Here is a 56,322-nt window from a genome sequence, read left to right as displayed (position 1 = left end):
CACCAAGGTCGGCCAGCAATCGCTGGCGGTGTTTGTCTTCTCGATGGCGCTGGCCCGGTTCATCGGCTTTGCGCTTGACCAGACGGACCGCGCGGTTATGACCACGGCATTCGCCAACCTGCTTGGCTTTTTCCTGATTATTGTCTGCGCTTACACCGCAGCCTGGTTCAAGTCTCAGCCATGGAGAGCCAAGAAATGAGCTCTTTTTCCCGCCGTTCCTTTCTGGCCGCCGCGCTAGGCAGCACCGCCCTGGCTGCGCTGCCCGGGTTTGCCGGTGATGCCATGCCCTTTACCCGCGATACGGTGGTGGCCAAGGCCCGCGCACTGGCCGCAAAGCCCTATGCCGAGCGCCCGGCGGTGCCGCAGGATTGGCTTGACCAGTCCTATGACGATTATAAATCCCGCTGGTTCCGCACCAAGGACGCGCTGTGGTCCAAGACCGACCGCAGCTACAACGTCGATTTCTTCCTGCCCGGCCTCTACTTCCCGCGGGCGATCCAGATCAACACCGTAACGAATGGCCTGTCCAGCCGCATGCCGTTCGACTTGTCGCTGTTCGACAAGAATGAAAAGGCGCCGGAGCTGACTACAGAAGGCCACCTGGGCTATTCCGGCCTGCGTTTGCGCACCGATCTGGACGACCCCACCAAAAAGACCGAGTTCTGCGTTTTCCAGGGCGCCAGCTATTTCCGCGCCATCGGCATCGGCAACGCCTACGGGCTGTCGGCCCGCGGACTGGCACTGAAAACCGCAGATCCCGAGGGAGAGGAATTCCCTGAATTCATCGAGTTCTGGCTTGAGGCCCCGGCCCCCGGCCAGCGTTCGATGGTGGTGCATGCGCTGATGGATTCACCCTCTGTCACCGGCGCCTACCGCTTTACCATCACCCCCGGCAGCAGCGCCGTGATGGATGTGGACGCGACGCTGTTCGCCCGCGTGGACCTGAATCACGCAGGCCTTGCGCCGCTTACTTCCATGTTCCTGTTCGATGCCACCAACCGCAGCCGGTTCGACGACTTCCGCCCGGCGGTGCATGACAGCGACGGCCTTCTGGTGCTGAACGGCAATGGCGAAACCCTGTGGCGCCCGCTGGCCAATCCCACGCGGCTGCAAGTCTCATCCTTCGTCGATGAAAACCCGCAGGGTTTCGGCCTGATGCAGCGCCCGCGCAAACTGTCGGAATTCAACGATCTGGAAGCCTTCTATCACAACCGCCCCTGCCTGTGGGTCGAACCCAAGGACGACTGGGGCCAGGGCGCGGTCACCCTGGTGGAAATCCCGGCGGACAAGGAAATCTACGACAATATCGTCGCCTACTGGCGCCCCCGCGACCCCTATGCCGCCGGGTCCGAGGTAAACCTGAATTACCGCCTCACCTGGGGCGAGGAACCGGTGCTGTCGATGCCGCGGGTGATCGACACCGCCGAGGGCGCGCGGATCTTTGGCGGGCCGGGCCGGATCATGACCATCGACTTCGATGCCCATCCGCTGTTTGACGGCGGCCCGGACACTCTTGACGTTCACATCCACTCTCCCCATGTGGCGGCCAGCGAGGGCGTGCTGCAGCGCAACCCGGAAACCGGCGGCCTTCGGCTCGCCTTTTATTTCGATCCCGGCGATCGGGATCACGTCGAACTTCGCGCCCAGCTCAGGAAAAACGGCAATGCCGCTTCCGAAGTCTGGCTTTACAGGTGGACCGCATGACCGCATGTGACCTGATGCCCCCGGAACAGCCCCTGGCAATGCCGGAGCAGGATTTCAGCAAGGGCTTCCGCGACGCAGAAGCCCCCGGCGATGCCGCGCCGCGACAGGTGGCACTGTGGCGGCTGCTGGCCTTCTCGCCTGCGATGCTGGCGACCGGTGTCCTCACCTGGGTTATGCGGGGCTGGTTCACCGCTGACGGGTTTTCGCTGCTGGAACTGGTACTGCTGGCGCTGATCGCCTTCAATTTCTTCTGGATTGCCTTCACCGTCTCCACTGTGCTGCTGGGCCTCTACGGGCTGTCGCGGCGGGAAAAGACCGTGGTCCGCGGCCCGGCGCGGCCGATGAAGGTGGCGCTTTTGATACCGGTCTATAACGAGGTGCCCTGGTATGTGCTGGGCAACGCCCAGACCATGCTGCAGGAACTGCACGGCCGCGGCGGCCAGCATGAATACGCGATGTTCATCCTGTCGGACACCCGCGATGACGCAATTGCCGAACAGGAACGCGCCAGTGTCACGGCGCTGCGCACGATGCTGCCGCAGGGAACGGAACTATACTACCGCCGCCGCGCCGAAAACGCTGGGCGCAAGGTCGGCAATATCTCCGACTGGGTGCGCCGCTGGGGGGCGGATTACGAGGCGATGCTGGTCTTGGATGCCGACAGCCTGATGACAGGCCGCGCCATTGCCCGGCTGGCCGATGCGCTGGCCCGCGATCCCAGCGCCGGCCTGATCCAAAGCTACCCGCAGCTCATTGGCGCCCAGTCCGTCTTTGGCCGGATGCAGCAGTTCGCCAACGGCGTCTATGGCCTCGCACTGGCCGAGGGCCTGGCCCGCTGGGCCGGGCACGAAGGCAACTACTGGGGCCATAACGCCATCATCCGCACCCGCGCCTTTGCCGCCTGCGCCGGCCTGCCGCTGCTGCGCTCGCGCTTTGGCCGCGGCGGCAAGCTGATCATGAGCCATGATTTCGTCGAAGCGGGCCTGCTGCGCCGGGCCGGGTGGTCGGTGCGCTTCCTGCCCCGCATCCGCGGCTCCTACGAGGAGACGCCCGCCACCCTGATCGACCACATCCTGCGCGACCGGCGCTGGTGCCAGGGCAACCTGCAGCACCTCAACCTGCTGCATGCCAAGGGCTTCCGCGCGATCTCGCGGTTCCACCTTTTTGCCGGAGCAATCGGCTATCTGATGGCGCCGGTGTGGTTTGCCTTGCTGGTGCTCTGGGCCGTGATCGGCCGCAGCGAGGAAGCCTCGGTGATCAGCTACTTCAGCGAAGCCAACCCGTTCCGCCCCAGCTGGCCGGACATGTCCGAACCCAAGCATGTGCTGGTCATCCTGCTGATCTACGCAATGCTGCTGGCGCCCAAAATGCTCTCTGCAGCCGCGCTACCGCTGACCGGCAGCCGGTTTTCGGAATACGGCGGGCCGCTGCATTTTGCTCTGTCCTTTTTGTCCGAAGTACTGCTGGCGATCCTCTATGCGCCGATCCTGATGGTGCAGCAGATGATCGCGGTGTTCCGCACCGCATTGGGCCTGCAGCGCGGCTGGGAACCGCAGGCCCGCGACGGCGGCAGCTACGCCTTGCGCACGCTGTTCACCTGCCATGCGCTGGAAACCGTCAGCGGCGTGGCGCTCTGGGCCGGGATCCTGTCCGGCACCGTATCCCTGTGGCTGGCACCGATTGCGCTGTCGCTGGTGCTGGCGGTGCCGCTGTCGGCGCTGTCCGGGGTGAAGACCGTGAACCGCATCCGCAACTGGATGGCGACGCGGGAGGAGTTCAGCGAACCCCAGATCACCCGCGCCGCCCGCGTGGCGCGCGCTGACCTGAAGGCGCTGCTGGACGGCAATGGCGCCCGCAGCACCCCGGCGGAATAAACCGGCTGCGCCGGGCTGCCCCTGTCAGCCTTGGGCCAGGCGCCGCGCTGGCGCGCTGCCTGGCTCCACGCTTTGACGGAAATCTCTGATTTTCGCTCAAAGCGGCGGGGGCGCTCTGCTTATTGAGGGCACTGCCGCTGCTTCAGCGCACCACCGGTTGATCTTCGAACCAATCCGCCATCAGGCCCGCCCAGCCCTTGGGCAGCGTATGGCCGCCGTCAAACAGCAGCAGGTCAATCCTTGCCCCCCGCCCGCAGTCCCAGCGGCGGCGCAGCAGGCCGTCCTTGCGCCAGGCCTTGGACGGCGCGTGCGACGTGCAGCCGTTCGCTTCCCGCCAGACCTCCAGCCCGGCAAAGACATCGCCTTGCTCCCAGCGTCCGCCGCCCAGAATCCGGCCCTCCAGCGGCACCACGTCGTCGCGCCAGCCATGCACCTGCAACATCCGCACCGGCCCTTCGCAGGCTTCCGGCTGCGGCCGCCAGAACGCGCCGGAGACCGGCGCATAAGCCGCAAAGGCATCCGGCTCGCGGCAGGCCAGGTAATGCACCATGAAGGCACCGGCGGAAAACCCGGCGAGAACCGTCTGCGCAGTGGATGTGCCGAACCGGTCCGCGGCATCCGCCAGCACCGCGGCGAAAAATGCGCCCTCGTCGCGGCCTTCGGTGAACGGGCCAAAACCCCAGGACTGCGGCCCGGTGCCGCCGCGGCTGCGGCCCTCGGGGGCAATCACCGCATAACCGCGCCCTGTCAGCCCCTCGATCAGCGCCGTGTTGCGCAGAACCTGCGCGCCGCTGCCGCCATAGCCATGCAGGAACATCACCACCGGCGCCGGGTCCTTCACTGCCGTTGGCAGCGCAATATGATAGGCACCGTTTGCCGCCTCGCAGACGCCTGCCGCAGCCCCGCAGCCCGCAACAGCAGCACCGCTCCATACTGCACACAGCACCGCAGCGGCGGCGCCTGTTTTCCATAACTTCATCATCCCTCCCACCGGGCCACTGGCAGATTGCCGGCAATCCAGCCGGGTCCTGCACCGGACCCCAGCATGCCCTCGGGCACGTCCATCACATTGCTGTAGCCTGCCTGTGCCAGCGCCAGTGTCAGCCGCGCCGAACGCACCCCGCGGGCGCAGATCAGCGCCACCGGAGCTGCCCGGCCAGGTCCCGCCGCGGCCTGCAGGGCGGCGATGAAATCCTTGCGCCGCATATCGATCTGATGGCTGCCTACCGGGACGCCTGAAGCGCGCCATTCCTGCGGTGTGCGGATATCCACCAGAGTTATCTCGCCGGCCTGCGCCTGGGCAAAGGCTTCGGCCGCCGTCAGCCGCGGGCGGTCATGGTCCGGAGGCTGGCGCCGCTGCCACCAGATCCCCGCACCGGCCGCCGCTGCGATAGCGCCCAGCAGCGCCTTACGGCGGGACACGCCGCGCCTGCCTGTGTCATTCTGCACCGCCATGCAGCCGCGCCTCCCATTCTCCAGGCGGCCCGGAACCGGGCCCTTGCCCGGCAATCTAGCAGGCCAAGCCGCTGCAATCACCAGAAACGCGCCGATACCGCCGGTCAAGTTCTTGTTATTGGACAGACACTGCCCATTTATGGCGCCAACGAGCGTAAGAAATCCCCCCCTGGCCTGCGTCATAATTGCCGCAACCGGGTCGGCGGGGGTGGTTCTGGGCAAGAAAATTGCTTAGCACTGATCCAAAAACGACGCGCCAACCCGACAGGAGACCTGCACGTGTCCCTTTTCCTGATTGCGGCCCTGCCTTTTCTCGGAGCCGTCTTCCCAGCGCTATTGATCCGCGCGGGACGCAATGCGGCAGCCTCCGCCGCCGGCCTGACCTCCCTGCTCGCCTTTATCGGGCTGATGCTGCATATCCCGGCGGTGTTCCGGGGCGACACCGTTCATGCCTCCGTCGACTGGCTTCCCGCACTGGGCCTGAATGCCAATTTCTTTCTCGACGGGCTCGGCTTCCTGTTTGCAGCCATGATCCTGGGCATCGGCCTGCTGATCATTCTTTACGCCCGGTTCTACCTGTCGCGCGAAGATCCGATGGGCCAGTTCTACAGCTATCTCCTGCTGTTCCAGGGCGCGATGGTCGGCATCGTTCTGTCCGACAACATCTTGCTTTTGCTGGTGTTCTGGGAACTCACTTCCCTCAGTTCCTTCCTGCTGATCGGCTATTGGAAACATCTGCCCGAAGGCCGCCAGGGCGCCCGCATGGCGCTGACGGTGACCGCCTCCGGCGGGCTGGCGATGATCGCGGGGATGCTGATCCTGGGCCATATCGCCGGGTCTTACGACCTCAGCGTGATTCTGCAGAACAAGGCCGCCATTCAGGCCTCGCCGCTGTATCTGCCCGCGCTGATCCTGATCCTGCTGGGGGCCTTTACCAAATCGGCGCAATTCCCGTTCCACTTCTGGCTGCCTCATGCGATGGCGGCCCCGACCCCGGTGTCGGCCTACCTGCACTCTGCCACCATGGTTAAGGCCGGCCTGTTCCTGATGGCCCGCCTGTGGCCGGTGCTGGCCGGCACGCCGGAGTGGTTCTATATCGTCGCCACCACTGGCCTCGTGACCATGCTGCTGGGCGCGGTGATTGCGCTGTTCAAGGATGACCTCAAGGCGCTGCTGGCGTTCTCCACCGTCAGCCATCTGGGCCTGATCACCATGCTCCTGGGCTTTGGCACCAAGATTGCTGCGGTGGCTGCCGTGTTCCACATCATCAACCACGCCACTTTCAAGGCGGCGCTGTTCATGACCGCGGGCATTGTCGACCACGAGGCCGGCACCCGCGATATCAAACGCCTCGGCGGCTTGCGCCACCTGATGCCGGTGACCTTCGCCATCGGTACACTCGCAGCCCTGTCGATGGCAGGCATCCCGCCCCTCAACGGTTTCCTGTCCAAGGAAATGATGCTCGAGGAAGCCGCCCACACAGTCTGGAACGGCTCGCATCTGGTAATCCCTGCGCTGGTCACGGCGGCGGCGCTGTTCTCGGCCGCCTATTCCTTCCGTTTCATCGCGCATGTGTTCCTTGGCCCCAAGCGCGACGATTACCCCGGCCACCCGCATGACCCCAATACCGGCATGTGGATGGGCCCCGCCTTCCTGGTGGGTCTGGTGGTGCTGATCGGCTTTGCCTCGGCCAAGGTTGCAGGCCCGCTGGTGGCCACAGCCGCCAGCGCGGTGATCGGCGGCGAGAAGCTGCCCTATTACTCGCTCAAGCTGTGGCACGGGCTGACGCCGGCGCTGTACATGTCTGTGTTTGCCACCATCGGCGGCCTGACTCTGCTGGCCCTGCATGGACCGCTGCAGCGGATCTGGAACGCCCTGCCCCGCCCCGAAGCCAAGGTCATTTTCGAGGCCCTGACCGATGCCTTCACCCGCCTCAGCCAGAGCATGACCGAAGGGTTGCACAACGGTCAACTCACCCGCTATGCGGCGGTGATGGTGACCTTCACTGTGGCCATCGCCTATTACGCCTATCAGGGCGGCACGCTGACGGCGCCGAGCCGCACAGTGCAGCAGCCCGGCCTCCTGCCGATCCTCGGCTGGTTTTCCCTGGTGGTGGCGACGCTGTTCATCGTCGCCAAGCACCGCAACCGCCTGCTGTCGCTGGTGCTGATCGGCGTTGTGGGGCTGGTCGTCTCGCTGTCGTTCAACTACCTGTCGGCCCCCGATCTGGCGCTGACCCAGATCTCGGTCGAAGTGGTGACCATCATCCTGCTGCTGCTGGCGCTGAACTTCATGCCCAAGGAAACCCCGGTCGAAACCCCGGTGCTGACCCGGATCCGCGACGGCGCCATTTCGGTGGTGGCGGGCCTGGGGGCCGGAGGGCTGATTTATGCGCTGCTGATGCGCGATTTTGCCTTCCCGACCATTTCCGATTTCCACCTCGCGAATTCCTACAAGGGCGGCGGCGGCACCAATGTGGTGAACGTGATCCTGGTCGATTTCCGCGGCTATGACACCTTTGGCGAGATCATCGTGCTGGGCATCGCCGCCATGGTAATCTATGCGCTGACCGAGGCGGTGCTGAACAGCCGTGTGCGGGCCCATCTTCTGAACCGCACGCCGGACCTGCCGCAGGCGGGCGACGCGCATCCGCTGATGATGGTGGTGGCCACACGGGTGATGATGCCGCTGGCGCTGATGGTTGCGGCCTATATCTTCTTCCGCGGCCACAACCTGCCGGGCGGCGGCTTTATCGCCGGCCTGGTCGCCGCAATCGCCATCATCATGCAATATATGGCCTCCGGCTTTGCCTGGGCGACCGAGCGCCAGCGTTTCCCCTATCATGCCATCATCGGCTCCGGCGTGCTGATCGCCGCCGCCACCGGTATGGGTGCCTGGTTCAACGGCATGCCGTTTCTGACCAGCGCCTTCGGCTACATCCACTGGGCGCCGCTGGAGGAATTCGAATGGGCTACCGCCGCGCTCTTTGACCTCGGCGTTTTCCTGGCGGTGGTCGGCGCCGTGCTTCTGGCACTTGAAAGCCTGTCGCGCTTTGCCTGGCAGCCGGGCATCAGCTCAGAACATGCGATGGACATCAACCCGGCGCGCGATGACGCGGACAAGACCGGGACGGAGGGATAGATATGGAACTTCTCGTCGCTTCTGCCGTGGGCATCCTGACAGCGGCCGGGATCTACCTGATCCTGCGCCGCCGCAGTTTCCCGGTGATCCTGGGTCTGTCGCTGATCACCTACGCAGTCAACGTCTTCCTGTTCGCCACCGGACGGCTGGCAACCGGCGCGCCGCCGATCCTCAACAAGTATCAAGAGGTCGCCTATACCGACCCGCTGCCGCAGGCGCTGGTGCTGACCGCAATTGTGATCTCCTTCGGCATGACCGCCGTGGTGGTGATGATTGCGCTGGGGGCGTATCTGTCGTCCCGCGATGACCGCACTGCGATGCCGGTTGAACCCGAAGGCGCAGGAGACGACGCATGATCGACCACCTTCTGATCGCGCCGGTGGTGCTGCCCGCCCTGGTGGCACCCTTCATCATCATGGCAGTGCGCCACCATCTCGACCTGCAGCGGATCTTCTCGCTGGCCAGCGTGGTGCTGCTGGCCGCCATCTCGCTGACACTGGCCGCACAGACGCTGGACGGCACCGTCAAGGTCTATGAGCTGGGCGACTGGCCGGCACCTTTCGGCATCGTGCTGGTGCTGGACCGGCTGTCGGCGATGATGATCGTGCTGACCTCGCTGTTGGCCCTGCCCGTCCTGCTTTACGCCATCGGCTCCGGCTGGGACACTCGCGGCGCCAACTTCCACGCGCTGTTCCAGTTCCAGCTGATGGGCATCATGGGCGCCTTCCTGACCGGCGATGCGTTCAACCTGTTTGTCTTCTTCGAGGTGCTGCTGATCGCATCTTACGGCCTGATGATCCACTCCGGCGGCACCCGCCGGTTTCAGGCCGGGGTGCAGTATGTGGTGTTCAATCTCCTGGGGTCTACCCTGTTCCTGTTTGCCCTCGGCACGCTTTATTCGGTGACCGGCACCCTGAACATGGCTGATCTCGCCGTGAAAGTGGCCCAGATCCCGGCCGAGGATACCGCCCTGTTGCGCGTCGGCGCGGTGATGCTGCTGCTGGTCTTTGCCATCAAGGCGTCGCTGCTGCCGCTGCACTTCTGGCTGCCATCGGCCTATGCCAATGCGCCGATGCCGGTTGCCGCGCTCTTTGCGATCATGACCAAGGTCGGCGCCTATTCGATCCTGCGCATCTACACGCTGGTCTTCGGCCCGGAGGTTGAAGCCACCGCCGGCCTGACCGAGGCCTGGCTGATGCCCGCCGCGCTGCTGACGCTTGGCGCAGGTGCCATCGGCGTTCTCGGCTCCAACAAGCTGGGCCGGCTGGCGGCCTTCGGCGCCATCGCCTCGATGGGCACGCTGCTGATTGCGATTTCGCTGTTCACCCCTTCGGCCGCGGCAGCTGCCCTGTATTACCTGGTCCATTCGACCCTGGCTGCGGCGCTCTTGTTCCTGGTTGCCGATCTGGTGATGGAACGGCAGGGTCCCTGGATCCAGGCGCAGCTGCCGATGCCGCAGACCGGGCTGATCTCGGCGCTGTTCTTTGCTGCAGCTATCGCCCTTGCGGGCATGCCGCCGCTGTCCGGTTTCCTGGGCAAGCTGCTGGTGCTGGACGCCACCCGCGGCGTTGATCTTGCCGCCTGGATCTGGGCCGTGATCCTGGCCGGTTCCCTGATCACCATCATCGGCATGGCCCGCGCAGGCTCGCTGCTGTTCTGGAAAGGCCACGGGCTGCCGCCGCAGGACACCGATACCAGCGAGGAACCGCCACTGGAAGACCTGGCCGCAAGACCGGCGCAGCTGCCCTTTGCCGCCTGCTTCGGCCTGCTTGGCGGCTTGGTGGCGCTCACCGTCTTTGCCGGTCCCGCCACCCGCTATGCCGAAGCCACGGCGGCGCAGCTTTACGCGCCGACCGCCTACATCGAAACTGTGCTGGGGAGGCACGCAGAATGAAACTGGTCTGGCGGCTGTTCCCGCACCCCCTGCTCACGCTTCTGCTGACGCTGACCTGGCTCCTGCTGGTCAACAGCTGGTCGCTCAACTCGCTGATCTTCGGCCTCATGCTGGGCGTGCTGATCCCGTTCGTGACCCAGCCCTTCTGGCCCAACCGGCCCCAGCTGCGCCGCCCGCTGAAAATCGCCGAATACATCCTGGTGGTGCTGCTGGACATCGTCCAGGCCAATATCATCGTCGCCCGCATCGTGCTGTTCAAACCCAATGCCGACCGCCGGCCCAACTGGATCACCATCCCGCTTGACCTGAAAACACCCGAAGCGATCACCGCCCTGGCCGGCACCATCACCATGACGCCAGGCACCCTGTCGGCAGATATTTCGGACGAAGGCCACAGCCTGCTGGTCCATTGTCTCGACGCGCCCAACCCGGACGCGGTGCGGGATGAAATCAAACAGCGCTACGAGCGCCGGCTGATGGAGATTTTCGAATGATCGAAAGCGCTTCGACCTTTGCCTTTGCCTGTTTTGCCCTCGCGATGCTGATGAACCTCTGGAAGATCGTCACCGCGCCGGATGTGGCCGACCGCATCCTGGCGCTGGATACCATGTTCATCAACGCCATCGCGCTGATGGTGCTCTACGGCCTGACGCTGGGAACCGAGATCTTTTTCGAAGCAGCAATGATCATTGCCATGCTCGGCTTTGTCTCCACCGTGGCCTACGCGCGCTTTATCCTGCGCGGCAATATCATCGAATAGGGGAGACATATGGAAAGCCTGTTAGAACTCCTTGTTGCCGCCTTCCTGGTGATCGCCGGGATCTTTGGCATTGTCGGCTCCTTCGGGCTGCTGAAACTCAACGATCCCATGTCGCGCCTGCACGCCCCGACCAAGGCCACCACCCTGGGCGTCGGCGGCGTGCTGCTGGCCTCGATGCTGCATGCTGCAGCGTTTGAGAAATCCTTCTCGATGCACGAACTGATGATCACGCTGTTCCTGTTCCTGACCGCACCGGTGACCGCAAATTTCATTGCCAAGGTGCATATTCACCGGCAGGAGAGCCGCGAGACCATGCCCACGGCGGGCGAGGATGACCATTGGGCCACCCATGACACGCGGGAGGATGAGGAACGCAAGACCGCAAGCCGCACCGACACCCCCCAATAAGGTCCGCTTTGGTGCGCCTTCCGGACCGCTGCAAAGGCAGGACATGACATGGATTTTTCGCGTTTTCCCCTGACCCGTGATCTGGTGCTGATCGGCGGCGGCCACTCCCATGCGCTGGTGCTGCGCAAATGGGGCATGCGGCCCCTGCCCGGCGCCCGGCTGACTGTCATCAACCCCGGTCCCGCGGCGCCCTACTCCGGCATGCTGCCCGGTTACGTCGCCGGTCATTATCCGCGCGAGGATCTGGACATCGATCTGGTGCGCCTCGCCCGCTTTGCCGGTGCCCGCGTGGTGCTGGGCGCGGCAAACCATATCGACACCGCGGCCCAGCTGGTGCATGTGCCGGGCCGCCCGCCGATTGCCTATGATGCCGCCTCGGTCGATATCGGCATCACCTCCGCCATGCCGGACCTGCCGGGTTTTGCCGGACATGGCATCCCCGCCAAACCGCTGGGTGGCTTCGCCGCCCGATGGGCCGCCTTCCGCGAGGGCAGCAGCCCCGCCCATGTTGCGGTGATCGGTGGCGGCGTCGCCGGGGCGGAGCTGATCCTGGCGATGGCCTTTGCCCTGAAAAGCCGCGGCCGCCTGGCCCAGGCCACGCTGATCGACAGCGACGCGGCCTTGCGCACAATTGGTGAACAGGCCCGCCGCAGGCTGCGCCGCGCGCTGGTCGAACACGGCGTGCGTCTGGAAGAAAACGTCCGGATTGAGCGGATCGAAGCGGACCATATCGTCCTTCAGGACGGACGCGAGCTGCAGTCAGAGTTCACCACCGGCGCCGCCGGCGCCCGCCCTTACGGCTGGCTCAGCGCCAGCGGCCTCGCCTTGCGGAATGGCTTCATCCGGGTGAGTGAAACCCTGCAAAGCTCCGCCGCCAATGTCTTTGCGGCCGGCGATTGCGCCCATATGGACTTTGCCCCGCGCCCCAAAGCGGGCGTTTACGCGGTACGCCAGGCGCCGGTGCTGTACCACAACCTGCGCAGCATCCTGACCGGCGACCCCTTGCGCAGATACCACCCGCAAAAGGACTACCTGAAGCTCATTTCGATGGGCCGCAAAGACGCCCTGGGCGAACGCTTCGGCGCCACTTTGTCAGGCCCTTTGATGTGGACCTGGAAAGACCGCATCGACCAGGCCTTCATGGAAAAGTTCCGCGACCTGCCCGCCATGGACCCGCCGGACCTGCCCGCCGAACACACGCTGGGCATGGACGCGGCACTTGGCGACAAGCCGATGTGCGGCGGCTGCGGCGCCAAGGTCGGGCGGGATGCATTGCTGGGCACCCTTTCCGGGCTGCAAGTTGCGGACCGCCCGGACATCACCCCGCTGCCCGGCGATGATGCCGCCCTGCTGACCACCGGCGGCGTCCAGCAGGTGATCAGCACCGACCATCTGCGCAGCTTCTGCAACGACCCGGTGATGATGGCCCGCATCGCCGCCGTGCATGCGCTTGGCGATATCTGGGCAATGGGTGCGGATCCGCAGGCCGCCACCGCCAATCTGATCCTGCCGCGGATGTCGCCCGCGCTGCAGTCCCGCACCCTGCAGGAGATCATGGCCGCCGCAACCGAGGTCATGCAGGACGCCGGCGCCGCCATCATCGGCGGCCATACCTCCCTGGGGGATGAGCTGACGGCGGGCTTCACCGTCACCGGCCTGTGCCGCCGCCCCGCGATCACCCTGACCGGAGCTGAACCCGGCGATGCGCTGATCCTGACCAAACCCATTGGCTCTGGCGTGCTGATGGCGGCGGAGATGGCGGGCGAGGCAAAGGGCGCGTGGATCGCCGCCGCGCTGGACCGGATGAGCCAGCCGCAAGGCGCCGCCGCCCGCATTCTGCAAGACGCCCATGCGATGACGGATGTCACCGGCTTCGGCCTCATCGGCCACCTGCTCGGCCTCTGCGAAGCATCCCGGACCGGGGCCGAAATCTTCACCGGAAAAATCCCGCTGATGCAGGGCGCGGCAGAGCTGGCCGACCGCGGCATCCGGTCCTCGCTGTTCCCGTCAAATCAGGCTGCCCTGCCCGCGCTGAAGACCACCGGCTGGCAGGATCTGCTGTTCGATCCGCAAACCGCAGGCGGGCTGCTGGCAGCGGTGGCGGCGGATCAGGCGCAACTCCTGCTGGAGCAGCTCTGCCTGGCCGGATACCCGGCTGCGCTGATTGGCAGGGTGACTTCAAACCACGGCGCCATCATCCTGAGCGTTTGAGGTTTTTTTCTGCGGCAAGGGGCCAGCCCCTCTTGGCCTTGCGGCCAATTCAGCCCGGAATACCGGCAACCAGAAAGAAGCCTGGAACGCCCGCTTGCTCCCAGGTTTCTGTCTGGTCAGAAATACTCCTGCCGGAGGCCCGCTGCGCGTCAGCGCAGCGCCACGCCCAACGGGAGCGGGGGCATCTTTGCTGCGCCTGCGACGGGCGGGAGCATCGCCGGTCACAGACTGGAGATGATCCTGGCAACCTGGGCGGCTGCAGCGTCCAGCCCGGCGTCATCCAGCGCGCCGGCTTCGACAGTGGCAGCAACCTTTGCGCCGATGGCAGCGCGGGATTTGCGGTAAGCGGGGTCGTAATGCTCGGCCATCAGCGCCTTGGTCAGCCCTGCCTTGTCGCCCTCGGCGATGCGGGAAAACCAACCCTCCACCACTGCGCCCGAGCGATAGGCGCGCAGGGGCGCCAGCTTTTCGCGCAGACCGTCCGCGTCTGACAGAATATCGTCATAAGCCGCCACCAGATAGCGGCAGCGGGCCGCAGCCGGCACCTGCAGTTCGATCCGCGGCGCCTGCTTCATCCCTGCCCAGACGGAGGGCGGAATAATCCGCTGGCCCACCTTGCTCGATTCGGCCTCCACCAGCACCGGGCGGCCTGGGTCCAGCTGCATCACTGCGCCGGCAAGGGCGGATTCGAACCCCTTCTGCGACGGCTGCGGCGTCGGCATGTCCCCCAGCAGCGAGCCGCGATGATTGGCCAGCCCCTCCAGATCCAGCACCTGCACACCCAGCTGCCCGGCGCGTTTCAGCACCTCGGTCTTGGCAGATCCGGTATAGCCGTCCAGCGCCACCAGCCGGTGCGGCAGCGCGGTCTGATACAACGCCGCGTTCACCAGACGGCGGTAGCTTTGATAACCGCCTTCCACCACCTCGGCGCGCCAGCCGATCTGCTGCAGCATCCAGGTGAAGGACCCCGACCGCTGGCCGCCGCGCCAGCAGTAAACCAGCGGCCTCCAGCCGCCCTCATGATGGCTCAGGCGCTGCTCGATGTGGTTTGCGGCATTGCGGAACACCAGCGCCGCGCCCAGCTTGCGCGCCTTGAAGGGGCTGTCCTGCACATAGATGGTGCCGACCTCTGCCCGCTCCGCGTTATCCAGCACCGGCAGGCTGATGGCGCCGGGCACGTGGTCCTCGGCAAATTCAGCCGGGCTGCGGACATCGATCACGGTGTCAAAGCCATGGGCATAGAAGTCTTGCAGGGAGGTGAATTTCAATGCCATATCCCTGCTCTACCGCGCCCCTTGGGCAAGGAAAAGCCGCAATTGCCGCAGCTGCGGCAATAAAACTTGCGCGCACTGCGCACAGGGCAGTAAGGCAGTCAAGGCAGCCAGCCCCGCAGACAGGCGGCCGGCACCAGCAGAACGGAACCAGCAGAACGGCAAGGACCAGCAGAAGGCCATGGACAGCGACCCTTTGGACATCCACACCCTGCCCGGCCACCTGATCCGGCGGCTGCACCAGATCTCCGTGGCCCAGTTCATGGACCGGATGGCGGAGCAAGGCACTGACCTCACCCCGGTGCAGTTTTCCGCCATGACCGCGATCTACCGCCACCCCGGCATCGACCAGGCCTCGGTTGCGGGGCTGATAGCCTATGACCGGGCCACCCTGGGAAAGGTTGTGGACCGGCTGGTTGAAAAGGGGCTGGTGGCACGCAGGATCAGCAAGGCGGACCGGCGCGCACGCGAGGTCAGCCTGACCGGCGAAGGCGACGCGTTGCTTAAACGGCTTTTGCCGGTTGTGCGGGCCGCCCAGCCGGGCATCCTGACGGGGCTTACGGAATCAGAGCGGGAAACCTTTGTAGCCCTGCTGCAAAAGGCCGCCATCGCCGCCAACGGCCTCAGCCGCGCGCCGCAGCGCGACCTGCCGCCGCGCGAGGCCGCCGAGTAGCCTCAGATCAGCCGGCCGCGCGGGATGCCGCCGTCCTCCGACGGTTCGATCAGCTCCGGCCCTTCGGCCCGGCTGGAATTCACCGCCGGATCCACCCGGTGGAACTCCAGGATGCCCGCCGCCCCCGGCTGCATCAGCCGCGCAGCACCCGGCCCCTGCTCACCCAGCCATACGCCCCAGTCCTGCGGCTCCAGAATCAACGGCATCCGGTGGTGAATGGACGACAGCGCCTCATTTGCCGCGGTGGTGACAATGGCGCAGGTCTTGACCGGGTCTTCCGCTCCCCAGCTCTGCCAGATTGCGGCAAAGGCCAAGGGGGCTGCGTCGCTGCGGTGGATGTACCAGGGCAGCCGGGCGCCGCCGGCGGCTTTGGTCCATTCATAGAACCCCGTGGCCGGGATCAGGCAGCGCCGTTCGCGGCAGGCTGCGGCAAATGCGGGCTTCTCCGCAATCGTCTCTGCCCGCGCGTTGATCAGCAGCGGCCCGGCGGTTTCAGACTTGTACCAATGCGGCAGGAAGCCCCAGCGCATGGCAACCAGCTGCCGCCCTGCTTCGCCTGCCTGCACCGCATGCACCGGGCTGGCCGGGCAGACATTGAAGTCGGGCACTCTGGGCAGATTGTTTGCAGGCTGCGCCGCAAACAGCTGCGCCATTGCATCCGTAGGCAGTGTTATGGCAAATCGTCCGCACATGCTGATTTTCTAAACCAGGACTGCCCCTGCGCAAAGAGCCTGCGCACATCCGGAAAACAGCTGCCCTGACATTAAGAGACGGATAGGCCACATGACCCTTCAGAACGACCTCCAGGCAGCGTTCGGCTTTCTCAATCAGGGCAGGTTCAAACAGGCGCTGAAACAGTCCAAGGCCGGGATGAAGCGGCACAAGAGCCATCCGGATTTTCCCAACATTGCCGGAATCTCCCTGTCCGGTCTCGGCAAACACCGCGATGCGGTGCCGCATTTCAAAAAGGCGCTGGTCCTGGCGCCCGGCTTTCATGATGCCCGCAAGAACCTGGCGCAGACGCTTCTGTTCCTGCAGCAGGGCGAGACCGCGATGAAACTGCTGGACCGGGTGCTGGCGGATCTGCCCGCAGATCAAGGCGCGCTGTATCTGAAGGCACAGGCGCAGCTGGTGCAGAACGATCCCGAGGCAGCCATTGCGACTGCAAACGGCGCCCTTGCCCGCGATGGCAAGCAACCGCGGATGCTGCGGCTGCGGGCGATGGCATGGAAGAACCTGGGCGATGAAAAAGCGGCGCTGGAAGACTATCAGGCCACCCTGCGCCTGAATCCTGATGACGTGGACGCGCTGACCAATATCAGCCTGCCGCTGGCCCGACTCATGCGTCAGGATGAAGCCACCGAAGCCGCGCAAAAGGCGGTTGCCCTGGCGCCGGAGAACCTGGAAGCGCGGCGGCGGCTGGCCAGCCAGCTGATCTCCAACGGCGAGACCGAAGCCGCCCGCGCCCAGTGCCTCGCGATATTGGATCTGGACCCGAAGGACAGCCAGGTGCTGGAGATGCTGGCCCGGCTCAACAGCCGTGAACAGAACGCAGAACTGCTGCCGGTGGCGCAAAAGGCGCTGAAAGCCGCCCCGCCGCGCTCGCTGGACCGGGCCAATGTCAGCTTTGCGCTGGCGCGGATATCCGACCAGTGCGGCGACAAACAGGCTTTTGCGGCCCACAACGACGAAGCCAATGCCTGTATGGCGGCGCAGAACCCCTATGATTACGAGGACAGCGAACGCCAGTTCAGCCGCATCATGGCGGCTTTTCCGCAAGCCATCCCCCAGGCTGACACCGCCCCGGACGGCCCGCGCCCGATCTATGTGGTGGGGATGCCGCGCTCCGGCACCACCCTCACCGAAACGGTGATCGGCCTGCACCCAGATGTCTTCCCCCTGGGTGAACGCGGCGTGCCCGCCTTCCTGCTGCATCCATACCTGGACAAGGATCAGGATTTCACCCCCGAGGCCGCCCGGAACTTCGCGGTTGAGGACATCAGCCGGCTGCCTGAAATGCCCGCGGGCACCGCGGCCTATGTTGACAAGATGCCGGACAATTACCGCCTGCTGGGCCACTTGCTGACCGCCTATCCCAAGGCCCGGTTTGTGCATCTGTGCCGCGATCCGCGCGATGTGGCGCTGTCGATCTGGCGCGGTTATTTCTCCGGCAGTTCGCTCACCTATGCCTATGACCTGAAAGCGATGGCGCACCGTTTCAATCTCTATGGCCGTCTGATGCAGCATTGGCGCCGGGTGATGCCGGGCCGGATCTACGATCTGCGTTATGAGAGCCTGGTGTCCGATATCGAAAGCGAAAGCCGCAAGCTGGCCGAGTTCTGCGGGCTGGACTGGGTCGCGGACATGGCCCACCCCGAACGCCACAAGGGCCAGGTTCTGACCCTGTCCAACACACAGGTCAGGCAGACCGTGCATACGCGTTCGGTTGGGAAATGGGAACAATACGCCGGTGTTCTGGCCCCGTTCACCGACGGGCTGGATCCGGAAATCTGGCCGGAAATCAAAGCATAACAGCGCCTATTTACTGTAGGACTTGCGCGCCAGTTCAATGCGCGCATCCATCATCGACATGTCCTTCAGGATCTCCATCCGGCGGCTGCGGTCGCCGGTCTCGCGCAGCTCGGCCCGCAGGCGCTGCAACTCGCGCGACAGGCTGACGAACTCCGGCACCCCGCCGCTTTCGCGCACCAGCCGGTTGATCAATGCGTGTTCCGGGTCATCGCAGTCCGGCAGCGGCTTGCCGGCGCCCGCCAGATTGTCAAAGGCACCGTCCTTTTCGGCGGCTTCGATCCGGGCGTTGATAAGGTCGATCAGCGGGTGGTCCATAATCCGCATTTTGCCACGGCTGCGCAGCGGGTGAAACCCTTTGCCATTGCTCCGCCTAACCCCAAGGCCAAGCAGGGGCTACCTGCCATTGGGCATTTGCCATTCTACTCCGCCGCCTGCGGGGCCGGATTGACTGTTTGCCAGGCCTCCAGCCGCTCAATCCGGGCCATCCATCGCAGGATATTGCTGTAGCCCTCAACCGGGTAGCGGCAGGGCTCGCGATAGCACAGGATCGCCGCAACCGAGATATCCGCCGCGGTCATCAGCTCTCCCGACAGCCAGTTGCGCCCGTCCAGATGACCGTTCAGCACCTTGGCGAGTTTGTGAAAGTCCTCCGCCGCGGCCTCGATGTCGATATCCGCCCGTCCGAAGAGGTGGCGCGAGATAAATTTGCTGCAGACCGGCGTCCAATGGCATCCCTCCCAGAACTGCCAGCGCATGATATCATAGCGCTGGTTTGATTGCGGCCACAGCGGCGTTTCCCGGTCGGAGCACAGACGGTTGATGATCGCGTTGGATTCCCACAGCGAAGACCCGTCATCCTCCTCCAGCACCGGCACCTTGGCATTTGGGTTAAGCTCTGCAAATGCTTCCTGAAATTGTTCACCTGCCTGCAGGTCCACGATCCGGACCGGCAGGTCCAAACCCAAAAGGCTGTTCACAACCAGCACTTTGCGGGAGTTTGGTGACGGGGGGAATACATGAAGTTTCATCAGGCCGCCTCTTTCGTTTCACTAATTAACACATGGGTTAAATATAGGGTGCGGCCGCCTGCGTCAAGGCACGACGCCCCGGTTGCCCGTCCCGCGGACGGCCGCACAGGTTAACATTCAATAAATAAAATATGTAAGCAATCCTGCCCCAATGTTTCGCGCGCGAAACATTGGGGCCGAACCGGTCCTTTTTTCGGCCCGCCTATTTCACCTGATTGATCCGCCCGTCCGTGTAGGGGGTATAGGGGCCTTGCGCCGCCAGATATCCTGCCAGCACATCGGCCAGATCCGGACCAAAGTCATAGGCGTTTTTATCGCCGCCCTCGAACATCGCATAGCCATCACCGCCGTTGCGGACATAGTCATTGGTGACCACAAGATAGGTCTTGGCCGGATCTATCGGCACAAAGCCCCCGCCCTCTGCCACCATCACCTGCCTGATGCGGCCCGCGTCCGGCACCGCTGAAGCGTCCCAGCTGAACGTGAGGCCTGCAACCTGAGGAAAGCGGCCCTTGACGTCCTCCACTTGGCTGACCCCGTTCTCCAGCGCCTGCACCAGGGTTTTGCCCGGGATCTCAAAGGTCGACAGCGTATTCTGGAATGGCAGAATGGTCAGCACTTCGCCCATGGTGACGGGGCCGGCATCCAGGCTGGCGCGGATCCCGCCGGAATTGGCGATGGCAATGGTTACGCCCTGATCCTGGACGCGGTCCAGCATCGCGTCGGCCACCAGATTGCCCATCTGGCATTCCTGCACCCGGCAGACGTCCCGGCTGCCCTCAACCGGCGCGGAGGTTTCCGCCACCACCTTGTTGCGGATCTCATCCAGCGGCTTGGCCAGTTCAGCAATGCGGTTCAAAGTGGCCGTGTCCTCGGCGACAGCTGCATCCATGATCAGCGGCTCGCCCTCCGCACTGATCACCTTGCCCGCGTCGTCAAAGGTCACATTCAGCTCGCCCAGGAACTTGCCATAGGCATAGGCCTGCACGATCTGCACCCCGTTCACCACGGTTGGATACGGACCCGCCGCCTTATCCGAGGTATTGGACAGATAGGTGTTGCTGTGGCCGCCGACGATCACGTCAACGCCGGTGGTTTCCGCCGCCACCCGCTGGTCGACGCCATAGCCCGAATGGCTCAGTACTACGATCTTGGTCACGCCTTCCGCAGTCAGCCGGTCCGCCTCGGCCTGCACCGCTGCTACCGGATCGGAAAATGTGATGTTCCTGCCGGGGCTGGCCAGTTCATGGGTGTCCTCCGGTGTCAGGCCGATCAGGCCGATCTTTTCGCCGCCGCGCTCGATCACCGTGGACTTCTTCAGCACCTCCGCCAGCGCCGGCTCGGCCGAGATATCGGCATTGGACATCAGCACCGGAAAGCCGACCGCGTCCATGAAGCCGCGCAGAACCTCGGGGCCGTCGTCGAATTCATGATTGCCGACAGTCATCCCGTCATAACCGAGCTGGTTCATGAACTCGGCCGCGGCCTTGCCCTTGTAATAGGTGTAGAACAGCGAGCCCTGAAACTGGTCTCCGCCATCCACCAGGATCGCGTTCTCTGCCCGCGCACGCGCTTCGGCAACCGCCGTCACCAGCCGCGCGGTGCCGCCGAAACATTTGCCGTCGGCCTGATCCCCGGCATCGCAGGTGCTGTCATACTTGCTGATCGGCTCGAACCGGGAATGAAAGTCGTTTGTGTGCAGAATGGTCAGCCTGTAGTCCGCCGCCGCCGCGCCGGCGGTCAAGGCCAGAGCCGCAACCGGTGTGAGAATCCGTGCAATCATAAGGGGCGCTCCCGTTTTCTGGTTCTGGGAAAGCCTGCGCCCAAAGACCGCCCTGGTCAAAGGGGAAAAGCCGGGCTTGTGCGTCTCCTCGTGTCAATATTCCCGGTGACGCCACGCCTTGCCAACGCCAATCCCCCTTGATTCATCCGCAATCGCAGGGCATCAGGCCTCTATGCTGATTTACAAGATTTTCCGGGCGGACGAATGGGCCGCACTGCAGGCTCAGGGTGAAACCCGGGGCGCGCCGATTGATGTGGCAGATGGCTATGTCCATTTTTCCACCGCAACCCAGGCGGCAGAGACCGCGGCCAGGCATTTTGCCGGGGCCGAGGGGCTGACCCTGCTGGCCTGTGATGCAGAGGCCATGGGCGATGACCTGAAATGGGAGGTCTCCCGCGGCGGTGCCAGGTTCCCGCATCTGTTCCGCAACATCCGCATGGCGGATGTGGTCTGGGCCAAGCCGCTGCCGCTGGCCCAAGGCGTGCATCAGTTCCCGGAGGAAATGGCGTGAAGCTGACCGAGAAACTGGCGCTGGCCGCCATGCACAAGGTGGATCCGGAGACCGCCCATGGCCTGTCCGTCAAGGCGCTGACCCTGGGGCTTGCCCCTGCCCCCGGCCCGGTGAGCTCAGCCCGTTTGAAAACCTCTTTGGCGGGGATTGATCTGCCGAACCCGGTCGGCCTCGCGGCGGGCTATGACAAAAACGCCGAGGCATTGGCGCCGCTGGCGAAATCCGGTTTCGGCTTCATCGAGGTTGGCGCCGCCACCCCGCGCCCGCAGCCTGGCAACCCCAAGCCGCGCTTGTTCCGCCTGACCGAGGACAAGGCCGCGATCAACCGTTTCGGCTTCAACAACGAGGGCATGGAGGCAATTGGCGCCCGGCTGGCGCAGCGTCCGCGGGATGCCGTCATCGGGCTGAACCTTGGCGCCAACAAGGACAGCGAGGACCGCGCCGCGGATTTTGCCAAAGTGCTGGCCCATTGCGGCGCGGATCTGGATTTTGCGACGGTCAATGTGTCCTCCCCCAACACCGAGAAACTGCGCGACTTGCAGGGCAAGGCGGCCCTGTCGGCGCTTTTGGCCGGAGTTGTTGAAACCCGCGACAACCTGAGCCGCCGGGTGCCGGTGTTCCTGAAGATCGCCCCGGATCTGGACCGCGAGGGGATAGAGGACATCGCTGCCGTCGCCGTTGAAAGCGGCATTGATGCGGTGCTCGCCACCAACACCACCCTGTCGCGCGATGGTTTGCAAAGCCTGCACAAAGGCGAGGCCGGCGGGCTGTCCGGCGCGCCTTTGTTTGAGAAATCCACCCGCGTGCTGGCGCAGCTGTCGGAACTGCTGGACGGCAAGGTGCCGCTGGTGGGCGTTGGCGGCATCAGCAATGCAGAGCAGGCCTATGCCAAGATCTGCGCCGGGGCGTCTGCGGTGCAGTTGTATACCGCGATGGTCTATGGCGGGCTGTCGCTAGCCGGTGATATTGCCCGCGGACTGGACGGGCTGCTGGCGCGGGACGGGTTTGACAACGTCGCGCAAGCGGTTGGAACAAAACGGAAGGATTGGATGTGATCACCTATTGGCATTATCCGAAATGCTCAAAATCCCGCGCGGGGCTGGCACTGATCAAAGAGCGCGGCGTGCAAGTTAAGACGCGGAGCTATCTGGAAGATGCGCCTTCGGTCGAGGAATTGAAGGCCGTGCAGGCCGCGCTTGCCGTCCCGGTGGTGGAAATGATGCGGACCGGTGAAAAGGCGTTCAAGGAGCTGGGCCTTACGAAGGACAGCCCGGAGGAGGATCTGCTGGCCGCGATGGCCGCGCATCCGATCCTGATCGAGCGCCCGATTGCCGTCAAAGGCGGCAAGGCCGTGATCGGCCGCCCGACCGAGGCGATTGAAGCGCTGCTGTAACGGCAGGCGCCGGTTGCCGGCGCGCAGACCCTCCCGGAAACCGCCTGACATCCGGGCCGGAATTCCCGCAGAATTCAGGTTCCCGCGGTGACGTCAGACGCCAACCTGCGCCTCCAGCCGCGGGTAGCGCAGGCCCAGCGTCACACCGCGGGCAATGTTCAGCACCAGCAACGACGCCCACAGGCCATGGTTGCCGAACGCCGGCACCAGCAGCAGCAGGGCCGCCACATAGGCCGCCACCGATTGCAGCATCGCCCACCGCATGTCGCGGGTCCAGGTGGCACCGATGTAGATGCCGTCGAAGATCCAGCTTGCGACACTCAGCACAGGCATCGCCACGGCCCAGATCAGGAACACCCGCCCTGCCTCGCGGACCTCGGGGGAGGTGGACATCAGGTCGATCAGTGCAGGGCCGCCCGTGGCAAAGGCAATGCCCAGCAGCACCGCTCCGCCAACGCCCCATTGCGCAGTGACGATTGACGCGCGGCGCACTCTTTGGCGGGTCTTGGCGCCGATGGCCCCGCCGACCAGCGCCTCGGCTGAGAAAGCAAAACCGTCCAGCGCAAAGGCTGTGATTTCAACAAACTGCAGAAGGATCTGATTGGCGGCGAGGTTCACGTCGCCGACGCCGGAACCGATGAACAGAAAGGTCGTGAATGACCCCGTCATCAGCAGCGAGCGCACCATGATGTCGCCGTTCACCTGCATCATCCGTTTCAGCCGCGCCGGATCGAACACCCGTGCCCAGTCGCGCCACTGATCGCCGGCAAAGGCATCGCGGCACAGGTACAGCCCCAGCACCAGCCCGGTCCATTCGGCGATCAGCGTGGCGATGGCTACGCCTTCGACACCCCAGCCGAGGCCCAGCACGAACCACAGGTCCAGGACGATGTTCAGACCATTCATCCAGACCTGCAGCAGGAACACGCCGCGGGTGCGCTCAACCGCGATAAGCCAGCCGGTGACAGCATAGAGCGCAATTGTGGCAGGCGCGCCCCAGATGCGGATCTGCAGGTAGCCACGGGCCAGGCTTTCGACCTCGGCACTGGCCGGGGCAAGTGCGAAGGCGCCCCGGAATACTGCGGCCTGGGCAATGGTGAACACGGTTCCGGCAGCAAAGGCCAGAAGCAGCCCGCGCACCAGAAGCGCGCCTGTCTCGGCCCAGTCCCCAGCGCCGCGCGCCTGTGCCGCCAGCCCGGTAGTGCCCATGCGCAGGAAGCCGAAGAGCCAGTAGAACGCCGCCAGGATCACCGCACCGATTCCAACGGCACCAATCGGAGCGGCCTCGCCCATCTGGCCGACCACGCCGGTGTCCACCGCGCCCAGGATCGGCACCGTCGCATTCGACAGCACAATCGGCAAAGCGATTGTCAGCACCCGTTTATGGGTGATTTCGGTGTTCGCGCCGGTCATCGTGTGTCAGCCTTCGCCGTTCTGGTTCTGCGGCATCAGGAAATGGCCGGTGGCCTGGGCGAACAGCTTGTCCTTGTGGTCCTGCCAGGCCTCCACATGCACCGAGGCATAACGGCGGCCCGAGCGGTTCACCCGCGCCCGCGCATAGGCGTCGCGCGGCAGGCCGGAGCGCAGGTAGTCGACGGTAAAATCGATGGTCTTGGGCTGGCGCGGCAGGTTGCCCTTGGCCATTTCCGCCGGGTCCAGATCACCGGTTTCGATGCGCTGCCAGAGATGTGACCAGTTGAGGGTGATCATCGCTGTGATTTCCAGGAAGGCCGCGGTGACGCCGCCGTGGATCGCGGGCAGGAACGGGTTGCCGATCAGCTTGTCGTCGAAATTCAGCTGCGCGGTCAGCTCATCGCCGCGGCGGTCGAAAGTGACGTTCAAGAAGCGGATGTAGGGCACCGAATCCACCAGCGCCGAAAGGGCTGCATCGCGGCGCTGCTTGACCACCTGAATCGGTTCAGGACGGGGGCGGCTCAAAACTTATTCTCCACAGTGAAGGCGCCGGAGGCTGTGGCGACGGGGCGGTCTGTATCCTCGTCCATCGCAACCGCGCGGACAAAGGCAACGCTGCGGGTGATCTGATGGCAGGTGGCGCGGGTGGTGATCGTCTGGCCCGGAGACGCCGGGCGCATGTAGTCGATGCGCAGATCGATGGTGGCGGTGCCGCCGGGGGCCGAGGGGTGGCTCATTACCGCTGCGCCGCAGCAGGTGTCCATCAGCGCCGAGACTGCGCCGCCATGGATGACACCGGTTGCCGGATCACCGACCAGCTTCTCGTCGTAAGCCATGCGGATTTCGGCAGTGCCGTCGCCGATCTCGGTCAGCTTCATGCCCAGTTGCTTGGCATGGGGGATGGCTTCGATGAACTGGCGCGCGAGGTCGGTCTTGTCGGCCATGGGGCTGTCCCTTTGAAATGTCTCCCCCATCTTTGGCCCCGGCCCGGAAAAAGCGCAAGTGTGCCGCCGCGGAGGTTGCACTGTTCGCTGCAAGTGCCTAGGTTCCCGGCAAGGGAGATGACGGATGACCGACAATAGATTGTCATTCAAGGAAATGTGCGCCGAGTTCGAGGTTACGCCGCGGACGCTGCGCTATTATGAATACATCGAATTGCTGCACCCCGACCGCGAAGGCCGGTCGCGGTTTTATGGCGCGCGGGAGCGGGCGCGGATGAAGCTGATCCTGCGCGGCCGCAAGTTCGGCTTTCAGCTGGAAGAGATCCGCCAATGGTTGCTGATCTATGAAAAAGAGGGCAACGACGCCCAAAACCATGCATTCATGGAAATGGCCGACCGCCAGCTTCTGGAGCTGGACAAGCAGCGCGAGCAGATCAATGAAGCCATTGAAGAGCTGAACGAACTGCGTGAAAGCACCCGGGCCCTGCTTAAGTAACCCGAATCCCCGCCTTTCTAAGTCCAATCCAGCACCCGCGCTGTGTCAATCGGCCGGGCGAGCGCCTGCCCGCGGGGTGGCGCCGGTCGCGCGCGTGCGCCACTGCATTCCTGCCAACAAGCACGGCTTCTTGAATATACCGGCGCCTCGCCAGAACGCCCGCCCGTTGGCAAGCGCGGGCGCCGCGGTATCGCCTTGCGTCCGGGCTGTTGGATTCTGCCATAGCCGCATCTTGAATACGGTGCGGCCCCGGCCTGCGCGCCCTCCAGATCAATCATTGCGCCGCTTTCTGTTCTCTTTACGACACTTTCGCGCTCCCTGAAAATGACGCAACGTACAACTTACGTAAACGTAAAGTCAGTCTTGATCGAAATCCCGGATGCGGCCAGCTTGCTCCTGCACCAAGCCGTAAGAGTGACGATGATGACCGAGAAAACCATGACCATCCGCGAGATGTGCGAGGCTTATGACGTAACTCCCCGCACGCTCCGGTTCTACGAAGCCAAGGAACTGCTGTTCCCGATCCGCGACGGCCAGAAGCGGCTGTTCACCAAACGCGACCGCGCCCGGCTGAAGCTGATCCTGCGCGGCAAGCGGTTCGGGTTCAGCCTGGAGGAAATCCGCCAGCTGCTGGATCTGTACCATGTCGGCGACCAGCAGGTGACTCAGCTGACCAAGACCTATGAGGTCGGCCGCGAGAGGCTTGCCGATATGGAGCGCCAGCGCGAAGAGCTGACCGAGGCGATCGAGGACCTGAAAGACCAGCTGGCCTGGGGCGAAAAGATGATCGCCTCGATGCGGGCCAAACAGGAGGCCGCCGAATAGGCAGCCGCCCCGCCCTATCCCGCCGGCCTGCCCGGCATCGACCCGAAGCAACAAGACCCCTGAAGAGGACCGCAATGCCTTCCTATACAGCCCCCGCAAAAGACGCCCAGTTTATCCTGCATGACGTATTGAAAGTCTCCGGCAGCGACATCCCCGGATACAACGAACTGGAGCCGGAGTTCACCGGCGCGGTGCTGGAGGAAGCCGGCAAGATCGCCAGTGCGGTTCTGCACCCGCTGAACGTGGTGGGCGATGCGGAGGGCTGCCGCCTGGAAAACGGCGTAGTCTACACCCCCAAAGGGTTCAAGGAGGCCTTTGAACAGGTCAAGGAGGGCGGCTGGACCGGGCTGGACATGCCGGAGGAGTTCGGCGGCCAGAACATGCCGTATGTCATGGGCACCGCAGTGGGCGAGTTCTTCTCTTCCGCAAACCAGGCCTTTACCATGTACCAGGGGCTGACCCACGGGGCTGCTTCGGCGATTCTGGCGCATGGCACCGACCAGCAGAAGGCCACCTATCTGCCCAAGATGGTCAGCTGCCAATGGACCGGCACCATGAACCTGACCGAACCGCATTGCGGCACCGACCTGGGCCTGATGCGCACCAAGGCGGAACCGCAGGGCGATGGCAGCTATAAGATCTCGGGGCAGAAGATCTTCATCTCGTCCGGCGACCATGACATGGCGGAGAACGTGGTGCATCTGGTGCTGGCCAAGATCCCCGGCGGCCCCGAGGGCATCAAGGGCGTCAGCCTGTTCATCGTGCCCAAATTCATTGTCAGCGCGGATGGCACCCCGGGCGAACGCAACGGCGTCTCGGTCGGCAAGATCGAGGAGAAGATGGGCATCCACGGCAATTCGACCTGCGTGATGGATTATGACGGCGCCACCGGCTGGCTTTTGGGCGAAGAGCACAAAGGCATGCGCGCCATGTTCACGATGATGAACGAGGCCCGTCTGGGCGTCGGCATGCAGGGCCTGGCGCAGGCCGAGGCCGCCTATCAGAACGCGGTGGAATACGCCAGGGACCGGCTGCAGGGCCGCGCCGTGACCGGCGCCGAAAACCCGGACGGGCCCGCCGATCCGCTGATCGTGCATCCGGACATCCGCCGCTCGCTGATGGATCAGAAAAGCTTTGCCGAAGGGGCGCGCGCGTTCCTGCTGTGGGGCGCCACCCTGATCGACCAGGCGCACCGCGCAGGCGACAAGGACGCCGACGGGCTGATCTCCTTGATGACGCCAGTGATCAAGGGCTTCCTGACCGATCAGGGCTACGACATGACCGTCCAGGCGCAGCAGGTCTATGGCGGCCATGGCTACATCGAAGAATGGGGCATGTCGCAATACACCCGCGACGCCCGTATCGCGATGATCTACGAGGGGGCCAACGGCGTGCAGGCACTGGATCTGGTGGGCCGCAAACTGGGCCAGCACGGCGGCAAATATGTTCTGGCGTTCTTTGACCTGGTGAAAACCTTCTGTCAGGAAAATAAAGAGGTTTCCGAGACTTTCGGCAAAGACTTCATCGATCCGCTGAAGGCCGCCTCCAAGGACCTGCAGGCGGCCGGTATGTATTTCATGCAAAACGGCATGAAGGATCCCAACCACGCGCTGGCCGGGTCTTACGACTTCATGCATCTGTTCGGACAGGTCTGCCTGGGCCTGATGTGGGCTAAGATGGGCAAGGCCGCGCAGGAAGCGCTTGACGCCGGGGCCGATGACGCGGCGTTCTATGAGACGAAACTCGCAACCGGCCGGTACTATATGGCACGGCGGCTGCCCGCGACCAAACTGCACCTGGCCCGCATCGAAAGCGGAGCCGAACCGGTGATGGCGCTGGAGGCAGACGCCTTTTGATGCCTTTCGGGCGCCCCTGTCCGGGGCGTCCATCCAGCCCGGCCGGTGCTTTGACATGCAAAGGACCACATGATGCCGAAACGTTTCCGCCTGACCCGCCGGTTCCCGGTTGCAATGACCGAGGAGGGCTACCGCAAGCTCAGGAAGTTTGCCCAGGAGGCGGGGCTGGATGAAGGCGAGGCGCTGTCATTCCTGTTCGAAAATTTCGACAGCGTGACGGACTATGAAAACCTGAGCCACCGGCTGCGGCTGTTCAATGCCGAGCTGGAAGCCCGCAAGAGATAAGGCCCGGGAAGCGGCCAAAGGGAGAAAGATGACCGAGACGCGTTCTGCATGGATGACAGATGAGCATCGGATGCTCAGCCAGATGACGGCCCAGTTCATCACTAATGAATGGGCGCCCAAGTTCGAGACCTGGCGCAAGCAAGGCATAATGGACCGGGAGACCTGGACCCAGGCGGGCGGCCTTGGCCTGCTCTGCCCGTCCATCCCCGAGGCCTACGGCGGCGCCGGCGGCGACTTCGGCCATGAAGCCGTGATCCTGATGGAAGGCAGCCGCGCCAATCTGGCCAGCTGGGGCCAAGGCATCCATTCCGGCATCGTTAGCCATTATATTCTGGCCTATGGCACCGAAGAGCAGAAACAGCGCTGGCTGCCCAGGATGGCGACCGGAGAGCTGGTCGGCGCGCTGGCAATGACTGAACCCTCCACCGGCTCGGATGTGCAGGCAATCAAGACCAAGGCGGTCAAGGATGGCAATGCTTACCGGTTGTCGGGGCAAAAGACCTTTATCACCAATGGCCAGCACGCCAATCTGATCCTGGTTGCAGCCAAGACCGACCCGGCGGCGGGCGCCAAGGGTATCTCTCTGGTGGCAGTGGAGACCGACGGCGCCGCTGGCTTCAGCCGCGGCCGCAACCTCGACAAGATCGGCTGCCATGCGGCGGACACCTCCGAGCTGTTCTTTGACAATGTGGAAATCCCGCCAGAGAACATTCTGGGCGGCGCCGAGGGCCAGGGCTTTTACCAGATGATGCAGCAGCTGCCGCAAGAGCGCCTGATCATCGCTTGCGGCGCAGTCGGCGCGATGGAAGGCGCGGTGGAGCGCACCATCGCCTATTGCAAGGAGCGCGAGGCGTTCGGCGGCCCGATCCTGCAGTTTCAGAACACCCGCTTTAAGCTGGCGGAATGTCTGACCAAGGCCAAGGTTGCGCGCGCCTTTCTGGACGAATGCATTGCCGAGCACCTGCAGGGGCGGCTGAGCGTCGAGAAAGCGGCGATGGCGAAATACTGGATCACCGATACCCAGGGCGAGGTGCTGGACGAGTGCCTGCAACTTTTCGGCGGCTATGGGTACATGCAGGAATACGCGGTGGGTGAGATGTGGGCTGACGCAAGGGTGCAGCGGATCTATGGCGGCACCAATGAGATCATGAAGGAACTGATTGCGCGCAGTCTATGACCCCGCAAACCGAGGGATTTGGCGCAGATGCCGGAAGATGAGTATTTGGGGAAAGATGAAGGCAGCGGTGTGCCCCTGCCCCCAGGCCTTCGCCGAATGGGCAGAGGCGTCTTCACCTTTCTCGGCCATCGGCTCTCCAGCCTGTACCGCACCTTCAGGGTATCACGCGGCAGACTCCGGCGGGTTAACGCTGCATCATCTTTCCAAAAATACTCCACGGGGGCGCGGGGGTGTGAAACCCCCGCTCTTCCGCCAGAAACAGGAAACCGGATATGACAATGAAACTCCACTGCTTCGGCGAAAGCGGAAACTCCTACAAGGCAGCGCTGGCGCTGGAACTCTCGGGCCTTGCCTGGGAGCCGGTGTTCGTCGATTTCTTCGGCGGTGCTGCGCGCACCGATGACTTCCGCGGGTTCAACCCGATGGCCGAAGCGCCGGTGCTGGTGGACGGCGATGTGACGCTCAGCCAGTCGGGCGCCATCCAGCAGTATATCACCGACAAGACCGGCAAGTTCGGCGGCCGCCCGGAGGACAAATACGAGGTGCTGCGCTGGGTGCTTTGGGACAATCACAAGATGTCCAGCCAGGCCGGCATGACCCGTTTCCTGATCAACTTCCTGCCGGAAAAGCACCGGCCGCCGGAAGTGATCGCCTTCATGCAAGGCCGCTTGAAGGCAGCCTATCAGACGCTGGAGTCCCACCTGGAAGGCCGCGATTGGCTGGCGGGAGACGGGCTGACCAACGCCGATATCAGCTGCTGCAGCTACCTCTACTACCCCGAGCCCTTCGGCTTTGACCGCGCCGATTGGCCCCATATCGACGCCTGGCTCACCCGTATCAGCGCGCAGCCCGGCTGGAAACACCCCTATGACCTGATGCCCGGCAGACCGTCGGACCGGACTTGAGGAGACAAGTATGACTGAAGCTTATATCTATGATGCCCTGCGCACCCCGCGCGGCAAGGGCCGCAAGGACGGCGCCCTGCACGAGGTGACCTCGGTGCGGCTGTCCGCCCTGACGCTGAATGCGATCAAGCAACGCAACAACCTCGAAGGCCATGCGGTCGAAGACGTGATCTGGGGCAATGTCACCCAGGTGAAGGAGCAAGGCGGCTGCCTGGCACGCTCCGCTGTTCTTGCCTCGGATCTGGACGAACGTATTCCGGGCCTCGCTATCAACCGCTTCTGCGCGTCTGGCATGGAAGCCGTGAACCTGGCCGCGAACCAGGTGAAGGGCGGCGCCGGTGATGGCTATATCGCAGGCGGCGTCGAGATGATGGGCCGGGTGGCCATGGGCAGCGACGGCGCCGCAATTGCCGTCGACCCGAGCCTGGCAATGGACACCTATTTTGTGCCGCAGGGCATCTCGGCCGATATCATCGCCACCGAATACGGCTTTAGCCGCGATCAGGCCGACGCGCTGGCGATGGAAAGCCAGCGCCGCGCCAAGGCCGCGTGGGACGACAACCGCTTTGCAAAATCCGTGATCACCGTCACCGACCAGAACGGGCTGGCGATCCTGGATCATGACGAATACATGCGCCCCGGCACCGACATGCAGGCACTGGGATCGCTGAACCCGGCGTTCCAGATGATGGGTGAGCAGATGCCCGGCTTTGACAAGGTGGCGATGCTGAAATACCCGCATCTGGAGCGGATCAATCATATCCACCATGCGGGCAACTCCTCGGGCATTGTGGATGGTGCTGCGGCGCTTCTGATCGGCAACAAGGAGTTCGGCGAGAAGCACGGGCTGAAACCGCGCGCCCGCATCAAGGCGACCGCCAAGATCGGCACCGACCCCACCATCATGCTGACCGGCCCGGTTCCGGTGACCGAGAAGATCCTGGCCGGCAGTGGCATGACGATCGGCGATCTGGATCTTTTCGAGGTGAACGAGGCCTTTGCGAGCGTGGTGCTGCGCTTTCAGCAGGCATTTGATGTGGACCCGGAGCTGGTCAACGTCAACGGCGGCTCCATCGCCATGGGGCATCCGCTGGGTGCCACCGGTGCGATCATCATCGGCACCCTGCTGGATGAGCTGGAACGCCAGGACAAAGAATGCGGCCTGGCGACGCTGTGCATCGCATCCGGCATGGGTGCGGCCACCATCATCGAGCGCGTCTGATGCCGAAGCTGGACCTTTCCCGCCTGTCCTGGCGCACCAGATCGGGCTACCCCGGCAAGCTGGCTGCGGCGGCTGACGGGCGCAGCGTGCAGCCGCTGGGCGACTCCGGCGGCCTGACCCAGTTCGGCGTCAACATCGTGCGGCTGGAGCCGGGCGCGATGTCTTCCTTGCGCCACTACCACATGGAGCAGGACGAATTCGTGATGGTGACCGAGGGCACCTGCACCCTGATCGACGATCAGGGCGCGCATGAGATGCTGCCGGGCGACTGTGCCAGCTTTCCGGCGGGGGATGAGAACGGCCACCATCTGGTGAACCGATCGGACAAGCCTGCCGCCTTTCTGGTGGTCGGCACCCGCACCCCGGCAGAGACCGCTTTTTACAGCGATTTGGACATGATGGTGAAAATTGCCGAAGGGCAGTTCAATTTCACCCGCAAGGACGGCAGCCCGCTAACGGCTGACCAGACCGGAGAAAACACATGAGCGATTTCAAATACCACGTGGACGCGGACGGCGTCGCAATCATCACCTGGGACGCGATCGGCAAGTCGATGAACGTCCTCACCCGCGAGGCCTTTAGCCTGGTGGAGGAATATGTTGACCGGGCGCTGGCGGACGAGGCCGTCAAGGGTATCGTGATCACTAGCGGAAAGAAGGATTTTGCCGGCGGCATGGACCTGAATGTGCTGGCCACCATCCGCGAAGAATCGGGTGAGAACCCGGCCCAGGGCCTGTTCGACTTCACCATGGGCGGCCACCGGATCCTGCGCAAACTTGAACTCGCAGGCATGGACCCGAAAACCAAGAAGGGCGGCAAGCCGGTGGCCTGTGCCATCAACGGCACCTGCGCCGGCATCGGCACTGAGATTGCCCTCGCCTGCCATCACCGGGTGATGACCGACAACCCCAAGGCCAAGGTCGGCCTGCCGGAGATCATGATCGGTATATTCCCCGGCGGCGGCGGTACCACGCGCTATTCGCGTATGGTGGGCGCAATGGCGGCGGCGCCGGTGCTGCTCGAAGGCAAGATGCTGGATCCGAAAAAAGCCAAGGGCGCCCAGCTGATCGATGCGGTTGCTGACGATGCTCTGGCGGCGGCCAGGGAGTGGGTGCTGAACGCCAAACCTGCCGATCTGGTGAAACCCTGGGACGCCAAGGGCTATAAAATGCCCGGCGGCGCCCCCTATCATCCGGCTGGCTTCATGACCTTTGTCGGCGCCTCGGCGATGATCAACGGCAAAACCCAGGGCGCCTTCCCGGCGGCGCAGGCGCTGCTCAGCTCAATTTATGAAGGCGCGCTGGTTGATTTCGACACCGCGCTGAAAATCGAGGCCCGCTGGTTCACCCATGTGCTGATGAACCCGTCGTCCTCGGCCATGATCCGCAGCCTGTTCCTGAACAAGCAGGCGCTGGAAAAAGGCGCGGTGCGGCCCAAGGAGGTGCCGGACCAGACGGTCAAAAAAGTTGGCGTTCTGGGCGCGGGCATGATGGGCGCCGGTATCGCGCTGGTCTCCGCCCAGGCGGGCATCGAGGTGGTCCTGATCGACCGCGACCAGGAAGCTGCCGACAAGGGCAAGGCCTATTCCGCCGCCTACATGGACAAGGGCATCAAGCGCGGCAAGGCGACCGAGGAGAAGAAAGCGGCGCTGCTGGCGCAGATCACCGCGACCCCTGATCTGGACGCGCTGAAAGGCTGCGACCTGATCATCGAGGCGGTGTTCGAGGATCCCGGCGTCAAGGCGGAGATGACCAAAAAGGTCGAGGCAATCATCCCCGAGGACTGCATCTTTGCCTCCAACACCTCGACCCTGCCGATCAGTGAGCTGGCCAAGGCGTCCAGCCGCGCGGATCAGTTCATCGGCATCCACTTCTTTTCGCCGGTCGAGAAGATGCTGCTGGTGGAGATCATCAAGGGCCGCGAAACCGGCGGCCGCGCGGTGGCCAAGGCGCTGGACTATGTGCGCCAGATCCGCAAAACGCCGATTGTGGTCAATGACGCGCGCTTCTTTTACGCCAACCGCTGCATCATCCCCTATATCAACGAAGGGGTGCGGATGATTGCCGAGGGCGTCAGCCCGGTGCTGATCGACAACGCCGCGCGGCAGCTGGGTTTCCCGGTGGGGCCGATCCAGCTGACCGATGAGACCTCGATTGATCTGGGGGCCAAGATCGCGCGGGCAACCAAGGCGGCAATGGGCGATGCCTATCCGGAAAGCCCGTCCGATGAGCTGATCTTCTGGATGGAAGAACAGGGCCGCTTAGGGCGCAAGGCCAATGCCGGTTTCTTCGACTATGACGAGAAAGGCAAGCGCGTCGAGTACTGGAAGGGCCTGCAGGAGAAATACCCGCAAACCGCTGAGCAGCCCGATCTGATCGAAGTGCAGGAACGGCTGATGTTCGCACAGGTGCTGGAAGCGGTGCGGGCGCTGGAGGAAGGCGTTCTGGAAGACATCCGGGAAGGCGACGTGGGCGCGATTCTGGCTTGGGGCTTTGCCCCCTGGTCCGGCGGTCCGTTCAGCTGGCTGGATATCATCGGCACACCCTATGCGGCCGAACGCTGCGATCAGCTGGCCGGACAGCATGGCGATCGCTTTGCCTGCCCGGATCTGCTGCGCGACATGGCGAACAAGGGCCAAAGCTTCTATGGCCGGTTCGACCCGGAAAAATCTGCGGCCGCCTGAGGGCAACGGATAACGCAAACGGCCGGGCATTCCCGGCCGTTTTCAAGTGTTCCGGTAAACGGGCTGCCCGCTCAGTTCAGCGGTTGTTGATATCGGGCCGCGGCGGATGCCGGGCCGGGCGTGTTCCAGTGGTCGTCCTCGGCCATCATCGACAGCACCAGGCCGCGCGCCTGATCCGGCGGCAGCACCCTGTAGGCGCTTTCCCCGGTAAAGATGCGCCCGCACATCAAATTGACCGGAGCTGCGGAGAACCCCAGCATTCCGGCTTCCAGATAAATCACCTGATCCTCGGCGAACCGCAGTGTGACCAGCTCCAGCTGCGCGCCGGGATGCATCCGGCGGATACCGCGGTAGCCCTCCAGCGCGGCGGCAGGCACGACCGCAAAAGGATCGCCCTGAACATCCTCCACCAGATCGCTCTCCAGCAGCACGCCCTGATCCGGCATCAGCCACAGCGGCACCCGGTTCATCAGCGCATCACGCGGCACCAGCAGCGGACAGCGGGCCGGGTCAAGTTCCCCGTCGCCCGGAACAATGGTTTCGCGCTGCAGCTCCACAACCGTCTGCATGCCATGATCGAATGTCAGCACCTTGTCGCCTGCAGTCAGCGCCTCAACCGGGCGCCAGCCAAGGTTCGACGCAACATGGGTGCCGGCCAGAAACCCGCCCTGCCCGACTGAGGCCAGAGGAAAACCGCTGCTCAACGGCTGTCCCAGCGGGGCTTGCGAGCGTTTCAGGAGCCAATCCAGCATCCGACTTCCTTTCCTGCAGCCAGGGCAGTTCCGCCCGGGCCATTCCGGTTTTTACCGCCATCCCCGGTGCTGTCAGCCCGGCAACGCGGCAACGACCGCTCACTGTTCACGTCCAAGCGCCGGACTGCCTGCCGCTGGCCGGTCCGGCCCCGCGCTGGCAGCCGCAGCACTGTTTCCTGTCATTGAAGTAAGGGAGATTCGTTAAAAGAGTATTCAAATTGCCCGATATCTGCGGCACAGGCCCCGGCAATGGCTTCGGCGGCAGCATCGTCATAATAGCGCCGCCAGTCCCGCTGCCGGCCGCTTTCATTGACCCGCGGCAAATCGAGGGAAAAGCCGAGATGGTCGAACAACGGCTGGGCATCCTCCTGGAAATGCTCCAGCCGGATATAGAGCTGGCATTGCTCCACCCCATCCGCACGGCGCATGTAGGACACCGCGGGGCTGCCCTGGAGCGCATTTACAATCTGCGGATGCTGCACAAAGGCGCGGAACTCCAGGTTTTGTGCCAGTTGGATCGCCGGATGACTGAAGCGCTGTTCCTGCAGCCAGTGGTAATAGCTGACCGCCCGGTCCCAAGGGTTGCGCACCAGGGTGAACGCAAACAGCGACCGCAGAGTTTCTTTTGGCACCAGCCCGTCGATATCGGCAAGAGCGGAGTGTTTCCACAGCCGCCCGCGGGTCTGGGCGTCCTTCAGACGGCGGCGGCGTTTCAGCGCCTTGGGCGTATCCCCCAGCATCATGTCATCCGCCATGGCACGCGCCTCAAGCGCCAGGGCCAACGCTGTGCCGCCGGTCTTGGGGATATGGATAAAGACGTATTTGCGGCCCGGCGACAGGATCATGACCTGACCCTAAGCAATTGCTCCAAAAATGGAAACGCCGGAAATGCACCGGGCGGCGCAGGCCTGCCCGCCCGGCCGGAAAGCCGCTTGCCGGGCAGCGGGACAGGCGTCGTCCTGTAACTGGGAACAACAGCAGTCTGCCGCTTCTTTCTGGCCGGAAATACTCCGGGGTGAATTGCCCTGCAGGGGCAAGAGGGGCAGCGCCCCTGGCCGTCATCTGGAGCGCAGCGCGATGGTTGTTCCTGCGGCTATGATCAGTGCGATGCCCGAAATCTGCCATCCGTTAAGAGCCTGCCCCCAATAGGCCCAGGCGACACCGGGGCCGACGATCATCACCGAGTATTCGAACACCGCAACATAGGAGGCCTCGCCCAGCTGGTAGGCCTTGGTGATCAAGAACACGCCACCCACCGCCGCGCAGCCCTGCAGCAGAATCAGGTGTGAGATCTCCCACAGCGGCCAGACCCAGCCGCGGGTGACAAAGCCGCCCGCGCCTGCGGGCACCGCCTGCGGCCAGACCTCCAGGCCTGCCAGCAGCAACCCGCCGATCGCGCCCTGCACCAGAAGATAGATGAACAGCATCGCCACTGTGCTTTCCCCCTGGCAGCAAAGACCGGTGGCCAGCGACCCCAGCGCATAGAACAGCCCGCCCGCAACCGGCACCAGAATCAGCCAGTTGAACGCAGCGGGATCCGGCTGCAGCACCATCATAACCCCGGCAAAGCCAAAAAGTACGGCGCCGACCCGGACCCAGCCGATCCGCAGTTTCAGGAACAGAACCGATATCAGCACAATCAGAATCGGCGAGGTGAACAATCCCGCCAACGCCTGTGCAATCGGCATCAAGGCGACAGCCGCAAAATAAAACACCATCGCAACCGCAACCAGCACGGCACGCAGCAGCACCGCGCCTGTCCTGTACGGGGCCAGGCCGCCAAACCCGGCCCGGGCCATCAGCCACAGAAACGGCAGCGCGACAATGCTCCGCAGCAGATAGAACTGGCCCAGCCCGATCTGTTCGGCCATCAGCGGCACCGCGTTGTCGGTGATGCCGATTATCATCATTGCCGCCAGCATGGCATGGGCGGCCGCCGACTGGCTGCCGGTCTCTGCGGAAAGGGTCGCTGTTTGTTTCATACCCTTTCCATTGCCCGCAACATTCCGCAATATCTGTCCTCTAAACGACACCAAAGTGATTCACGGGAGGAAACTGATGGGGTGGATGGCGGATGAAACCGGTCTGGAGAAGAGCGCCGCGAATTATGTGCCGCTGACGCCGCTGTCGCATCTGCAGCGTGCAGCGCAGGTGTTTCCGGAGCATCTTGCAGTCAGCTATGGCAAGCACCGCAAGACCTATGCCGAATACCACGCACGCTGCAGCCGGCTGGCCTCGGGGCTGGTCAAGCTGGGTGTGAAACCGGGGGACGTAGTGGCGACCCTGCTTCCGAACATCCCGGCCCAGGCCGAGGCGCATTTCGGGGTGCCTGCCTGCGGGGCGGTGCTGAACACGATCAATACCAGGCTGGATGTGGGCACGGTGTCCTATATCTTCGGCCATGGCGGGGCCAAGGCGGTGCTGGTCGATACGCAATTCCTGGACCTGGCCGAGGCCGCGGTTGCGGAAATGGACGGCCCGGCCCCGGTTCTGATCGAGGTGGCGGACGATCAGGCAAGCTGGCACGCAACCGGCCGCCACTTGGAATATGAAGCGCTGCTGGCCAGCGGTGACCCTGAATTCCAGTGGATCATGCCCGAGGATGAATGGGAAAGCCTGGCGCTGAACTATACCTCCGGCACCACCGGGCGGCCCAAGGGCGTGGTTTACCACCACCGAGGCGCCTATCTGATGACCATGGGCACGGTGATCTCCTGGCGGATGGTGCTGCATCCGGTCTATCTGACCATCGTGCCGCTGTTCCACTGCAACGGCTGGAACCACAGCTGGATGATGCCGCTGGTCGGCGGCACGCTGGTTTGCTGCCGCGATATCACCGCGCAGAACATCTATAACGCCATCCACTACGAGGGCGTCACCCATTTCGGCGGCGCACCGATCGTGCTGAACATGATTGTCAACGCGCTGGACGAGGAACGCCGCACCTTCGGCCACACGGTGGAGGTTTTCACCGCAGGCGCGCCGCCTGCTCCGGCCACACTGTCGAAGATCGAGAACCTCGGCTTCAACGTCACCCATGTTTACGGGCTGACCGAAACCTTCGGCCATGTCACCGAATGCTATTGGAAAGCAGCCGAGTGGGACGGGCTGGACAAGGCCGGCATAGCCGCCAGAAAGGCGCGCCAAGGTGTTGCCATGCCAATGCTGGAGCCGGTGGTAGTGCGCGACAGCGCGCACAACACCCTGCCGATGGACGGCGAAAGCCAAGGCGAGATCGCGTTGCGCGGCAATGTGGTGATGAAGGGCTACCTGAAAAACCCCGAAGCCACTGCGGAGGCCTTCAAGGGCGGCTATTTCAACTCCGGCGATCTCGCGGTGCAGCACCCGGACGGCTATATCCAGATAGCGGACCGGGCCAAGGACATCATCATCTCGGGCGGGGAGAACATTTCCTCGGTTGAGGTGGAGGGTGTGCTGATGGCGCATCCGGATGTGCTGCTGGCCGCTGTCGCGGCGATGCCGGACGCGAAATGGGGCGAAGTGCCTTGTGCCTTTGTCGAGCTGAAACCCGGCGCCGCAGAAGACGACGCGGCATTGATCGCCTTTACGCGCAAGACGCTGGCGGGCTTCAAGGCGCCCAAGAAAGTGGTGTTCCAGGAGCTGCCGAAAACCTCCACTGGCAAGATCCAGAAGTTCGAACTGCGGAAAATCGCCAAGACCCTGTAACTTTTCATGGCGAAACAGCATCCGGGGGCGGCAAAGCAATTTGCTGCCCCTGTTTTATGTGATTATCCTTGCAGCAACGATAAGAATGGGGGCCGGGCTGGCTGCATGACGGCATTGAAGGAATTCGAGCGGCTGGAGGCTGCGGGCTTGTGGCGCGCAGACCGGCAAGCGCAGCGGCGGGATGTGATCATCTCGCTGGGGGATGCGACGCTGACCATTGCCAGTATGAACGACCTGCCGCTGGCGCATTGGTCGCTGGCCGCGGTCGAGCGCGCCAATCCCGGAGAGTTCCCGGCCCTGTTCCACCCCGATGGCGACCCTGGAGAGACTCTGGAACTGGCGCAGGACGAAACCGCCATGCTGGAAGCGATCGCCCGGGTGCAAAACGCCATCGGCCGCTCCCGCGCACGGCCCGGGCGGCTGCGGGCCGTCAGTATCCTGGGCACATTGGCGCTGGTACTGGCGCTGCTGGTCCTGTGGCTGCCGGGGGCAGTCACCCGGCATGCGGTCAGCGTGGTTCCCGACATTAAGCGCAAGGCCATTGGCCAGGCATTGCTGGGCCGGATCGAGCGGGTCTCGGGCCCCGCCTGCGCGACCCCCGAAGCCGCACCGATCCTGAAGGATCTGGCACAGCGCACCGGGGTGCGGCAGCTGGCGGTGCTTCGCTCTGGCATTCCCGGCAGCCTCCATCTGCCTGGCGGCATCGTGCTTCTGAACCGTTCGTTCGTTGAGGATTTCGAGGACCCGGCGGTGGCAGCCGGCGCCATCCTGGCGGAACGCGCCCGGGCCGCAGCCAGCGACCCGATGTTCGAACTGCTGCACGCCGGCGGGTTTCTGTCCACTTTCAAGCTGTTGACCACCGGCGAACTGGACCGGGCTGCGCTGGATGCCTATTCCGAGGCCACCCTGGCCAGCCCGCGGCCGGAATTGCCGGATCAGCTGCTGCTGTCGGAATTTGCCCGCGCGGCCCTGCCCTCCTCGCCCTATGCCTACGCGCTGGACATCACCGGCGAAACGGTGCTGGGGCTGATCGAGGCGGATCCGATGGCGGGCCGCGACCAGGAGCCGCTGCTGAATGACCGCGACTGGGTGCAACTGCAGAATATCTGCGGCTGATTCCCCCCTTGAAATTGCCGGATCGCTCTATATTTTCTGCACCTAAGCGAGGACGGCCTCCCCCACTCCGGGACAACGCTCCGGGACGGCCCGGCACAATCTTAGGGGATAGGCCATGCGCACCGCCAAAGACCGTTTCCGCCATGCCATTTCATTTGAACTGTTGGGCCTGCTGCTTGTCACGCCAGTCGGCGCCTGGCTGTTTCACATACCTTTCCAGCATTTCGGAGCGGCAGCCCTTATCTGTTCTATAATCGCAACCCTTTGGAACTATGTCTATAATGTTGCTTTCGACCGCGCAATGCAGCGTCAGACGGGCAGCACTCAGAAGACGATAGCACAGCGTATTCTACATGCCGTTATGTTCGAACTGGGCCTGTTGCTGGCACTGATGCCATTCCTGGCCTGGTTCCTGGGGGTGACCCTGCTGGAGGCCATTGTGATGGATATTGGTTTTGCCGGTTTCTACCTCGTCTATGCCTTCGCCTTTAACTGGGGCTATGACATCGTCTTCCCGGTTCCAGCGGCCAGGGCGGCTGAAGTTGCAAATGCCGGCTGAGCAGCTTGTACAGCACACAAAAAAGCCGGGGCAAACCCCGGCTTTTTCCGTTTGTACAGGGGTGCCGCTATTTGCTTAGCTTGGCACCGGAGAAGCCGGCCTTCTGCACTTTGGCCAGTGCGGCAGCGGCCTTGGCCTGGTGGCGGAACGGGCCTGCCAGAACCACCTTGTAGGGCTGCCCCTTGCGGCTGACCGTGCCAAGACGCACCGGCAGCCCGGAGGCGGCAAGGCGGCGGGCGGCGGCTTTTGCCTGCCCGGCATCGGAAAAGGTTGCGGCGCGAACATAGCGGCGCCATTCCGTCTGCTGCGGGGCAGCCGCCTGCGGGGCAGAGCGGGTGGACAGGCGCAGACCTGAGGGCTGCGCTTCTGCCGGGCTGCGGCGCGCTTTGCGCGGCAGTGTCAGTGCGGGGCGGTCCAGCGGAAGCTGCACCAGTTTGCGCGGCACGCCATCGGTCCAGATCCGCGCCATCTGCGCATCGCCCTCGGGCGTGCGCACGCCGCGCATCCTGTTCAGGCGGCCGTCCTCACGTTCCACTGCCAGATAGCCAGCCGGGACTTGGGCAAAACCGGTCACCACTGCCGGGCGCACGGTACGCACCCCACGCTGCGGGTTCAGCCGCCCGTCGGACCAGACCGGACGGTACCCCTGGGGCACCGTGAAACTGTTGCTGAGCCGACGGTCCTGATAGATATGCGTCTGCACCACGCGCGTATTCGGGGTCAGGCGCAAAGAGGACTGTGCGCCGCTGCCCTGCCCGCCGTAGGTCACCGGTGGAACAGCTTGCGGGCCGCAGCGCCCGCCGGCGGCGTTGGAGTACTGGCGGCTGATGTCCGAAAGGCCGGCACAAGCGCCGCCACCTGCGGGCTGCGCTGCTGCCGGAGCCGGCACTGCCGGCGCCGGGGCTGGCTTGGGCGTCACCCGCACGACCTTCTTGGCTGCCGGTTCCGATGCTGGAGCAGCCGCCGCGGCTGCGGGCCGGGCGCTGGTGGATTGCGGTGTGCGGCGCGGCTTGGCTGTGGTGGCGACCCTGGGCGCAGCAGCAGGTTTGGCTGCGGACGGAGTCCGTTTTGCCGCTGCCGGCGCAGCTGCCGCCGATTGTGCGGGCTGCCGGCCCGGCTCCAGCGTGATCAGTTCCGGCCCCGGGGCCGCCTGCTGCTGCCGCGTAGTGCCTGCCAGCTTGGTCGGCGCATAGCCGCAGATCTGCTTGCGCGAGCGGGAGACGCGCGGAACCCAGGCGACATTGCCGTCAATGCCTGCGCGGATGTAGATACAGCCGCGGCTGTCCACATATTGCTTGCCGGTGTAGGAGACAGGCGGAAACTCGGCGGGCGGGCTGGTTTCACGCAGGGTTTGCGCCTGTATACCTGCTGCGCCAGTTATCCCCGCAATGATGGCCAGTGCAATAATTCTAGTTATTTTCATTCCTGAGCCCCACAAAATATGGCTGCAGGATGCCTGAAACAGGCCTGTGAGTAAAGATTCTGCGGCAGCAATAAGGCCGCAAGCCGGCAATATTCACGCGAATTGGACCCTGATTTCCGGCCCCAAGCGGTGGCCGAACATTCTGGCCAAGGCGCTTGCGGCTGCCCTGGCCGGTGTTTTGGATCATTTGGTGCCGAACATCCGGTCGCCGGCATCGCCCAGGCCGGGCAATATGTAACCCTTCTCGTTCAACTGCCGGTCGAGCGAGGCGGTCACGATCGGCACATCCGGGTGCGTTTCCTTCATGCGCGCAACACCTTCTGGCGAGGCCAGCAGGCAGAGGAAACGGATGTTGTTCGCGCCGGCCTTTTTCAACAGGTCGATGGCAGCGGCTGAGCTGTTGCCGGTCGCCAGCATCGGGTCGACAGCGATCACCAGCCGGTCTTCCAGCGCTTCGGGCGCCTTGAAGTAATATTGCACCGGTTCCAGGGTTTCCTCGTCGCGGTACAGGCCAACAAAGCCGACACGAGCCGAGGGGATCAGCTCCAACACCCCGTCCAGCATGCCGTTGCCCGCACGCAGGATCGACACAAGCGCCAGTTTCTTGCCGGCCAGGATCGGCGCGTCCATCTCCTCCATCGGGGTTTCGATGTTGGTGGTGGTCAGCGCCATTTCGCGGGTGATTTCATAAGCCAGAAGCTGGGTGATCTCACGCAGCAGGCGGCGGAAGCCGGCCGTGGATGTGCCCTTGTCCCGCATCAGGGTCAGCTTGTGCTGCACAAGCGGGTGATCAACAACAGTCAGGTGGTCGGTCATGGGGCACTCCTTGGTATCTGTATCCGGCGGGTCTGTTTGCAGCGCTTTTACGGGCTTGGCCGCGGCTGGCAAGCGGGTTTTGACCATCGGGTCAAAGAAAGCTTTTGCCGGGGCCTTGGGCCGGGACATTCAGATGGGCAGCGATTGAGGCCGCCACATCGGCGAATTTGACCTGCCCGATGGTGCCTGCGTCAAGCCCCGCGGTCAGCACCGGCACTTGTTCGCGGGTATGGTCGGAGCCGGGCCAGCTCGGGTCGTTGCCATGATCGGCGGTCAGCAGCAGCATATCGCCCTTGTGCAGTTTGCCCTGCAGGCGGCCGATTTCCGCATCGAACCACTCCAGCGCGCGGGCATAGCCGGGGATGTCGCGGGTGTGGCCGTGCATACTGTCGAACTCGACAAAGTTGGCGAAGGTCAGGCTGCCCTGCTCCGCCGTCTCCACCGCATGAAAGAGATGCTCCATCAGCCTGGCATCAGAGCCCTTTTTCAGAGTGTCGATGCCGGACATGGAGAAGATGTCGCCGATCTTGCCGATGGCATGGACCCGGCCGCCTGCGTCCTGCACCCAGTTGGTCAGCACCGGCGCCGGCGTTGTGATGGCAAAGTCGCGGCGGTTGGTGGTGCGGGTGAAGCCTTGCTCTGCCGAGCCGATGAAGGGGCGCGCGATGACCCGGCCCACTTTCATTGCGTGCAGGCGCGGGGCAATGGCTTTGCAAAGCTCCAGCAGGCGATCGAGGCCGAAGGTTTCCTCATGTGCGGCGATCTGGAAAACGCTGTCGGCGGAGGTGTAGCAGATCGGCTTGCCCGTCCGCATATGTTCAGCGCCAAGGGTGTCGAGGATCACCGTGCCGGAGGCGTGGCAGTTGCCCAGGATGCCGCCGGTGCCGGCCTGCTCCGCAACAAAAGCCGTCAACGCCTCCGGGAAAGAGGGCGCCTGATCGGGGAAGTAATGCCAGTCCCAGGGCACCGGCAGGCCCGCCAGCTCCCAATGGCCGGATGGCGTATCCTTGCCGCGGCTGAGCTCGCGGGCGCAGCCCCACAGGCCCTGCGGATCCGCGTCCAGACCCGGGAACGGCACCGAGGACGCCAGCCGCATCGCGGCGCCAAGGCCGAGGCGCTCCAAGTTCGGCAGATGCAGCGGGCCGCTGCGCCCCTCGTCTGCCCGGCCGGCGGCGCAGGCCTGGGCGATATGGGCCAGCGTGTTGGCACCAAGGTCCGGCAGGTCGCCGTTGAAGAATTTCCCGGCATCTGGCGCACCGCCGATGCCAACGGAATCCATTACCACTAGGAAGGCACGGGGCATCAGGAGATCCTTTCGTGAACCAGCGGCGGCAGGGCGTCCGGCGCCGCCCCGATGGAGACCGCGGCAACAAGAGCGGCCTCCGCCATATCTGCCGCATCGTCGCTGGCCGCGTGAATGCAGGCAAGGGTGTCCCCTGCCCCGACCTGCTGGCCCAGGCGGACGAGACCCGAAATACCGACGCCCGGGTGAATACGGTCGCTTTCCACCATCCGGCCGCCGCCAAGGCGGACAACGGCCAGGCCGAGCGCCTCGCCGTTCATGGCCGTGACGAACCCTGCCGATAGTGTCTTGACCTCCCTGATGACTTCTGCGCCGGGCAGATGATCCTGCCATCTGTCTGCAAAGTCAGCGGGGCCGCCCAGAGCCGCGATCATCCGGGCCAAGCGGTCTGCCGCGCTGCCATCCGTTAGGGCTGCAGTGATCTTGTCCGCGCCCTCAGCCGCGTCCGCGGCCAACCCCGCGTGAACAAGCAGTTCACCGCCCAGTACCGACGAGATTTCAGCCAGCGGTCCGTTGGCTTTGGCGGTCAGCATCCGCATCACCTCTGCCACCTCCAGCGCATTGCCCAGGGCGGGCGCCAGCGGTTGGTTCATGTCGGTGATCAGCGCCGAGGTCCGGCAGCCCGCCGCATTGGCAGTATCGCAGAGGGATTGCGCCAAAGCGCGCGCCTCATCCGCCGTTTTCATGAAAGCACCGGAGCCGATCTTGACGTCCAGCACCAGCGCATCCGGGCTGGCGGCCAGCTTCTTGGAGAGGATCGAAGCGGTGATCATGTCTAGGCTTTCGACCGTCGCGGTTACATCGCGGATGGCATAAAGCCGCTTGTCCGCAGGTGCGATCTGCGCCGTGGCGCCGACAATGGCGCAGCCGGCATCCTGCATCATCCGGCGCAGATGGTCTTCGCTGACGCTGACGGAGACGCCGGGAATGGCTTCCAGCTTATCCAGGGTGCCGCCGGTATGGCCCAGGCCGCGGCCCGAGATCATCGGCACATAGGCGCCGCAGGCGGCCAGTGCGGGCGCCAGCAGCAGCGAGACGCAATCCCCCACGCCGCCGGTGGAATGCTTGTCCAGCACCGGCCCGTCCAGATCCCAGTCCAGCACATCGCCGGTGTCGCGCATCGCCAGCGTCAGGGCGCGGCGGCCCTCGACACTCAGCCCCTGCAGGCAAACGGCCATGGCAAAGGCGCCGGCCTGCGCATCGGACACCGCACCGCTGGCCAGCCCTTGGGCAAACCAGCGCAGATCTTCTTCGCCAGGTGTTTCACCGCGCCGCAGCATTGCATTGATGGCGCGGGCATCCATCAGCAGCGCTCCATATGGTCCGTGTCAAAAGCGCCCGGCAGCAGATCGCCGATTGTGGTGTCTTTCTCGGCGCCGTCGGTGGTGGCCAGGGTCACTTTGACGTCACCGGTGCCGAACTCCTTGAGCTTCTGGCGGCAGCCCCCGCAAGGCGGAATCGGTGCGGGGCAGTCGGCGATCACATAGACCTCTGCCAGCTCCGTCTCGCCCGCCGCCACCATCGCGGCAATGGCGCCGGCCTCGGCGCAGGTGCCCTCCGGGTAGGCCACGTTTTCGACATTGCAGCCCACGTAAATCTGGCCGGAAGCCGAACGGACAGCCGCACCGACCTTGAAATTTGAATACGGTGCGTAGGCGTTTTCGCGGACGGCAGTGGCAGCGGCTTTGAGGCTCATCGGTGCTTCCCCGGTTTTTGATCATCTGGTCAGAATGCCGCAGCCTAGCTGAATTGCCCCGGTGAGCGGAAGCCCCCTAATGCAGTTCCTGTGTTCCCCTGCTGCCATGCTGCATACGCCGGGCAAGGTTGCCTCCGGCAGTTGCACAGCGCCGCGGGGCGCGCTGAGGCGTGCCTTCATGCCCGGCACCGGGCCGCCGCCAGGGGAGCGGATGCGGCCGGCGATGATCAACCGCCCTGACCATCCGGCAACAGGCCACGGACAAGCCTGCCTGAGCGGCAGAAAATCCAGGGCGCCTGGCCGTTCAGGCGGCGGACGGGAAAGCTGTGCACGGTTCGGGACTTCACCACCGGTGGCCAATGCTCTTCGCTCCCGGTCCTGGTGATTGGGCACGGTCAGGCAGCGATGGCCTTCGGCAATTCCATCAGGATCTTCAGTCACAATGCGGGTTGTGCCGGGGGTTTTCGCCGGCCCCCTTTTCAACCCGCAGGCTCAGGCCGTGTTTGCACGGCACCGAAGTTTGCGGAACATCCGCGGGGTGAAACAGTTTCATCTTTACAGCCAAGGCATTGGTAGAAAACGGAATATCATTGCGCCGCACATCAGCCGACGGGCGGGATCCGCGATTGCATCGCTCACTTTTTACTCCCAATTCACTTGGCAGCCCGGTGGCCTTGCGGCAGGATCCGGACAACAAGCCGCCGCCGCAACTGCCGCCGCGTTCATTTGCGTCAGTTTGGACTAGGTTTCCGGCAGGAAAAATGGTTTAACGCTAAACAAAATCGATATCCAGGAGCGCCAGATGTCCGATCAACAGAACCTGCGCCAAGCCGCACTCAACTATCACGAGTTTCCGCAGCCCGGTAAGCTGGAGATCCGCGCGACCAAACCGATGGCCAACGGCCGCGATCTGGCGCGCGCCTATTCCCCGGGCGTGGCGGAGGCCTGCATCGAAATCAAGGCGGATGAGGCCAATGCCGCCCGCTATACCTCGCGCGGCAATCTGGTTGCGGTTGTGACGAACGGCTCGGCGGTACTGGGGCTGGGCAACATCGGTGCGCTGGCCTCGAAGCCGGTGATGGAGGGCAAGGCGGTCCTGTTCAAGAACTTCGCGGGCATCGACTGCTTTGACATCGAAGTCAACGAAAGCGACCCCGAGAAGCTGGCCGATATCGTCTGCTCGCTGGAGCCGACGTTTGGCGCGATCAATCTGGAAGACATCAAGGCGCCGGATTGTTTTGTGGTGGAAAAGCTGTGCCGCGAGCGGATGAACATCCCGGTTTTCCATGACGATCAGCATGGGACAGCCATCGTCGTAGGGGCCGCTGCCAAGAACGCCCTGCATGTGGCGGGCAAGTCGTTTGACGAGATCAAGATCGTCTCAACCGGCGGCGGTGCGGCTGGGATCGCCTGCCTCAACATGCTGGTGAAGCTGGGGGTGAAGCGCGAGAACATCTGGCTCTGCGATATTCACGGGCTGGTCTATGAGGGCCGCGAAGAGGACATGAACCCGCAGAAAGCGGCCTTTGCCCAGTCCTCGGACAAGCGGACGCTGGATGAGGTGGTTGACGGCGCTGATCTGTTCCTGGGGTTGTCCGGGCCGAACGTGCTGAAGCCGGAAATGGTCGGCAGAATGGCCAAACGGCCAATCATCTTTGCTCTGGCCAACCCGACACCCGAAATCATGCCCGACCAGGCACGCAAGGTGGCGCCGGATGCGATCATCGCTACCGGGCGCAGCGATTTTCCAAACCAGGTCAACAACGTGCTGTGCTTCCCCTTCATTTTCCGCGGGGCGCTGGACGTGGGGGCGACCGAGATCAACGACGCGATGCAGATTGCCTGTGTCGACGGCATCGCCGAACTGGCGCGGGCAACGACCAGCGCCGAAGCGGCGGCGGCCTATAAGGGCGAGCAGCTGACATTCGGCGCCGATTACCTGATCCCCAAGCCGTTTGACCCGCGACTGGTGGCGGTGGTGTCCTCTGCCGTGGCCAAGGCGGCGATGGAAAGCGGTGTTGCGAACCGGCCGATCAAGGATATCGAAGCCTATAAGCAAAAGCTGAACCAAACCGTCTTCAAATCCGCCCTGCTGATGCGGCCGGTGTTCGAGGCTGCCCGCGCCGCCGCCCGCCGCATTGTCTTTGCCGAGGGCGAGGACGAGCGGGTGCTGCGCGCCGCCCAGGCGATTCTGGAGGAGACAACCGAAACCCCGGTCCTGATCGGCCGCCCGGAAGTAATTGAGCGCCGCTGTGAGCGGCTGGGGCTGGATGTGCGTCCCGGCCGTGACTTTCAGCTGGTCAATCCGGAAAACGACCCGCGGTATTACGACTATTGGAACAGCTATCACAAGCTGATGCAGCGGCGCGGCGTAAGCCCGGACCTGGCCAAGGCGATCATGCGCACCAATACCACCGCAATCGGCGCCATCATGGTCCATCGCGGCGAGGCGGACAGCCTGATCTGCGGCACGTTCGGCGAATACCGCTGGCATATGAACTATGTGGAGCAGGTTCTGGGCGGCAACAGCTACGCGCCGCACGGGGCGCTGTCGCTGATGATCCTGGAGGACGGGCCGCTGTTCATTGCCGACACCCATGTGCGGATTGAGCCAACGCCAGAACAGATCGCAGAAACCGTTATCGGCGCAGCCCGCCATGTGCGCCGCTTTGGCCTGGAACCGAAGATTGCGCTGTGTTCGCAATCGCAATTCGGCAATATCGCCTGCGACACCGGCAGCCGGCTGCGCGCGGCGCTGGAAATCCTCGACGACAGGCGCCGGGATTTTGCCTATGAGGGAGAAATGAACATCGACAGCGCGCTGGACCCTGAGCTGCGCGAACGGATCTTCCCCAATTCGCGGCTGGAGGGCGCGGCCAATGTGCTGATCTTTGCCCATGCCGATGCTGCCTCGGGGGTGCGTAACATCCTGAAAATGCGGGCCGGCGGGCTGGAGGTCGGGCCGATCCTGATGGGCATGGGCAACCGCGCCCATATCGTTTCCCCCTCGATCACCGCGCGCGGGCTTTTGAACATGGCCGCCATTGCCGGCACCCCGGTGGCGCACTACGGTTAAACCTGCGGCTGGGAATTAACGCTGGCCGCCCATCCGGGGAGGCCAGTAGGGGGACCAGCCATGAGAGGGCATTGCCACTGCGGCGCCGTGCATTGGGAGAGCCAGGCCGAAGCGGCCTGGAGCTGCTACTGTCATTGCGCCGATTGCCGCCGCAATTGCGCGGCACCTGTCACCGCATTTTTCGGACTGCCGCATGAGTCGGTCGCATGGTCCGGTTCAGAGCCGCAGATCTACAATTCCTCTACCGGTGTCGAGCGGCTGTTCTGCAGCGCCTGCGGCACCCAGATGGCCTATCGCACTGCACGCGATACGGTGAATATCCACATGTACACAGCGACCTTGGAATGCCCCGGGGAACTGCCCCCCAGGTTCCATGTCTTCCACTCCGACCATGTGAGCTGGCTGGAGCTGAAAGACAGGCTGCCCCGCTACGGCCGGGGCAGAGATCATGATGCGTAGCCGCTGACCGGGCTGGCGGACGCTTATCTGGCGTAGCCGATAGCCCGCAGAGCATCCTTGATTTCGTCCAGCACAGCGGGATCGTCGATCGTTGCAGGCATCTTCCACGGCGTGCCATCAGCGATGTTCACCATGGTGCCGCGCAGGATCTTTCCGGAACGGGTCTTGGGCAGCCGGTCGACCACCGCCGCAAGTTTGAAGGCAGCAACCGGGCCGATCTTCTCGCGCACCAGTTTAACGACCTCGGCGACCACCTCGCCAGGGTCGCGGCCAGCGCCGGAATTCAGGCAGAGGAAGCCAACAGGTATCTGGCCCTTGAGGCTGTCCGCCACACCAATCACCGCGCATTCGGCAACATCCGGGTGGCCCGACAGCACTTCCTCCATGCCGCCGGTCGACAGGCGGTGGCCCGCCACATTGATCACATCATCTGTGCGCGCCATGATGTAGAGATAGCCGTCCTCGTCCTTCATGCCGGCATCACCGGTCTCGTAGTAGCCGGGGAAGGTGGTGAGGTAGCTTTTCCTGAACCGGTCCCCGGCATTCCACAGAGTCGGCAGGGTGCCCGGCGGCAACGGCAGCTTCACTGCAATGGCGCCCAGTTCGCCTGGTGCCACCGGGTTGCCGCCCTCGTCCAGAATGTCCACCTCATAGCCGGGCATCGGCAGCGCAGGCGAGCCGAGCTTGGTCGGCAGTTCTTCTATCCCCAGGGGGTTGGCGGCAATCGACCAGCCGGTTTCAGTCTGCCACCAGTGGTCCACCACCGGAACCTTCAGCTGTTCCTGCGCCCAGGTGATGGTGTCGGGATCGGCGCGCTCGCCGGCCAGATAGACCTGCTGCAGGCAGCTCAGATCGTATTTGCGGACGAATTCGCCCTTGGGGTCCTCCCGCTTGACCGCGCGGAAAGCGGTGGGGGCAGTAAAGAAGCTTTTGACCCCATGCTCGGAAATAACCCGCCAGAAGGTGCCAGCATCCGGCGTTCCCACCGGCTTGCCCTCGAACACCACTGTCGTGTTGCCGTGGATCAGCGGACCGTAGCAGATATAGGAGTGACCGACGACCCAGCCCACATCCGACGCCGCCCAGAACACATCGCCGGGATCAACGTTGTAGATGTTCTTCATCGTCCAGTTCAGCGCCACCAGCTGGCCCGCAGTGTGGCGGATCACCCCCTTGGGCTGGCCGGTGGTGCCGGAGGTGTAGAGGATATAGGAGGGGTGGTTACCCTCTACCGGAACACATTCAGCGGGCTCCACTCCGTATTGGAACCCATGCCAGTTCACATCCCGGCCCGGGATCAGATCCGCCACTTCCTGTTCGCGCTGGAAGATCACGCAGAACTCCGGCTTATGTTCCGCGAGGTCGATAGCGCCGTCCAGCAGCGGCTTGTAATGCACGGTCCGGCCTGGCTCGATCCCGCAGGAGGCGGCGATGATCGCCTTGGGCTTGGCGTCGTCGATCCGCACTGCCAATTCGTTGGAAGCAAAGCCGCCGAACACCACCGAATGCACCGCGCCGATGCGGGCGCAGGCCAGCATCGCCTCAAGCGCCTCAGGGATCATCGGCATGTAGATGATGACCCGGTCGCCCTTTTCGATGCCCTTGGCACGCAGCGCCCCGGCCAGAGTGGCGACACGGTTGCGCAGTTCGACATAGGAGATTTCACGCTTGGTCTGGGTGACAGGGCTGTCATAGATGATCGCGGTCTGCTCGCCGCGGCCCTGTTCGACGTGACGGTCTACGGCATTGTAGCAGGTGTTCACCTTGGCATCGGCAAACCATTCGTAAAGACCGTCGCCTTTGTCAAACAACGCCTGTTTCGGGGCTTCAACCCAATTGATCGCCTGTGCAGCCTGCATCCAAAACCCTTCCGGGTCCTGTTTCCAGCCGGCGTAAATGTCCTGATATCCCATGGTGTTCATCTCCTCCTGCTCTTTGCGTAGGCGAGAAAGCGTCAAACGGGCAAGTTTTGCAGCTTCCGCACGTAAGGTTGGTCAAGGAATTTACAGGCTTCGAGCAGGGAAACGGCCAGGGTTTACAGAATTTACACGCTGAGTTCGTTTTGCATCCAATCCGGTTTGCAAACAGGTCTTTGCGGTAGAATATTCAGGAAAGCCTCGCCGAATTTGCAAAACTGCAAACTTTTCGGGCGGGCATGGCCGCTGCAAGCGGGGAATCACCCGCTGGAGCGTGACAGTTCGCATTTCGATCCCAGAGGTTCCGCCGTCCAAGTCGTGAATCAGCAGATGCCGGGACCTAAAAAGATGTGTGGAGGCGGGTGAGGATGGCTGGAGGAAGGGCTGCTTGGAACCTTCGCCCGCGGGAGAAGGCGGGAGAAAGCCGCTGCCGCCGCCGCGCTGCGGAAATCACGGCCGGAAAGGCGGACCGAGGACCAGACCAACCTTCTGAAGACGCTCAAACGTCTGACGTATGGCTTTCCAGCTTCCCTGCCCCTGCACGGATTATCTGCGCCGGGGTGGTTTGCCCAGAGCTGGGCGGAACCAGCCGGGAGGAAGCAGGCGCGTGACCCCGCCGGGGTTTTCTTGGCTGATCCTGATCGGCACAGCTGCCAGAGCCTCTCTAAATTGCAGCGATTCCATGAAGACAGCATCCAACCCCGTTTCAACTATCTTCTGGTGCAGCCATTGCGACAGCGGCGGCCTCGGGCCCGGACCCACGAGGAATATCCGCAGAATTCCGGCAATTTGCCGTCCGGTTTTCCTTGCAACTCCGCCCTGTCTTCCTAGGCTGCAGCCAAGGAGGCTTGAGCATGACAAATCCGGAGACCTGGCGCCTGAGTGCCGCGGAACTGACCCAACTGACACGCACCGGAGATCTGAGCGCCGAAGGCGCCGTGCAAGCCTCCATCAACCGAATGAACGCGGTGAACCCAGCGCTGAATGCCGTCGTTGAAGATCTGAGCGTCGAGGCACTGGACCGCGCCCGCGCACTCGACAAGGCGCGCGCAGGCGGCGCAGTTCCCGGCCCGTTGCACGGTGTGCCGGTCACCATCAAGATCAACGTGGATCAGAAAGGCCATGCCACCTCCAACGGCGTCCCGGCGCTGAAGGACTTGATCGCGCCTGCGGACGCCCCGGTGGTGGAGAATCTGCAAAAGGCCGGGGCGGTGGTAATCGGGCGGACAAATACTCCTGAATTTTCCTTCCGCGCCGACACCGACAACCCGTTGCACGGCCGCACCTATAACCCATGGGGACGGCATATCTCGCCGGGCGGATCCTCCGGCGGCGCCGGGGCTGCAGTGATGGCCGGAATCGGTGCACTGGCGCATGGCAATGACATCGGCGGCTCGTTGCGCTTTCCGGCGGCAGCCAATGGCGCGGTGACGGTCAAGCCCGGCCTGGGCCGGGTGCCGGCCTGGAACCCCAGCCAATCCGCCGAGCGCGGTCTGCTGGCGCAGCTGATGTCGGTGCAGGGGCTGATTGCCCGCTCGGCAGAGGATCTGCATCTTTCGATGCCCTCCTTGATTGCCGCAGACCCGCGCGACCCCTTCCATGTGCCGGTACCCTGGCGCGGTGAAGCGCTGAATGGCCCGGTCAAGGTTGCCTTCAGCAAGAACACCCATGGCTATGAACTGCACCCCGAAGTCGAAGCCGCATTGGATTTTGCCCGTGAGGCGCTGACCGGCGCAGGCTATTTGGTTGAGGAAGCGGAACCGCCCGATGTATTCGAGGCCGGACGCACCGGCTACCGCGCCCTGATGGGCGAGATCCATGCACTGATGAAGGGGGATGTGGACGCGGCAGGCTCCCAGACCGTGCGCGGCATCTTTGCCGTCTATTTCCAGGAGTTCCCGCCCTTTTCCGGGGACGTTCTGCTGCAGATGATGGCCAAGCGCACGCATTACGCGCGGCAATGGTCCCTGTTCATGGAGGAATACCCGCTGGTGTTATCGCCTTTCCTGCCGCAGCCCTTTTTCAAGCCGGACCGCGACACCGAAGGCGCGGAAGGCGTGCATGAGGTGCTGGGCTGCGCAGTTTACTCCTATGCGATGAACTTCCTCGGTTTGCCCGCTGCTTCAGTGCCTGCCCGGCTGGCGCAGCTGCCGAATGGGCCGCAGCCCATCAATGTGCAGATCGCCGCCCGCCGCTGGCGCGAGGATCTGGCGGTGGACGCCTGCGCCGCCATCGAAGCCAGTGCAGGCCGCATGTGCCTGCCGCTGTGGGACCAGATGCAGGCCGGCGGTCGCGCCTGACATGACAGTCAGCCAACATCAGCCAATCCCGAAGGTTCAAATCGGGAACGTTCATAAATCAGGGTCGGTCTCAAATCGGGGACGGTCTCAAATCGGGGACGGTCTCAAAGCAGTCCGGGCGGGCGCTATGGGGGGGCTATGCATCGCCGCGCCCTGCCCGCTTGAGGTCCCGGGGAACGGGCTGAACCGCCCCCGGGGAACTTCCATACCTAGATCACTCACTACAAACACCGCTCGCCTTGCCGCATTCAGCGAACCTGGCATTCTGGCGCCAAGTTCCCCAGGCGTGACCGGCAGGAAACCAAAAAACAGGAACGTACAAAACATGCCGGTACGGCTCTATGGCATTTTGCCGTTGGGCAGATACCATCCGCATCCGCCTATGGGTTAACCTTTGCATAGAATAGTTACCGGGAAGTTCACAAAGCCGTGAATTCTTCGTTAAACGCTTACGTAAACTGTTCGGAAATAAGTCTTTCTTCCAGACCATGACCGGGGTCGAACAGGATTTTATGGCGTATCTTCGGATCGGTGCGGATCTCGACCCAATCGATATCGGCCACCGAATTCGAGTCCGCTTCAGCCATCACCGGGCGCTTACCGGCCTCCAGAACATCAAAGCGCACCATCGCGTTGCTGGGCAAAAGCGCACCGCGCCAGCGCCGCGGCCGGAAGGCGGCAATCGCCGTCAGCGCCAGCACGTCCGCCCCGATCGGCAGGATCGGGCCATGCGCGGAATAGTTATAGGCTGTGGAGCCCGCGGGGGTGGAAACCAAGGCGCCGTCGCAGACCAGTTCCTCCAACCGCACACGCCCGTTTACGGATATTCTGAGCCGCGCCGCCTGCGGCCCTGCCCGCAGCAGAGACACCTCGTTGATGGCCAGCGCCTTGTGCACCGCGCCGCGGCGGTCCATTACTGTCATCGACAGCGGGTTGATGATTTCCTGCACGGCTTCTTCAAGCCGTCCGATCAGCCCGTCTTCGCGGTATTCATTCATCAGAAAGCCGACGGTGCCGCGGTTCATGCCGTACACTGGCGCCGGATGATCCACCATCGCAAGCAGCGTGCGCAGCATAAACCCATCCCCGCCCAGAGCCACAACAATACCGGCTTCGGCGGGCGGCACATGACCGTATCTCTTTCTCAGAGCACCCAATGCATCCTGCGCAATATCGGCCTCACTGGCCAGAAAGGCGATTCTCAAACTCATGAAATCTGTTTCCGGTGTTAGGCATCTGGTTCCGAAACAATCACAGCTTTCCGGCAAAGACCATAGTTGCCGTTCTGTCGCAGGGAAATGTCGCTTTACAGGCTTCCTGCGCAAGGAAGTTTCCGATAGGAAATCCCTCAATTCTGATCCTTACTCCAACGGAGCCACCATGACTGAAGCGACCCGTGACCCCGGCTTTTTCACCCAAGCGCTGTCGGAGCGCGATCCTGAACTTTATGCCTCGATCACAGCCGAGCTGGGCCGCCAGCGCGACGAGATCGAGCTGATTGCCTCCGAGAACATCGTCTCGGCCGCGGTGATGGAAGCGCAAGGCTCCGTCCTCACCAACAAATACGCCGAAGGCTACCCGGGCCGCCGCTACTATGGCGGCTGCCAGTATGTCGACGTCGCCGAAAACCTGGCCATCGACCGCGCCAAGCAGCTGTTCGGCTGCGAATATGCCAATGTGCAGCCGAACTCCGGCAGCCAGGCGAACCAGGGTGTGTTCCAGGCGCTGATCCAGCCCGGCGACACCATTCTGGGCATGGATCTGGCCTCCGGCGGCCACCTGACCCATGGCGCCCGCCCGAACCAGTCGGGCAAGTGGTTCAACGCGGTTCACTATGGTGTGCGCGAAAGCGACAACCTGATCGACTACGATCAGATCCAGGCTCTCGCAACCGAGCACCAGCCCAAATTGATCATCGCCGGCGGCTCCGCCATCCCGCGCCAGATCGACTTTGCCAAATTCCGCGAAATCGCCGACAGCGTCGGCGCCTATTTCATGGTCGACATGGCCCATATCGCGGGTCTGATCGCTGCCGGTGAGCACCCCTCGCCGTTCCCGCACGCGCATGTGGCCACCACCACCACCCACAAGACCCTGCGCGGCCCGCGCGGCGGCATGATCGTGACCAATGACGAGGGCATAGCCAAGAAGGTGAATTCGGCGATCTTCCCCGGCATCCAGGGCGGCCCGCTGATGCATGTGATCGCCGGCAAGGCGGCGGCCTTCGGCGAGGCGCTGAAGCCGGAGTTCAAGGCCTACCAGAAGCAGGTCCGCGCCAACGCGGCGGCACTGGCGGACCAGCTGATCCAGGGCGGGCTGGACATTGTCACCGGCGGCACCGACACCCATGTCATGCTGGTCGACCTGCGCCCCAAAGGCGTCACCGGCAATATCGCCGACAAGGCGCTGGGACGGGCCCATATCACCACCAACAAGAACGGCATCCCGTTCGACCCGGAAAAGCCCACCGTGACTTCCGGCCTGCGTCTGGGCACCCCGGCAGGCACCACCCGCGGCTTCGGCGAGGCAGAGTTCCGCCAGATCGCCGATCTGATCATCGAGGTGATCGACGGGCTGGCCGCCAACGGTGAAGACGGCAATGCGGATGTGGAGGCCGCGGTGCGCGCCAAGGTTGCGGATCTCTGCGCCAGGTTCCCGCTGTACCCGAACCTGTAAGCCCTTGCAGGAGTGAAGAAAACGAACCGCCGCGCGCCGCAAGGCCGCGGCGGTTTTGCTTTGCGTCAGGAGGCGCCCGCACCGCGCGCAGGTGTGGCCGCA

Annotated in this window: 51 protein-coding genes (1 of these 51 only partly in view); 31 read left to right on the top strand and 20 right to left on the bottom strand. The window is 63.8% G+C overall.

What is annotated here, in order from left to right:
• The 3 genes in view from AC0KW6_RS00255 to mdoH are tightly spaced (each overlapping or abutting the next) and all read left to right on the top strand, a layout consistent with a single transcriptional unit that may run on beyond the window.
• A protein-coding gene (locus AC0KW6_RS00255) for an OpgC family protein (protein ID WP_323776014.1) crosses the window boundary here: on the top strand, positions 1-199 show its final stretch. 1,064 nt of this gene lie to the left of the window's left edge; the window shows 199 of its 1,263 coding nt (coding positions 1,065-1,263); its start codon lies off the left edge, out of view; its stop codon occupies positions 197-199.
• Entirely contained in the window at positions 196-1,704 is a 1,509-nt protein-coding gene (locus AC0KW6_RS00250; RefSeq protein WP_474033782.1) for an OpgD/OpgG family glucan biosynthesis protein, read from the top strand. The genes AC0KW6_RS00255 and AC0KW6_RS00250 overlap by 4 nt, the downstream gene beginning before the upstream one ends.
• Positions 1,701-3,578 carry a glucans biosynthesis glucosyltransferase MdoH gene (gene mdoH, locus AC0KW6_RS00245; protein WP_323776016.1) on the top strand — a complete coding sequence of 626 codons (1,878 nt, stop codon included), beginning with the start codon at positions 1,701-1,703 and terminating at the stop codon, positions 3,576-3,578. The genes AC0KW6_RS00250 and mdoH overlap by 4 nt, the downstream gene beginning before the upstream one ends.
• 142 nt (positions 3,579-3,720) lie before the next feature.
• Here mdoH and AC0KW6_RS00240 read toward each other — a convergent pair whose 3' ends face one another.
• Both AC0KW6_RS00240 and AC0KW6_RS00235 read right to left on the bottom strand, forming a co-directional pair.
• Positions 3,721-4,557 (bottom strand): CE1 family esterase, encoded by an 837-nt coding sequence (locus AC0KW6_RS00240; RefSeq protein WP_474033781.1) that lies wholly within the window; start codon positions 4,555-4,557, stop codon positions 3,721-3,723.
• Positions 4,557-5,033, bottom strand: a complete 477-nt coding sequence (locus AC0KW6_RS00235; RefSeq protein WP_474033780.1) for a rhodanese-like domain-containing protein — start codon at positions 5,031-5,033, stop codon at positions 4,557-4,559. The genes AC0KW6_RS00240 and AC0KW6_RS00235 overlap by 1 nt, the downstream gene beginning before the upstream one ends.
• Before the next feature lie 279 nt (positions 5,034-5,312).
• Here AC0KW6_RS00235 and AC0KW6_RS00230 point away from each other — a divergent pair, with 279 nt between their 5' ends.
• From AC0KW6_RS00230 to selD, 7 genes are read left to right on the top strand one after another with little or no spacing between them, the layout of a single operon-like run.
• Positions 5,313-8,174: a monovalent cation/H+ antiporter subunit A gene (locus AC0KW6_RS00230; protein WP_474033779.1), complete on the top strand. Its 2,862-nt coding sequence runs from the start codon at positions 5,313-5,315 to the stop codon at positions 8,172-8,174.
• A gap of 2 nt (positions 8,175-8,176) precedes the next feature.
• Entirely contained in the window at positions 8,177-8,530 is a 354-nt protein-coding gene (locus AC0KW6_RS00225; RefSeq protein ID WP_024089737.1) for a Na+/H+ antiporter subunit C, read from the top strand.
• Positions 8,530-10,068: a monovalent cation/H+ antiporter subunit D gene (locus AC0KW6_RS00220; protein ID WP_474034199.1), complete on the top strand. Its 1,539-nt coding sequence runs from the start codon at positions 8,530-8,532 to the stop codon at positions 10,066-10,068. Before AC0KW6_RS00225 ends, AC0KW6_RS00220 begins: the two co-directional genes overlap by 1 nt.
• Positions 10,065-10,562, top strand: coding sequence for a Na+/H+ antiporter subunit E (locus AC0KW6_RS00215; RefSeq protein WP_323776020.1), 498 nt, complete (start codon positions 10,065-10,067; stop codon positions 10,560-10,562). The genes AC0KW6_RS00220 and AC0KW6_RS00215 overlap by 4 nt, the downstream gene beginning before the upstream one ends.
• Positions 10,559-10,828: a K+/H+ antiporter subunit F gene (locus tag AC0KW6_RS00210; protein WP_323776021.1), complete on the top strand. Its 270-nt coding sequence runs from the start codon at positions 10,559-10,561 to the stop codon at positions 10,826-10,828. The genes AC0KW6_RS00215 and AC0KW6_RS00210 overlap by 4 nt, the downstream gene beginning before the upstream one ends.
• Positions 10,829-10,837: 9 nt before the next feature.
• A complete protein-coding gene (locus tag AC0KW6_RS00205) occupies positions 10,838-11,236 on the top strand; it encodes a Na+/H+ antiporter subunit G (protein WP_323776022.1) in 399 nt (132 codons plus the stop codon).
• A 48-nt stretch (positions 11,237-11,284) separates the two neighbouring features.
• Positions 11,285-13,447, top strand: a complete 2,163-nt coding sequence (selD, locus tag AC0KW6_RS00200; protein ID WP_474033778.1) for a selenide, water dikinase SelD — start codon at positions 11,285-11,287, stop codon at positions 13,445-13,447.
• Between the two features lie 221 nt (positions 13,448-13,668).
• On the opposite strand, the gene mnmH is transcribed toward selD, so the two are convergent.
• Complete coding sequence (gene mnmH / locus AC0KW6_RS00195) at positions 13,669-14,721, bottom strand: tRNA 2-selenouridine(34) synthase MnmH (RefSeq protein WP_323776024.1); 1,053 nt, start codon at positions 14,719-14,721, stop codon at positions 13,669-13,671.
• 178 nt (positions 14,722-14,899) lie between these two features.
• On the opposite strand from mnmH, the gene AC0KW6_RS00190 reads away from it, so the two are divergent.
• On the top strand, positions 14,900-15,391 hold the full coding sequence (locus AC0KW6_RS00190) for a MarR family winged helix-turn-helix transcriptional regulator (RefSeq protein ID WP_323776025.1): 492 nt from the start codon (positions 14,900-14,902) through the stop codon (positions 15,389-15,391).
• A gap of 2 nt (positions 15,392-15,393) precedes the next feature.
• Here the strand turns inward: AC0KW6_RS00190 and AC0KW6_RS00185 are convergent, their stop codons facing one another.
• Positions 15,394-16,083 carry an SOS response-associated peptidase gene (locus AC0KW6_RS00185; RefSeq protein WP_323776026.1) on the bottom strand — a complete coding sequence of 230 codons (690 nt, stop codon included), beginning with the start codon at positions 16,081-16,083 and terminating at the stop codon, positions 15,394-15,396.
• 91 nt (positions 16,084-16,174) lie between these two features.
• Here AC0KW6_RS00185 and AC0KW6_RS00180 point away from each other — a divergent pair, with 91 nt between their 5' ends.
• On the top strand, positions 16,175-17,923 hold the full coding sequence (locus AC0KW6_RS00180; RefSeq protein WP_474033777.1) for a tetratricopeptide repeat-containing sulfotransferase family protein: 1,749 nt from the start codon (positions 16,175-16,177) through the stop codon (positions 17,921-17,923).
• Positions 17,924-17,929: 6 nt separating this feature from the next.
• Here AC0KW6_RS00180 and AC0KW6_RS00175 read toward each other — a convergent pair whose 3' ends face one another.
• The 3 genes from AC0KW6_RS00175 to AC0KW6_RS00165 form a co-directional block, all read right to left on the bottom strand.
• Positions 17,930-18,238: a DnaJ family domain-containing protein gene (locus AC0KW6_RS00175; protein WP_323776031.1), complete on the bottom strand. Its 309-nt coding sequence runs from the start codon at positions 18,236-18,238 to the stop codon at positions 17,930-17,932.
• A 104-nt stretch (positions 18,239-18,342) separates the two neighbouring features.
• Positions 18,343-18,951 carry a glutathione S-transferase family protein gene (locus tag AC0KW6_RS00170; protein WP_474033776.1) on the bottom strand — a complete coding sequence of 203 codons (609 nt, stop codon included), beginning with the start codon at positions 18,949-18,951 and terminating at the stop codon, positions 18,343-18,345.
• A 202-nt stretch (positions 18,952-19,153) separates the two neighbouring features.
• Complete coding sequence (locus AC0KW6_RS00165; protein WP_474033775.1) at positions 19,154-20,734, bottom strand: bifunctional metallophosphatase/5'-nucleotidase; 1,581 nt, start codon at positions 20,732-20,734, stop codon at positions 19,154-19,156.
• Between the two features lie 172 nt (positions 20,735-20,906).
• Between AC0KW6_RS00165 and AC0KW6_RS00160 the strand changes: the two genes are divergently transcribed.
• The 3 genes from AC0KW6_RS00160 to arsC are packed head-to-tail and all read left to right on the top strand — an operon-like array spanning position 20,907 to position 22,638.
• Positions 20,907-21,245 (top strand): DUF952 domain-containing protein, encoded by a 339-nt coding sequence (locus tag AC0KW6_RS00160; protein WP_323781933.1) that lies wholly within the window; start codon positions 20,907-20,909, stop codon positions 21,243-21,245.
• Complete coding sequence (locus AC0KW6_RS00155) at positions 21,242-22,300, top strand: quinone-dependent dihydroorotate dehydrogenase (protein ID WP_474033774.1); 1,059 nt, start codon at positions 21,242-21,244, stop codon at positions 22,298-22,300. The genes AC0KW6_RS00160 and AC0KW6_RS00155 overlap by 4 nt, the downstream gene beginning before the upstream one ends.
• Positions 22,297-22,638: an arsenate reductase (glutaredoxin) gene (gene arsC, locus AC0KW6_RS00150; protein WP_474033773.1), complete on the top strand. Its 342-nt coding sequence runs from the start codon at positions 22,297-22,299 to the stop codon at positions 22,636-22,638. Before AC0KW6_RS00155 ends, arsC begins: the two co-directional genes overlap by 4 nt.
• 93 nt (positions 22,639-22,731) lie before the next feature.
• Here arsC and AC0KW6_RS00145 read toward each other — a convergent pair whose 3' ends face one another.
• Genes AC0KW6_RS00145 through AC0KW6_RS00135 form a run of 3 tightly spaced genes read right to left on the bottom strand, consistent with a single transcriptional unit; the run spans position 22,732 to position 24,995 of the window.
• Positions 22,732-24,051 carry an MATE family efflux transporter gene (locus AC0KW6_RS00145; protein ID WP_474033772.1) on the bottom strand — a complete coding sequence of 440 codons (1,320 nt, stop codon included), beginning with the start codon at positions 24,049-24,051 and terminating at the stop codon, positions 22,732-22,734.
• A 6-nt stretch (positions 24,052-24,057) separates the two neighbouring features.
• Positions 24,058-24,576, bottom strand: coding sequence for a PaaI family thioesterase (locus AC0KW6_RS00140; RefSeq protein WP_323781945.1), 519 nt, complete (start codon positions 24,574-24,576; stop codon positions 24,058-24,060).
• Positions 24,573-24,995, bottom strand: a complete 423-nt coding sequence (locus AC0KW6_RS00135) for a PaaI family thioesterase (RefSeq protein WP_323781948.1) — start codon at positions 24,993-24,995, stop codon at positions 24,573-24,575. The genes AC0KW6_RS00140 and AC0KW6_RS00135 overlap by 4 nt, the downstream gene beginning before the upstream one ends.
• 124 nt (positions 24,996-25,119) lie before the next feature.
• Between AC0KW6_RS00135 and AC0KW6_RS00130 the strand changes: the two genes are divergently transcribed.
• The 9 genes from AC0KW6_RS00130 to AC0KW6_RS00090 all read left to right on the top strand — a co-directional run bounded on the left by AC0KW6_RS00130 (position 25,120) and on the right by AC0KW6_RS00090 (position 34,441).
• The gene (locus AC0KW6_RS00130; RefSeq protein WP_323781952.1) at positions 25,120-25,488 is read left to right on the top strand and encodes a MerR family transcriptional regulator; all 369 of its coding nucleotides are present in this window, start codon (positions 25,120-25,122) and stop codon (positions 25,486-25,488) included.
• Positions 25,489-25,911: 423 nt separating this feature from the next.
• Positions 25,912-26,313, top strand: a complete 402-nt coding sequence (locus AC0KW6_RS00125; protein ID WP_024089717.1) for a MerR family transcriptional regulator — start codon at positions 25,912-25,914, stop codon at positions 26,311-26,313.
• Positions 26,314-26,387: 74 nt separating this feature from the next.
• Complete coding sequence (locus AC0KW6_RS00120; protein ID WP_323781955.1) at positions 26,388-28,169, top strand: acyl-CoA dehydrogenase C-terminal domain-containing protein; 1,782 nt, start codon at positions 26,388-26,390, stop codon at positions 28,167-28,169.
• 72 nt (positions 28,170-28,241) lie between these two features.
• Positions 28,242-28,454, top strand: a complete 213-nt coding sequence (locus AC0KW6_RS00115; protein ID WP_323781957.1) for a hypothetical protein — start codon at positions 28,242-28,244, stop codon at positions 28,452-28,454.
• Positions 28,455-28,482: 28 nt separating this feature from the next.
• Positions 28,483-29,631 carry an acyl-CoA dehydrogenase family protein gene (locus AC0KW6_RS00110; RefSeq protein ID WP_474033771.1) on the top strand — a complete coding sequence of 383 codons (1,149 nt, stop codon included), beginning with the start codon at positions 28,483-28,485 and terminating at the stop codon, positions 29,629-29,631.
• Between the two features lie 272 nt (positions 29,632-29,903).
• A complete protein-coding gene (locus tag AC0KW6_RS00105) occupies positions 29,904-30,536 on the top strand; it encodes a glutathione S-transferase family protein (RefSeq protein WP_474033770.1) in 633 nt (210 codons plus the stop codon).
• A 10-nt stretch (positions 30,537-30,546) separates the two neighbouring features.
• Entirely contained in the window at positions 30,547-31,758 is a 1,212-nt protein-coding gene (locus AC0KW6_RS00100; protein ID WP_474033769.1) for an acetyl-CoA C-acetyltransferase, read from the top strand.
• Entirely contained in the window at positions 31,758-32,243 is a 486-nt protein-coding gene (locus tag AC0KW6_RS00095) for a cupin domain-containing protein (RefSeq protein ID WP_474033768.1), read from the top strand. The genes AC0KW6_RS00100 and AC0KW6_RS00095 overlap by 1 nt, the downstream gene beginning before the upstream one ends.
• Positions 32,240-34,441, top strand: a complete 2,202-nt coding sequence (locus AC0KW6_RS00090; protein WP_474033767.1) for a 3-hydroxyacyl-CoA dehydrogenase NAD-binding domain-containing protein — start codon at positions 32,240-32,242, stop codon at positions 34,439-34,441. Before AC0KW6_RS00095 ends, AC0KW6_RS00090 begins: the two co-directional genes overlap by 4 nt.
• Positions 34,442-34,512: 71 nt before the next feature.
• Here AC0KW6_RS00090 and AC0KW6_RS00085 read toward each other — a convergent pair whose 3' ends face one another.
• The 3 genes from AC0KW6_RS00085 to AC0KW6_RS00075 all read right to left on the bottom strand — a co-directional run bounded on the left by AC0KW6_RS00085 (position 34,513) and on the right by AC0KW6_RS00075 (position 37,175).
• Complete coding sequence (locus AC0KW6_RS00085) at positions 34,513-35,193, bottom strand: Hint domain-containing protein (protein WP_474033766.1); 681 nt, start codon at positions 35,191-35,193, stop codon at positions 34,513-34,515.
• 179 nt (positions 35,194-35,372) lie between these two features.
• Entirely contained in the window at positions 35,373-36,038 is a 666-nt protein-coding gene (locus AC0KW6_RS00080) for a sulfotransferase family 2 domain-containing protein (RefSeq protein WP_474033765.1), read from the bottom strand.
• 213 nt (positions 36,039-36,251) lie between these two features.
• Positions 36,252-37,175: a DMT family transporter gene (locus AC0KW6_RS00075; protein WP_474033764.1), complete on the bottom strand. Its 924-nt coding sequence runs from the start codon at positions 37,173-37,175 to the stop codon at positions 36,252-36,254.
• 76 nt (positions 37,176-37,251) lie between these two features.
• On the opposite strand from AC0KW6_RS00075, the gene AC0KW6_RS00070 reads away from it, so the two are divergent.
• From AC0KW6_RS00070 to AC0KW6_RS00060, 3 genes are all read left to right on the top strand, one after another.
• Positions 37,252-38,880 (top strand): AMP-binding protein, encoded by a 1,629-nt coding sequence (locus AC0KW6_RS00070; RefSeq protein ID WP_474033763.1) that lies wholly within the window; start codon positions 37,252-37,254, stop codon positions 38,878-38,880.
• Between the two features lie 105 nt (positions 38,881-38,985).
• Entirely contained in the window at positions 38,986-39,996 is a 1,011-nt protein-coding gene (locus tag AC0KW6_RS00065; protein ID WP_323780024.1) for a hypothetical protein, read from the top strand.
• Between the two features lie 115 nt (positions 39,997-40,111).
• Complete coding sequence (locus AC0KW6_RS00060; protein ID WP_474033762.1) at positions 40,112-40,555, top strand: PACE efflux transporter; 444 nt, start codon at positions 40,112-40,114, stop codon at positions 40,553-40,555.
• 67 nt (positions 40,556-40,622) lie between these two features.
• Here the strand turns inward: AC0KW6_RS00060 and AC0KW6_RS00055 are convergent, their stop codons facing one another.
• The 5 genes from AC0KW6_RS00055 to AC0KW6_RS00035 form a co-directional block, all read right to left on the bottom strand.
• Positions 40,623-41,978, bottom strand: a complete 1,356-nt coding sequence (locus AC0KW6_RS00055) for an SPOR domain-containing protein (RefSeq protein WP_474033761.1) — start codon at positions 41,976-41,978, stop codon at positions 40,623-40,625.
• Between the two features lie 183 nt (positions 41,979-42,161).
• Positions 42,162-42,794 (bottom strand): uracil phosphoribosyltransferase, encoded by a 633-nt coding sequence (gene upp / locus AC0KW6_RS00050; RefSeq protein ID WP_323780016.1) that lies wholly within the window; start codon positions 42,792-42,794, stop codon positions 42,162-42,164.
• A gap of 91 nt (positions 42,795-42,885) precedes the next feature.
• Complete coding sequence (locus AC0KW6_RS00045) at positions 42,886-44,097, bottom strand: phosphopentomutase (protein ID WP_474033760.1); 1,212 nt, start codon at positions 44,095-44,097, stop codon at positions 42,886-42,888.
• Positions 44,097-45,401 (bottom strand): thymidine phosphorylase, encoded by a 1,305-nt coding sequence (locus tag AC0KW6_RS00040; protein ID WP_323780011.1) that lies wholly within the window; start codon positions 45,399-45,401, stop codon positions 44,097-44,099. The genes AC0KW6_RS00045 and AC0KW6_RS00040 overlap by 1 nt, the downstream gene beginning before the upstream one ends.
• Positions 45,401-45,793, bottom strand: coding sequence for a cytidine deaminase (locus tag AC0KW6_RS00035; protein ID WP_474033759.1), 393 nt, complete (start codon positions 45,791-45,793; stop codon positions 45,401-45,403). Before AC0KW6_RS00035 ends, AC0KW6_RS00040 begins: the two co-directional genes overlap by 1 nt.
• Before the next feature lie 802 nt (positions 45,794-46,595).
• Here AC0KW6_RS00035 and AC0KW6_RS00030 point away from each other — a divergent pair.
• Positions 46,596-48,869 (top strand): NADP-dependent malic enzyme, encoded by a 2,274-nt coding sequence (locus AC0KW6_RS00030; protein ID WP_323780007.1) that lies wholly within the window; start codon positions 46,596-46,598, stop codon positions 48,867-48,869.
• 60 nt (positions 48,870-48,929) lie between these two features.
• The gene (locus AC0KW6_RS00025; RefSeq protein WP_323780004.1) at positions 48,930-49,328 is read left to right on the top strand and encodes a GFA family protein; all 399 of its coding nucleotides are present in this window, start codon (positions 48,930-48,932) and stop codon (positions 49,326-49,328) included.
• A 23-nt stretch (positions 49,329-49,351) separates the two neighbouring features.
• On the opposite strand, the gene prpE is transcribed toward AC0KW6_RS00025, so the two are convergent.
• The gene (gene prpE, locus AC0KW6_RS00020; RefSeq protein WP_474034197.1) at positions 49,352-51,241 is read right to left on the bottom strand and encodes a propionate-CoA ligase PrpE; all 1,890 of its coding nucleotides are present in this window, start codon (positions 51,239-51,241) and stop codon (positions 49,352-49,354) included.
• Between the two features lie 857 nt (positions 51,242-52,098).
• Between prpE and AC0KW6_RS00015 the strand changes: the two genes are divergently transcribed.
• The gene (locus tag AC0KW6_RS00015) at positions 52,099-53,544 is read left to right on the top strand and encodes an amidase family protein (RefSeq protein WP_474033758.1); all 1,446 of its coding nucleotides are present in this window, start codon (positions 52,099-52,101) and stop codon (positions 53,542-53,544) included.
• A gap of 449 nt (positions 53,545-53,993) precedes the next feature.
• Here AC0KW6_RS00015 and AC0KW6_RS00010 read toward each other — a convergent pair whose 3' ends face one another.
• Positions 53,994-54,755 carry an NAD kinase gene (locus tag AC0KW6_RS00010; protein WP_474033757.1) on the bottom strand — a complete coding sequence of 254 codons (762 nt, stop codon included), beginning with the start codon at positions 54,753-54,755 and terminating at the stop codon, positions 53,994-53,996.
• Positions 54,756-54,924: 169 nt separating this feature from the next.
• On the opposite strand from AC0KW6_RS00010, the gene glyA reads away from it, so the two are divergent.
• The gene (gene glyA, locus AC0KW6_RS00005; protein WP_474033756.1) at positions 54,925-56,220 is read left to right on the top strand and encodes a serine hydroxymethyltransferase; all 1,296 of its coding nucleotides are present in this window, start codon (positions 54,925-54,927) and stop codon (positions 56,218-56,220) included.
• Positions 56,221-56,322 lie beyond the last annotated feature (102 nt).

It is taken from the genome of Leisingera sp. SA215 (genome assembly GCF_055902035.1).
Note: the sequence above shows the minus strand (reverse complement) of the source record. Positions and strands in the feature narration are given on the sequence as shown.

Excerpts from the sequence above, each read along its gene's own strand:
- AC0KW6_RS00250 (WP_474033782.1), top strand. The coding sequence starts at position 196 with ATGAGCTCTTTTTCCCGCCGTTCCTTTCTGGCCGCCGCGCTAGGCAGC.
- mdoH (WP_323776016.1), top strand. The coding sequence starts at position 1,701 with ATGACCGCATGTGACCTGATGCCCCCGGAACAGCCCCTGGCAATGCCG.
- AC0KW6_RS00240 (WP_474033781.1), bottom strand. The coding sequence starts at position 4,557 with ATGAAGTTATGGAAAACAGGCGCCGCCGCTGCGGTGCTGTGTGCAGTA.
- AC0KW6_RS00235 (WP_474033780.1), bottom strand. The coding sequence starts at position 5,033 with ATGGCGGTGCAGAATGACACAGGCAGGCGCGGCGTGTCCCGCCGTAAG.
- AC0KW6_RS00225 (WP_024089737.1), top strand. The coding sequence starts at position 8,177 with ATGGAACTTCTCGTCGCTTCTGCCGTGGGCATCCTGACAGCGGCCGGG.
- AC0KW6_RS00215 (WP_323776020.1), top strand. The coding sequence starts at position 10,065 with ATGAAACTGGTCTGGCGGCTGTTCCCGCACCCCCTGCTCACGCTTCTG.
- AC0KW6_RS00210 (WP_323776021.1), top strand. The coding sequence starts at position 10,559 with ATGATCGAAAGCGCTTCGACCTTTGCCTTTGCCTGTTTTGCCCTCGCG.
- AC0KW6_RS00205 (WP_323776022.1), top strand. The coding sequence starts at position 10,838 with ATGGAAAGCCTGTTAGAACTCCTTGTTGCCGCCTTCCTGGTGATCGCC.
- selD (WP_474033778.1), top strand. The coding sequence starts at position 11,285 with ATGGATTTTTCGCGTTTTCCCCTGACCCGTGATCTGGTGCTGATCGGC.
- mnmH (WP_323776024.1), bottom strand. The coding sequence starts at position 14,721 with ATGGCATTGAAATTCACCTCCCTGCAAGACTTCTATGCCCATGGCTTT.
- AC0KW6_RS00190 (WP_323776025.1), top strand. The coding sequence starts at position 14,900 with ATGGACAGCGACCCTTTGGACATCCACACCCTGCCCGGCCACCTGATC.
- AC0KW6_RS00185 (WP_323776026.1), bottom strand. The coding sequence starts at position 16,083 with ATGTGCGGACGATTTGCCATAACACTGCCTACGGATGCAATGGCGCAG.
- AC0KW6_RS00180 (WP_474033777.1), top strand. The coding sequence starts at position 16,175 with ATGACCCTTCAGAACGACCTCCAGGCAGCGTTCGGCTTTCTCAATCAG.
- AC0KW6_RS00175 (WP_323776031.1), bottom strand. The coding sequence starts at position 18,238 with ATGGACCACCCGCTGATCGACCTTATCAACGCCCGGATCGAAGCCGCC.
- AC0KW6_RS00170 (WP_474033776.1), bottom strand. The coding sequence starts at position 18,951 with ATGAAACTTCATGTATTCCCCCCGTCACCAAACTCCCGCAAAGTGCTG.
- AC0KW6_RS00165 (WP_474033775.1), bottom strand. The coding sequence starts at position 20,734 with ATGATTGCACGGATTCTCACACCGGTTGCGGCTCTGGCCTTGACCGCC.
- AC0KW6_RS00160 (WP_323781933.1), top strand. The coding sequence starts at position 20,907 with ATGCTGATTTACAAGATTTTCCGGGCGGACGAATGGGCCGCACTGCAG.
- AC0KW6_RS00145 (WP_474033772.1), bottom strand. The coding sequence starts at position 24,051 with ATGACCGGCGCGAACACCGAAATCACCCATAAACGGGTGCTGACAATC.
- AC0KW6_RS00135 (WP_323781948.1), bottom strand. The coding sequence starts at position 24,995 with ATGGCCGACAAGACCGACCTCGCGCGCCAGTTCATCGAAGCCATCCCC.
- AC0KW6_RS00130 (WP_323781952.1), top strand. The coding sequence starts at position 25,120 with ATGACCGACAATAGATTGTCATTCAAGGAAATGTGCGCCGAGTTCGAG.
- AC0KW6_RS00125 (WP_024089717.1), top strand. The coding sequence starts at position 25,912 with ATGACCGAGAAAACCATGACCATCCGCGAGATGTGCGAGGCTTATGAC.
- AC0KW6_RS00120 (WP_323781955.1), top strand. The coding sequence starts at position 26,388 with ATGCCTTCCTATACAGCCCCCGCAAAAGACGCCCAGTTTATCCTGCAT.
- AC0KW6_RS00115 (WP_323781957.1), top strand. The coding sequence starts at position 28,242 with ATGCCGAAACGTTTCCGCCTGACCCGCCGGTTCCCGGTTGCAATGACC.
- AC0KW6_RS00110 (WP_474033771.1), top strand. The coding sequence starts at position 28,483 with ATGACCGAGACGCGTTCTGCATGGATGACAGATGAGCATCGGATGCTC.
- AC0KW6_RS00105 (WP_474033770.1), top strand. The coding sequence starts at position 29,904 with ATGACAATGAAACTCCACTGCTTCGGCGAAAGCGGAAACTCCTACAAG.
- AC0KW6_RS00100 (WP_474033769.1), top strand. The coding sequence starts at position 30,547 with ATGACTGAAGCTTATATCTATGATGCCCTGCGCACCCCGCGCGGCAAG.
- AC0KW6_RS00095 (WP_474033768.1), top strand. The coding sequence starts at position 31,758 with ATGCCGAAGCTGGACCTTTCCCGCCTGTCCTGGCGCACCAGATCGGGC.
- AC0KW6_RS00090 (WP_474033767.1), top strand. The coding sequence starts at position 32,240 with ATGAGCGATTTCAAATACCACGTGGACGCGGACGGCGTCGCAATCATC.
- AC0KW6_RS00085 (WP_474033766.1), bottom strand. The coding sequence starts at position 35,193 with ATGCTGGATTGGCTCCTGAAACGCTCGCAAGCCCCGCTGGGACAGCCG.
- AC0KW6_RS00080 (WP_474033765.1), bottom strand. The coding sequence starts at position 36,038 with ATGATCCTGTCGCCGGGCCGCAAATACGTCTTTATCCATATCCCCAAG.
- AC0KW6_RS00075 (WP_474033764.1), bottom strand. The coding sequence starts at position 37,175 with ATGAAACAAACAGCGACCCTTTCCGCAGAGACCGGCAGCCAGTCGGCG.
- AC0KW6_RS00070 (WP_474033763.1), top strand. The coding sequence starts at position 37,252 with ATGGGGTGGATGGCGGATGAAACCGGTCTGGAGAAGAGCGCCGCGAAT.
- AC0KW6_RS00065 (WP_323780024.1), top strand. The coding sequence starts at position 38,986 with ATGACGGCATTGAAGGAATTCGAGCGGCTGGAGGCTGCGGGCTTGTGG.
- AC0KW6_RS00060 (WP_474033762.1), top strand. The coding sequence starts at position 40,112 with ATGCGCACCGCCAAAGACCGTTTCCGCCATGCCATTTCATTTGAACTG.
- AC0KW6_RS00055 (WP_474033761.1), bottom strand. The coding sequence starts at position 41,978 with ATGAAAATAACTAGAATTATTGCACTGGCCATCATTGCGGGGATAACT.
- upp (WP_323780016.1), bottom strand. The coding sequence starts at position 42,794 with ATGACCGACCACCTGACTGTTGTTGATCACCCGCTTGTGCAGCACAAG.
- AC0KW6_RS00045 (WP_474033760.1), bottom strand. The coding sequence starts at position 44,097 with ATGCCCCGTGCCTTCCTAGTGGTAATGGATTCCGTTGGCATCGGCGGT.
- AC0KW6_RS00040 (WP_323780011.1), bottom strand. The coding sequence starts at position 45,401 with ATGGATGCCCGCGCCATCAATGCAATGCTGCGGCGCGGTGAAACACCT.
- AC0KW6_RS00035 (WP_474033759.1), bottom strand. The coding sequence starts at position 45,793 with ATGAGCCTCAAAGCCGCTGCCACTGCCGTCCGCGAAAACGCCTACGCA.
- AC0KW6_RS00030 (WP_323780007.1), top strand. The coding sequence starts at position 46,596 with ATGTCCGATCAACAGAACCTGCGCCAAGCCGCACTCAACTATCACGAG.
- AC0KW6_RS00025 (WP_323780004.1), top strand. The coding sequence starts at position 48,930 with ATGAGAGGGCATTGCCACTGCGGCGCCGTGCATTGGGAGAGCCAGGCC.
- prpE (WP_474034197.1), bottom strand. The coding sequence starts at position 51,241 with ATGGGATATCAGGACATTTACGCCGGCTGGAAACAGGACCCGGAAGGG.
- AC0KW6_RS00015 (WP_474033758.1), top strand. The coding sequence starts at position 52,099 with ATGACAAATCCGGAGACCTGGCGCCTGAGTGCCGCGGAACTGACCCAA.
- AC0KW6_RS00010 (WP_474033757.1), bottom strand. The coding sequence starts at position 54,755 with ATGAGTTTGAGAATCGCCTTTCTGGCCAGTGAGGCCGATATTGCGCAG.
- glyA (WP_474033756.1), top strand. The coding sequence starts at position 54,925 with ATGACTGAAGCGACCCGTGACCCCGGCTTTTTCACCCAAGCGCTGTCG.